This window comes from Arthrobacter sp. MDB1-55 (assembly GCF_059092925.1).
The window spans coordinates 226,519-282,562 of sequence record NZ_JBNHID010000001.1 but is presented as its reverse complement, the minus strand read 5'-3'; the positions used below and the strand labels follow the sequence as shown (position 1 = coordinate 282,562).

Genomic DNA, 56,044 nt, shown 5'->3' with positions numbered 1-56,044 from the left:
GGCGATCACGCCGGTACTCGGCTCCAGCTCGTCGATGAGCGGGCGCGGATGGCCAGCGCTGGTCCAGCTGGTTTGGGGGGAGTCCGTCATGCGTCTAAGCCTATCGGGCGAGGGGCCCGCTGCGAGCGCAGCGAGTAGTGGGAGCCCGATAGGCGCTATCGGGCGAGGGGCCCGCTGCGAGCGCAGCGAGCGAGGGGGCCAGCTCGGGACGGAATTACTGGTTGCTTGTGGCGGGCACGAGGCGTTCGAGGACATGAATGAGCCGATCCTCAAATCCCCTGCCCTTTGAATCGGTCAGGTTGGCCAGCATCCGCACCACGAACCGCATCAATACCGGGATGGGCATGCCTGTGCGCAAGGCGAGGCGGAGGATGGCGGGCTTGCCGATGAGCTGAGCGAAGATTCGTCCCAGCGTGAAGTGGCTCCCCCACTGGTCCCGGATATACGGCGCGTAACCGGACAGCACAGTGTCCCGCGCAGTTCCGGGTTCCACGGCGAGCGACCTTTCGATGAACTCTGCCGCATACCGGGCGGACTCCATGGCATAGGAAATTCCCTCACCGTTGAACGGCGACACCATCCCGCCGGCGTCACCGAGCAACAACATGCCCGGCGAGTAGTGCGGAGTGCGGTTGAACCCCATCGGCAGGGCGGCGCCGCGGATCTCACCGACCTGGTTGTCCTCGCCGAACCCCCACTCGGCAGGCATCCCGGCAGTCCAGTCGCGCAGTACCTGCTTGTAATCGAGCTTCCCGAACGAAGCTGAGGAGTTGAGGATTCCCAACCCCACGTTCGATGTCCCATCACCCACACCGAACACCCAGCCGTAGCCGGGCAGCGGCTTCCCGGAGGCATCCGGCAGTTCCAGCCAGCCCTCCATCCAGGGGTCGTCATGCCGGGGACTGGTGAAGTAGGTCCGCACCGCAACCCCGAGTGGGCGGTCGTCCCGCTTGGCCATGCCAAGGCTCACCGCCGTGCGGGTCGAATTGCCGTCGGCGGCCAGCACGACGTCGGCGCTCAGCGTCTTCTGCTCGCCCGTCCGCCGGCCGTCAAGACCGAGAACGTTCACGACGACGCCGGTCACCCGCCCGCTGGCGTCCCGTACAGCTTCGGTCACGGAGTGGCCCTCGAGAATCTGCGCACCTGCGGACCGGGCATGCGACGCGAGCTGCTCATCGAAGCCGAGGCGGGTGCGGATCAAACCGTAGGACGGGAAGTCTGACAGCTCCGGCCAGGGAAGCTCAACGGTTCTCCCGCCGGCCAGCAACCGGAGGCCGACGTTCCGCCGCCATCCGAGTTCCTCGCCGTGCGGGAGTCCCAGGAGCTGGATTTCCCGTACCGCACGGGGCGTGAAGCCGTCCCCGCACACTTTCTCCCGGGGGAAGAAGGTCTTCTCGACAACCGTCGTTTCGATGCCCGCGGAAGCGAGGTAGTAGGCAGCGGTCGATCCGGCCGGCCCCGCCCCGATGATGAGAACTGACACTTAGTTCGCGGCCCTGCTGCTGCGGCGGCGCTGGCGCGTTTGGGAGGCTGCCGCAGTCGTCGTGATGCTGGCTTCCGGCTTGGTGGCACGGTGCACCGCGACGATTCCACCGTTGAGGTTGCGGTAGGCCACCGAGTCCCAGCCGCTGCCGGTGATCCAGGCGGCAAGCTCGTCCTGGTTGGGCCAGGCGCGGATGGACTCGGCCAGGTAGACGTACGCTGCCGGGTTGGAGCTGACTTTGGTGGCGATTGCCGGGAGGGCCCGCATCAGGTACTCGGTGTACATGGTGCGCCAGAGCGGGATGGTGGGTTGGGAGAACTCGGCAATCACCAGGCGGCCGCCGGGCTTGGTGACGCGAAGCATTTCCTCCAGCGCCCTGGCGGGACGGTCCACGTTGCGCAGCCCGAAGGAGATGGTGCAGGCGTCGAAGGAGTTGTCGGCGAACGGCAGGTTCGTGGCGTCACCGGCGATGAAGTCGATGTCCGGGCGCCGGCGCTTGCCTACCCGCAGCATGCCGAGTGAGAAATCACACGCAACCACGTGGACACCGGCGTCGGCGAACGGCTCGCTCGAGGTTCCGGTGCCGGCCGCCAGATCAAGCACCCGGTCACCCGGCTTGGCGTCCACCGCATCGACGACCACCCGCCGCCAGCGGTGGGTTTGGCCCAGCGACAGCACGTCATTGACGACGTCGTACTTGGGCGCCACGTCGTCAAACATGGCAGCAACTTCGTCGGGACGCTTATCCAGCGATGCTCGATTCACCCCGTCATTGTCTCAAACATTGAACAGCTCCCCCAATCACGAGGGATCGGGGGTACTGCGGCGCGGGAGTAGGCTAGGGCATCATGAACAATCCGTCCCCTGTTGCAGTGGCGACACCGCTGAACCAGGTGCCGGCCCTTCGCAGCATCACTTTTGAGCGGGGCGACCTCCAGCTCGACACCGGCCTGCTGGACTACGTGGTGCGCAATGACGTGCACACCTGGATTCGTCGCGGCGGCGGCATCGTGGGCTTCGGTGAGGTCGCGCGCTTTACTACGCATGGACCCGGCCGTTTCGCCGAGGGGCAGGCGTGGTGGCGTGAGGTTGTTGCGGCGGCCGACGTCGTCGACCCTCTCGCTCAGCCCGGCTCCGGGTTGATGGCGTTCGGCTCATTCGCCTTCTCGAAGACCTCCCGCCATCTGTCCCGGCTGATCGTGCCGCGGATTATCGTCGGCAGCCGCGAAGGTAAAGGCTGGCTGACCTACATCACGGACGACGACGGAGCCGAGTTGAGTGCCTCCGCCGCAGAAGCACTGCTGGCTGACTATCTCGATGAAGTCGAACCAGAACGCAAACCCTGCCCGGAGGACCGGCTCGCTCCGGGAATCCTGACGGAACAGCAGTGGATGAACGCCGTCAGTCGGGGCGTTGCGCACATCCGCGAGGGTGAGTTGAACAAGCTTGTCCTGGCCCGCGACGTTGTCGCGGAACTCGGATCACCGGTCTCCACGGCGCAGGTCCTCCGTGAACTCGCTGTCCGGTACTCCGACTGCTGGACGTACTCGGTGGACGGGCTCATCGGCTCGACGCCGGAGATGCTCATCAAGGTTGAAGAACGGACAGCGCGCGCCCGCGTCCTGGCGGGCACTCTTGACCGGTCGACGGAGCCCGCAGGTGAGACCGGCTACGCGGAACGGGTACTGGCCGGCTCTGAGAAGCAGCAGCACGAGCATGAAATCGCCATCGACTCCCTGACCCGGCAGCTGGAGCCGTTCACCCGGACCATGACCTCACACAGTGAACCCTTTGTCCTCGAACTCCCGAACGTGTGGCACCTCGCCTCCGATGTGAGCGCGGAACTCGCTGTTGACAGCGAGGGCAATGTGCCGTCGTCGTTGGCGCTGGTTGAAGCGCTGCACCCAACCGCCGCCGTCTGCGGGACGCCCACCACGGTGGCGGGTGAGCTGATCCGCGAGTTGGAACACCTTGAGCGCGGCCCCTACGCCGGGCCGGTGGGCTGGATGGATTCGGAGGGCAACGGCGAATGGGGTATAGCCCTGCGCGGCGCTGTCATTGAGACACCCACGCGTATCCGGATGTACGCCGGGTGCGGCATCGTCGAAGGCTCGCAACCGGTGGCGGAATTGGCTGAGACGTGGAGTAAATTCCGCCCCATGATCGAGGCCTTGGGCCTCCGGACTCCTGCCCGTTCCTAATCCGATTAGGCCTCAACTGTTGGTTACTAATAGGCAATACCTGTAGCCTGTGATGCACATCTCGATAAAGGCTAGAATCGTCGATGACGTTTCTTTACTTACTCCGTCCCCTGAGCTGAGGTACTGCATGTTTTCGAAGATTTACAGGTCGCTTGCCGTTGTGGCAGTCGGCACCCTTGCACTGACCGCCTGCGGCGGCGGATCCGAATCCGAGGAGGGCGGCGAAGCAGCAGGTGGCTCCGAGCTGAACCTCGTGTCCCCCGGCACGCTCACGGTGTGCTCCGACATCCCCTACGAGCCGTTCGAGTACGAGGAAAACGGTGAGTATGTCGGGTTCGATATGGACCTGATGCGCGAGATCGCCACCGGCCTCGACCTCGAACTGTCCGTTCAGGACGTCGGGTTCGACGGTCTGCAGTCCGGTGCAGTGCTCGCTGCCGGTCAGTGCGACGTCGGCGCCAGCGCCATGACGATCACCCCGGAGCGCGAAGCGAACCTGACCTTCGCCGATCCGTACTACGACTCACTGCAGTCGCTGCTGGTACCGGCCGACTCGGACATCGCTACGCTTGAGGACCTCGCGGGCGAATCCGTGGGCGTCCAGCAGGGAACCACCGGCGAAGCTTACGCCCGCGACAACGTTCCCGGAGATACCGAAGTGGTTGCTTTCCCGAGCGACGCTGAACTGTATGCAGCACTTCAGGCCGGCAACGTGGCAGCGATCCTCCAGGATCTTCCCGTCAACCTGAACCACACGCAGGATGGGGAGTACACCATCGCCGCGGAGTTCGAGACCGATGAACAGTACGGTTTCGCGTTCCCCAAGGAGGGCAGCGAAGCTCTCGTCGAGGCTGTGAACGCCCAGCTTGCTGAGCTGCGGGACAGCGGCAAGTACGACGAAATCTACAACACCTACTTCGAGGAGCAGTAAGCTTCCACGGACTTGCGGCAGTTCCAGGTTCTGGGACTGCCGCAGCCGTGTCCACCTCCTGAAAGATAGGTAAAACACGTGAGACCAACTACCCGCAAGCGCCTGTTCCGCGGTGTCCTCTACGCCATCTTCATCGTCGCCGTTGTCGTCGTCGTTGTGCTGGCGGATTGGGAAGCGATCCGCACCAACTTCTTCAACCTAGATGTGGCGGCTGAGGCTTTTCCCACGATCGTTACCGAGGCGGCCAAGAATACTGTCATCTACACGGTGATAGCGTTCATCGGCGGTATGATCGGCGGCCTGATCCTGGCGCTGATGAAGCTCTCTCCCGTAGGTCCCTACCGCTGGGTGGCCACCGCCTACATCGAGCTTTTTCGAGGCCTCCCCGCGCTGCTCGTGATTTTCGGCTTTGCCTTCGCAGTTCCGATCGCCTTTTCATGGCGTCCGCCGGGGGGCTCGACCGGAGCCGGCCTGATCGCGTTGATCGTGGTTTCGTCGGCCTACATCGCTGAAACTATCCGGGCAGGCATCGAGGCCGTACCGAAGGGGCAGGTTGAAGCCGCGCGCTCGCTCGGCATGCGTCCGTCCTGGACGCTGGTGTCCGTTGTGCTGCCACAGGCGTTCCGGATCATCACTCCCCCGCTGACCAATGAGCTGGTCATCCTGATCAAGGACACCTCGCTCCTCTTCATTGCCGGTATGGCGCTCGGCGACAGGGAACTGACAACGTTCGCACGTGACACAGTCTCTTCGCAGGCGAACTCGACGCCGCTGGTGCTTGCCGCACTGTTGTACCTGGTCATCACCCTTCCGCTCACACAGCTTGTCGCCAAGCTCGAACGCCACAACAAGAGAGGCCGGTAGGTCATGACCGAACGGATCAGGACCGACGTACCCGCCATCGAGGTACGCCAGCTGCACAAGTCCTTCGGGGACAACGAGGTGCTCAAGGGCATCGACTTCCACGTTGACCAGGGTGAGGTGGTGTGCGTCATCGGCCCGTCAGGGTCGGGGAAGTCCACGCTGCTGCGCTGCGTGAACCGGCTGGAGGAGCCTACGTCGGGAACCATCATGGTTGAGGGCATGGACATCACCGACGAAGACACCGATCTGGACAAGGTGCGCACGCGCATCGGCATGGTCTTCCAGCAGTTCAACCTCTTCCCGCACCTGAACGTGCTCCGCAACCTCACTCTTGCGCAGATCCGCGCGAAGAAGCGAGGCAGGGCGGAAGCGGAGGAGATCGCGCGCCGGAACCTCGCCAAGGTCGGGCTCGCCGAAAAGGCGGACGCCTTCCCGTCGCAGCTTTCGGGCGGCCAGCAGCAGCGTGTGGCCATTGCACGTGCCCTGTCGATGGACCCGGACATGATGCTTTTCGACGAGCCCACCAGCGCGCTTGACCCGGAACTGGTAGGCGACGTCCTGGACGTCATGAAGCAGCTCGCCCGCGACGGCATGACCATGATGGTGGTCACCCACGAGATGGGCTTCGCGCGGGAAGTCGGCGACCGTGTGGTCTTCATGGACGGCGGAGTGGTCGTTGAGCAGGGCAAGCCCGAGGACGTCCTCGGCAACCCCCAGCACGAGCGCACCCAGGGCTTCCTCTCGAAGGTTCTCTAACCGTGATTTAAGGGCCATTCCGAAATGGGTTGGTGCGTGGGAAGATGAAACGCACCAACCCGCTTTGGTCTCCCCTATCTCAGGAAACTCATGTCCGAGCTCGCTACCGCCGGACGTCCGCGCCTGAGGGCGCGGTTCGCCGCCGTCGTCGTTGTTTGTCTCACCCTGCTCCTGGGGCTGCTGACCGCACCGCCTGCAACAGCCGCCCTCCCGGTCAACGATCCCAACAATGTCCAGGTGCTGGTGACCAAGTCCCGGCCCCTGAATCCGCTCAGGTACGTCCCGCCGGACCTCGTGACCTATCCCGGAACGGGCTACGTGCTCCGGCGCGAGGTGTCCGCGAACCTGCAGAATCTTTTCGCCGGTGCCCGCAGCGCCGGGGTTCCGCTTGCCGTCGTCAGCGCCTACCGTTCCTACGACCAGCAGGCCGCCCTGTACAACTCGTACGTGGCCCAGTACGGCCAGGCGGTTGCCGACACCATCTCCGCACGTCCCGGCCACAGTGAACACCAGACCGGGCTCGCCGTCGACGTCGGCAATGCCAGTGGCTCCTGCGGTCTCAACGCCTGCTTCGCCACGACGGCCGGCGGCCGCTGGGTCGCAGCGAACGCTCACCGTTACGGGTTCATCATCCGCTACCCCGACGGGTACCAGCCCACCACGGGCTACACCTTCGAGCCGTGGCATCTGCGGTATGTCGGTCGGTCCGTGGCAACCGAGATGAGGACCCGCGGCATCCCCACCATGGAGCACTACTACAACGGCTCCAACCCATCGATCAAGTATTCCGCCGACCTTGTCGCCGCAGATTCCACGGGCACGCTGTGGAACTACCCGGCCAGCTACCTGAACGGGTTCCGTCCGCGGGGTCGGCTCGGAGCAGGCTGGGCAGGACTGAAGGCGGGTTTCAACACCGATTGGAACGCCGACGGCTACCAGGACATCCTCGCCCAGTGGACCGACGGCAGGCTCACGCTCTACCGCGGACTGCGCGGCGGAGGCTTCCAGGCGCCGGTCCAGATCGGCAACGGCTGGGGCTCGTACGACGTCGTTGTGGGCACCTGGATCCGCGGCAGCCGGTATCCGTCGGTTGTAGCGAAGGACCCCGCGGGAGCCGTGTGGCACTATCCCAATGCGTCCGGGGGCGGCTTCTCCACGTCCGCCATCACGCGGATCGGGCAGGGCTGGGGCGACATGCGCTTGGCCATGGCTGACTGGGACCGCGACGGAAACCAGGACATTCTGGCGACGAGGAGCAGCGGTCAGCTGATGCTTTACCGTTCCAACGGAGTAGGCCGCTTCATGAACGAACCAGCGAGGGCAATCGGCCAGGGCTGGCAGAACATGGACAGTCTCACGGCCGTCTCAGGCTTCCAGGGCCCGGGAACCTACGGACTGCGGGCACGCACGGGAACCGGTGGCCTCATCTACTACCCGATGCCGGGCAACCGGTGGGGAACTGCCTCCGGCATCGGCCAGGGCTGGCAGAGTTACCGGATCTTCCGCTGACGCGGAGCGCAACGAGCGCCAATCAGCGCCCGACGGCGGCAGCCACCGCCTGCTTCACCCGAGCGTGAAAGGAACGCAGCCCGGTACGGTCGGTCCTGACTTCCAGGACCGACCGCCCCCGGATTGGCACCTCCAGTGCGGCGTCCAGTTCGTCGACGGTGCCGATCAAGCGGTGACTGACCCCGTACCCTGCGGCGAGTGCCGCCAGGTCTGCAGTGTGAGGGGTACCGAACAGGCGCTCGACGGCGGAGCCGTAGCGTTCCAGCGTGGCCGGCTCCCCGTGCTCGAGGAGCCCGAAAATACCTCCGCCGAAATCATTCAGCACAACCACCTGCAGGTCAGGCTCTTCTTCTCCCGTGCCGAGCAGGAGGCCGCCGGCGTCGTGCAGGAAGGTAAGATCGCCGACCAGCAGGCGCGTCGGGATTCCGGCCGCCAGCGCAATGCCGGTAGCGGTGGAGACCGTCCCGTCGATCCCTGCCAGCCCGCGATTGGCGTACACCTCAAGGGGATGCCAGTCACCCGTTGCCGCCAGATCGACGTCGCGGATGGGGTTGGACGACCCGATCACCAGGTTCCCCGTGGTGTTTTCCCATACGGCGTCGGCCACATGCAGGCCCGTGAGCGCCGGTTCCCCATCGAGGCGCAGCTGGAGTGCCGCCTCGGCGCGGGCACCGGCTTCCCGCCACTGCTCAAGCCAACCCTCGCTGCCTTTCCCCGCGAAGGCGAGCAACCCCTCGAGGGAGTCGATCAGCCGTTCGCTGCGCCGCCCCTCTTCAAACCACGCCTGCGGTTCGGGAACGTACAGCGCACGTTCGATGTCGGTGCGGGCCATCAGCGCGGCAACCGGCCGGGACAGGGTCGGCCGGCCGAAAACCACCACCCTCTCGATGCGGTCGGCGAAGTGCTCGATCACAAGCCGGTAGGCTCCGATCGCTGACGATCCGAAGCGGGCATTCGACGACGGCTCGGCGAGGAGCGGCAAGCGAAGGTGCTGTGCAAAGACCGCCGCGAGTTCACCCGCTCCGTGCCCCGCAAGCACTATGGTCCGTGTACCGTCGGACGCAGCGGTGGGCGGCGTCGTCGTCGTGGGTTCACTCGGGTCTCGGAGGCTGCTCGCCTTAAGGACCGGAACGGTCGTGGGCCGCTCCGATGAGTCCGCAGTACCCGGCACAAGCGGATCCCGGAACGCTAGGTTCACTTGAACGGGGCCGGCCGGTCCTTTGGCGCCTTGAGCGTCGGCGAGCGCCTGTGCCACAAAGGATGTCGGGTCCGTTCCGGCGGGCACGTCGACGGCGGAGCGGACATGGTGGCCGAAGAGGCCTGCCTGGCGGGTGGTCTGGTTCGCGCCGGTTCCGCGCAGTTCGTCCGGACGGTCGGCGGAGAGGATCACGAGGGGCACTGCCGCGTGGTTGGCTTCCATGACGGCGGGAAGCAGCTCTCCGACGGCGGTCCCGGAGGTGGTGACGATTGCCGCTGGGCGCTGGGAGCCGAGCGCCAGACCAAGGGCGGTGAACCCGCCCACGCGCTCGTCCACCCGAACATGGATGCGGAGCTCACCGCGATCGTTGGCCTCTGCCAGCGCGTAGGCAAGCGGAGCGCTGCGCGAGCCCGGAGCAAGAACGACGTCGGTGATTGAGTGAGCGCGAAGCGCGTGGACAACTGCGCGCGCGGATTCGATCGAGTTCACCATCCCATCCTTGCACTGATGCACCGACGCTTGGCCGCGCACAACAGTTAACTCGCGGTTCACCTGTTGGTCCTTGGACCGACAGGTGGGGCTGGCACCCTCGGACTCGACCGTACTCCTTTGGAAGGCTTGACTCCCCCATGACAATCGAACCCCGGCGCCGTTTCCTCCCCATGCTCGACCATGTGAAGGGCAAGCGCAGTGCCGTCACCTGCGCGCTCAAGTGCGACAATGCCTGCGCTAAAGCTGTCTGCAACACGTCGAACAACAGCTACATGCGGGATATCGTTTCCGCCGAATATTCACGCCGAAATGTTCTCGGTGTGGGTGCTGTCGGCGCGCTGACCCTGCTCCTTGGTGCCAACGCCGTCAATCAGGCACCGTCCGCGGCAGCTCAGGGACTCTCCCCCGCCGCGAAGGCAGGCGGGCGCCTCAGCTTCTCCGCTATTGCCCCAGTGCCAGCATCCGTTGACGAGTTCACTGTCCCGAAGACCTACTCGTGGGAGCCCATCATCCGCTGGGGCGACCCCATCCTTCCGGGTGCCCCGGAGTTCGACCCCAACAGCCAGACCCCGGAGTCACAGGCCGGCCAGTTCGGGTACAACAACGACTACCTGGACATCCTGCCGCTGGACAAGAAGAAGACCCGCGCTGTCCTCGTTGCCAATCATGAGTACACCAACGAGAACATCATGTTTGCTCCCGGCACCGATGCCGCCACCATCCGGGCGATCGCCAAGAATGCCCACGGCATGGCGGTCGTGGAACTCGAGCGCAAGAACGAGGGCTTCCCCTGGAAGTACGTGCGCGGCGCCAGGCTCAACCGCCGCATCACCATGTCGACTCCGTTCACGCTCTCCGGCCCGGTCGCCGGATCGGACCTTGTCAAGACAGCAGCGGATCCCGATGGACGGACTGTTCTTGGAACCCTGAACAACTGCGCCGGCGGAACCACTCCGTGGGGCACCATCCTCTCCGGCGAAGAGAACTTCCAGGGCTACTTCAAGGTCACCGCTCCCACTGCTGAACAGCGCCGTTACGGGATGACCAACGCCAACCCCGGACGCGGCTGGCACCTCGACGAGCCACGCTTCGATGCTTCGACCGAGGAGTACAAGAACGAGCCGAACCGCTTCGGCTACATCGTTGAGCTGGACCCGATGGACCCCAACTCCACTCCGGTCAAGCACACCGCCATGGGCCGCTTCAAGCATGAGGGCGCCAATGTCCGGGTCAACGATGATGGCCATGTAGTCGCCTATATGGGCGACGACGAGCAGTTCGATTACCTCTACAAGTTCGTATCCCGCGACAAGTACATCGAGGGCAACCGCGAGCACAACAAGACCCTGATGGCCAACGGTGACCTCTTTGTTGCACGCTTCCGCGGCAACTCCGAGGCCGAGATCGACGGCTCGGGCGCAGTGCCCTCGGACGGCGCATTCGACGGCACCGGCGAGTGGATCCCGCTGACCCGCGGCGGACGCAGCGCTGTCCCGGGTATGAGCACGGAAGAAGTACTTGTCTACACGCGGCTTGCGGCTGACAAGGTCGGCCCTACCAAGATGGACCGCCCGGAGGACGTCGAGCCCAACCCCGTCACCGGCAAGGTGTACGTCGCCTGCACCAACAACTCCAACCGCGGTGTCGGTACACGCGCGAAGGCTGACGAAGCCAACCCGCGCACCCAGAACCGTGACGGCCACATCGTTGAGATCACCGAGACGAACAACGACGCCACGGCTTCCACGTTCAACTGGAACCTGCTGATGGTGTGTGGCGATCCTGCGCAGGGTGACGTGACGTACTTCAGCGGATACCCCGTTGACCAGGTGTCTCCGATCTCCTGCCCGGACAACGTCGCGTTCGACTCCGTGGGCAACCTCTGGATCTCGACCGACGGTGCGCCGTCCGGCATCGGATACAACGATGGCCTGTTCAAGGTCACCCTCGAGGGCCCCAACCGCGGCAAGGTTGAGCAGTTCCTCTCCGTGCCGCGCGACGCTGAGACCTGCGGACCCGTCATTCATGACCAGGAAGGCATGGTCTTCGTCGCGGTGCAGCACCCGGGTGAAGACGGCTCGTGGGGTAACAACACCTCGCTGTTCCCCTACGACGGAACCGGCCTCCCCCGCCCGTCAGTGGCTCAGGTCTTCCGCGGAAAGAACGGCAAGGGTCTGCGCAAGTAGCCTCTGCGCGGACGCGGCCGGGGTATGCGGACATCGCATACCCCGGCCTTCGCCGTTAAGCCCCGGACGGAAGGATGGCGTGGACGCGCCGCAGCCGGTTTCGCCACCACTCGACGCGGTCGGCCGGCGCAGCGTGGCGTTCGAGGAGTTCCTCTGACACCGATACCGGACGCACTGGCAACCAGCCACCGCTGGGCAGCAGCGGCTCATCCGACACGTCCCCGTCCATCAGCGAGAGCGTGGCCAGTCCGTTGGCGTACGGCAGGTTCGGCAGGGCGGCAGCCAACGCCACACCGGCTTGAATACCCACGGAGGTGTCCAGGGCAGAACTTACGACGGCGGGAAGACCCGCCTGAGCCACAATGTCCAGTGCGCGACCAACTCCGCCGAGCGGCGCAACCTTCACGACGATCACATCCGCTGCATCCTCCCGCACCACGCGCAGCGGGTCCTCGGCCTTGCGGATGCTTTCATCGGCCGCGATGAGCACCGGAATCCCGCGCCGTCGCACTTCCAGCCTGACCGCCCGCAAGCCGTCCGTGTCCATGACTGGCTGCTCAGCGTATTCAAGGGAATACGAAGCTAGAGCCGCGAGAGCCGAGAGTGCCTCGGCGTGATTCCACCCCCCGTTGGCGTCGATCCGCAGCTTCGCCTCAGGCAGGAGCCTTCGGACCTCCGCCACCCGCGCGACGTCGTCGGCAAGGGACTGGCCACGCTCCGCCACCTTGATCTTGACGGCGCTCACCGCACCGAACCGCTTCAGAACGGGCTCGACGTCGGCCACCCCCACTGCGGGCATGGTTGCGTTCACGGGGACCTGGGAGCGCACCGGTGCCGGGAATCCCTCCCACGCCGCTTCTATCGCGGCGCGGAGCCAGGATGCCGCCTCACCGTCGAGGTACTCCGGAAAGGGAGCGAATTCGCCCCAGCCCGCCGGTCCACGGAGGATCAGGGCCTCGCGGTGTGTGATTCCCCGGAAGCGGATCCGCATCGGAAGTGAGACTACGTGTGCGGAAGCCAGCAGCTCGTCCGCAGTGGTTTGCTCCATCCGATAAGCGTAGTCATGACGACCAGTCAAGGATTTCCCAAGATCCAGGGATGATCCTTACGGAGCAGGCGTCCGTCCTGCAGCAAACGATTTCGGGGCCTGCGAGCTCCGTTAGGAAAGGAACCGTGATGAAGCTTCACAATCACGTTTCTCCCGGTGCTACAGGTACGACGTCCTCCCGGAGACGCGTTACCGGACTGCTTGCGGGAAGCACTACCCTCATGCTCATTGCCGGCGGCGCAACCGCGGTGATCGCAGCGAACCCCCCTGTTGGACCAGGTAATGTGGAAATCTTCACCAAACGCGACATGGTCGCCATTGAGGGCTACACCGCCCAGGCCGGCCAGGACGTCACCATCAAGGTCACCCGCGGCGGAAACCTCATCGGTATCTCACACGGAGTAGTAGGCCCGGATGGCTTCTTCGAAGTGAACCACCCCGGCGGGTCATGCTGGGACGTGGTTACCCCCAACATCGCCGGCCTCGACGTCGTCACGGCGGAATTCGAAGACGGCAGCAGCGATGGTGCGGTCGCAGGAACAGCAATGATCACTTCCGTCGAGTCGGTCGACGGCACAGTGACGCCTGACATTGCCGGTGACGTTGAGGGCACCGTCGTGGTTAAGGGCACTTATGGTTCCGATGTGGACACCAACCGCATGGGAGTGGAAATTGTCAACCCAGACATGCGGGACATGGGCATCGGCGAGCGCGCTATCGGTTGGCCTGATGACGAAACACCCGCCGGTTACACAGTTGACGGCACAGCGGCGAACGGCGAGTTCACCGTTACCTACGGATTCTTCTCCAAGGCTGAGCAGGACACAGCGTTTGCTGGAGATCCGTCGGTTGCCAGTTGGCAGGCCGAACCTGCGACAGGCGAGGAAGCCCAACTTGGCCTGACCATCTCCGAATTCAAGGAGACCGACGGCCCAGGGTTCGGTGGCTGCCCTGCAGGGCCAGCCGGGCAGGCACCCAATGCTCCGACCGAGGCTTTTGCCAGCGCGGCCGGCCAGAACGGCATCAATGTCACCTGGAAGCCTGCGACCGTTCCAGCTGACGCCCCCGCCATCACCGGATACGAGGTGATTGCGGTGGACACCGTCCTCGGCCAGGAAGTGAGCGTCAAGGTGGGAGCGGAAGCCACCAGCGCCACCGTGCGCGGACTGGTTAACGCCCAGGCATACCCGGTCCAGGTGGTTGCCCTCAACGGACAAGCGAGCACGGCCGCGGGGGCCGGCACCGTGACGGTCACATCCTCCGATGCGCCGCCTACTGCCTCAGCACCGTCGGCGCCGGGTGAGGTAGCGGTGAAGGACGGCTCCCTGCTTGGTTCAGCCGAGGTCTCCTGGGCGGCAGCGGCTGCGAACGGTTCCGCCGTGACCGGCTACACGGTGACGGCGACGTCTGGAACCGCTGAGCCTGTCACCACCACGGCCGGAAGCGGCGCAACATCGGCCACGCTTGACGGCCTCACGCCCGGAACCGAATACAGCTTCGTGGTGACCGCAAACAGCGCCGCGGGCAGTACGGCAGCCGAATCAGTTCTCTTCACTCCGAAAGCAGGAGACCTGACGGCACCATCCGCTCCGAACGTGGTGCGGGTGACTCCGGGAAATCAGAGCGCGACCGTCGAATGGCAGCCAGCCACTGCCGGAAACACGCCGATCACAGGCTATGTCCTGACAGCTACGCCCCCTTCAGGCTCAGCGGTTGAGGTCAGGACGGACGCCGCCGGACGAAGCGCGGTCCTCACTGGGTTGACGAACAACGTCTCCTACGCGTTGAGGCTGGTTGCGACGAGCGCAGCGGGTGACAGTGCTCCCGCAAGCTTCGGCAGCGGTGCATCGCCCACCGTGACTCCAGCGGACCAGCTCACGGCTACTGCCGAGTACCGCGCGGATAAGCGGGAATGGCGGATCGGTGGCAGCGCCAGTATCACTACGGCGAATACCATCACCGCCACCAACGCCAACGGTGTTCGGATTGGAACCGCAACCGTCGCCGCAGACGGCAGCTGGACTATCCGCACTCGTAACTCCAACGTTGCCGTGACGCCGACGATCAAGATCTCGTCTTCGGCAGGCGGATCCACCACCGTATCCGTCAGTACCCGGTAACGGCAGAACACTGAAGCAGGAACCCGTCCGCACGCCACTCCAGCGTGCGGACGGGTTCTGTGCGCCGCAGCATTCCCGATTCAGGAACCATCCCGTCGTTGTGTCAGTGTTAATCAGGTGAGCACCCAGCAATCCACCACGTCTCGCCGTACCTCAACGGCCGCTCGGCACCCCGTGCTGTTTGTTCTCGGCGCACTCGGATGTTTCGTAGCCCTGGGGTGGACCTATTGGGCGTTCGTGCGCACGACCACCGGCCAGTTCGCGGACGAGTCCGCGTGGGCTGAAGCGGGCATCGCAGCTCCGGACACTCAGGCTCCTTTCCTGCGGTTCCTGGACAGCTTGCCCCTGATTTCAGTCTTCATCGCCGCAGCGGTGATCCTCTTCGTCACGCTGGGACGGCGGCGGTGGGGGGCAGCCGGTGCTGCGCTCGCCACGATTGTCGGCGCAAACCTCACAACCCAGCTGTTGAAAAACCTCCTGTTCGACCGCCCTGACCGGGGCGTCCCGACGCTTGACTTCAATTCCCTGCCGTCCGGGCACACCACGCTCGCGGCGTCGGCCGCAGCGGCCGTCTTCCTCGTTGTCTCGCCCCGATGGCGACCGCTCGTCGCGGCGGCCGGCGGCACGTACTCGGTCCTGGCCGGGGCGGCGACCTTCATCAACCTCTGGCATCGCCCCGCGGACGTTGTGGCTGCCTACCTGGTGGTTGGCGCGTGGACACTGATCGGCGGTCTTGTCATCATGCGTACCGGTAACCAATGGAACGTGTGGGGCGGTTTTGGGGAGTCCTGGTCTGCCTCCCGGGTGTGGCTCATGCTTTGCTGGGTTCCCGGTCTCATCGGGCTCGCCCTGTCCTCCGGACTGTACCTGTACGTGCAGGCAATTGGTCCTGCTCCTGTCCCCGGCACTGCCGGCACTCCCCTCTTCTTCTGGTCGGGTCTTTCGCTCATTGTCGGCGTCGGCTTTACGCTGAGCGCGACGGCGTGCTGGCTGTTCGCCTCGCAGGCGCGGCTGCGAGGAACCGAGCTTCAGGACTGACGCACTCGCTGTGGCTTCGGCGGCACCCACCGCCACAGAATGACTGCCCCCACCAGCCCCAGACCACCGGTGGTCCAGATTCCTCCCGCCAGTGAGGCCGCGGCCGTCACCGCGGACACAATCCCCGGGCCGGCCATGGTGCCGATGTCCGTCAGAAGCCGCCAGATTCCCAGGAACTGGGGGCGGCCGGGCGACGGCGAGAAGTCTGCACCCAGAGTCATGACAATGCCCGAGCCGATGCCATTTCCAAAGCCGATGAGCAGGGCAACGGCGAGGAGGCTGAAAGCATCACGGGTCAAGGGCAGCAGGAGTAGCGCTGTGCCCATGATCAGCATGCAGGGTACCGCTACCCAACGCCTGCCGTACACATCCATCACCTTCCCCGCGGGATAGAAGATGAGCATGTCGATGGCGCCGGAGACACCGTAGATGAGCGCCGTCGTCGTCGGATCCAGTCCGATTTCCTGCGCCCAGAGCGGCAGGACCGCTTGCCTAGTGGCGCGGACCGCTGCAATCAGCAGCACTCCTGCGCCCACAGTGGCGAAGATCCGCGCGTGAGCGCGCAGGATCGCTCGCAGAGTCGGCGGAGCTGCGGGTTGACCGCCGGTGCCGCCGGGCGCGGATCTGGCATGTGAACTGCCCAGTTCCGGCACACGGAAGCTCAGTACGGCAGCGATCAAAGTGGTTACGGCGCCAACCCAATACGCGCCGTCGAGCCCGAGAAAGCTCATCGCGAGGGCGCCCGCGAAGGGCCCGAGGAAGACGCCGATTCTGGTGACTCCGCCGAGCGTGGACAGCGCCCGGGCACGGAAGTGGATGGGCACAGCCTCAGTGAGGTAACTCTGGCGGGCAAGACCGAAAACGGCCCCCGCCATGCCGATCATGAAGATCGCGGCAGCGAACATGGCCAGATTGGTTGAGGCCAGCGCGAGGATCATCGCTGCCGAGCACCAGAGGGACGCAGCGACGAGGGACCACCGCTCCCCGAAACGGGAGGTGATCAAGGTGGCGGGAACGTTCGTGACCAGCGACCCGATGCCGGTCAGGGTGAGGATCAGCGCCGCCGTCGCAATGTCCGCCCCAAGTTCGGTGGCCGAAAGCACGATGACCGGCACGATCGATCCGGTTGCGGCGCCATAGAGAAGCGACGGACCGTAGGCGCCAACGGCGATCCTGCGAAGATTGAACGGTTCCTGGCGCACCGTTCAACGCTAGCGCAGTGCGGCATCCTTCCGTGGCGCCAGGAAGAATCCGACGACGGCAAGTACCCCGGCGACGCCCTCAGCTACGGCGCTCGCGGTCTTCTCGAAGAACCAGAGCGGCTCATACATCGCCGGAATCGGTCCGACCTGCGGCAGTTGGATGTAGGCCGACAATACGACGGCGGCGAACGCCGAGAGCGCTACCAGTGCTGCGACGGCGTAGGACAGACGGCTCCCGCGAATCAGGACATAGAGCGCAGCCAGGATGGCTACAACGGCCTGAATCCGGAAGAGGTTGCCTCCACCGATGCCGTCCGGGTAGGCGAACTGGTAGTTCGGAGCGAGGACAAAGTGCACGTACGCGTCGATGGCCAGTCCTACCGCAATGAGGACACGAAGCACCATCATCAGCGGTGCCGACCGTGGACGGGCAACAGACCCGTGGGTGGCTGCGTTAGCCATCGCTGCTCACCACGAGAGTGCCCGTCATGTTGGGGTGGTAAGTGCAGAAGAACGGATACTCGCCCGCTTCCGACGGGGCCGTGAACGTGGTGGTCTCACCACCCTGCACTATGGCGTCGAAGTCCTCGGTCTCGGTGGTTGTTACGGTATGCGGGGCGGTGTCCTCGTTGACTACCGTGATCTCGGCTCCGGCCGGAACGGTCTCCGGCATCTCATACTCGAAGTTACGGATCGTAATGACGATCTCCTCAGCCGGTGCTTCTTCACTGGGTGCCTCCGAGGCTGATTCACTGGGTGCCTCCGAGGCGGGTTCACTGGACTCCTCGGCGGATCCCGTCTCCTCGGGCGTGGACTCTGCTGTGGTCTCTGCCGCGGCGCTGGTCTCTGCAGGGGGCGCTTCGCTCGTGGGTTCACCGCCGGACGCGCAACCGGCGACGCCGACCAGCACCGTCGCAAGAACCAGGCCTAGTGCACTACGTGGGATATTCATGGTGCTCCCCTCATTGCGGACCACCAGTCTTCACCCAGTCGCCCTTGCGATGATTGTTTCCAGAGAGTACACCCGCGAAAGGCCAAAATGACCCAGTTCCCAAGGAATCCACAGGTTCTGCGTGTGGTCCTGCTCGGAATCGACGGGGCGGGCAAAACCACTGTTGCGCGAGCGGTTATTCAAACGCTTCACGAGCGGGGCATCGACGCCCAGTTGTTCCGAAATCCCGGCGGACGGCGCACCCTTGACCGCTGGGCGTCGTGCTGGTCAAAAACCGCCGAGTCGATGCTCGGCGCGCGCATGCTGGACAGGATCGAGACGGTCCTCCGCGTCCTGGCGGTGCTTCACTCAACCCTTCAATCACGACGACGCCGGGGCGTCATCATCTTCGACCGCCACCTTCAATGCCAGCTCGCTCTTCGGCAGGTGCGTGGCCTGCCCTGCGGCGTCGTGTTGCCCTGGCTATTGAGCATGCTCCCGAAACCGGACCTCGTCGTTTACCTCAGTGTTGACCCGCGCACGGCAAAAGCCCGCATCACTTCGCGTAACACCGACCGGGAAACGCTGGAGTTCCTGAGCGTTCTCGACGCCTCCTACAGGTGCCTTCCTGACTTTGGCAGCTATGAAGTGATCGAGGCGAATGGCTCTGCCGCCGAGACGGCGGCTGCGTTCCTGGCGAAGGTCGAGCCCATGCTACAACTCCTCGCTCCAAAGGGCTCAACCTCTGCCGGTCTGCCGCTCCAGCCACTTCCAGTGCGCGAGGGTACGGAGGCGGGTCAGTAGGGCCCGGGACTGCTCCGGTCCATACGGCAGGATCGGGATGGCCTTGGTCATGTCCACCGAAGCCTCATCCATCGCCACTTTCGTGACCCGGACTGCGCTGCGCATCTTGTTCAGCTGGGTCACCACAAACTCCGCGTTCACGGGGGCCCCGTGCCCGGGCACGAAGACGTCGTACAAATCATCGAGCGCCGCGATCTTGCCCAGCGTGCGGATCCACTCCGTCGGGAAGGAGTCCTCGAAGGCCGGATCGGCACCTTCCTCCACCAGGTCCCCGGTGAAGAGGACATTGCCTGCGCCTACCAGAAGGTCGTTGTCCGTGTGCCCTGTTCCCAGGTGGAACAAGGTCACCGATATGCCGCCGAGGTCCAGGTCGACCGGCGATCCGGACACAACCCTGTTCGCCGGATGGACTGCGGTGTGCTCGCCCTCGCCGGCAGCCATGGCCGGCTCCGCTTCGGTGACCTCCACCCGCTGTTCCTCGCCACTTTCACGTATGACGGCGGCGCACCGCTCGGTCGCCCAGAAATCCGCCACGCCCTGCGCCGCAAAGTACGCGTTCCCGAAGACATGGTCGAAGTGGGAGTGCGTGTTCACAACGCAGAGCGGCAGCTCTGTGATCTGCCGCACCGCCTCGAAGATCTCGGCAGCCTGCTGCGGCCCGGCCCCCGTGTCGATCACGAGCGCGCGTTCTGTCCCAAGCACCAGCCCTGTGTTCAGAGCGTAGGGATTTGTCTGCAGCATCCACGCCCGGTCCCCCAGTTGTTTCCATGGGTGGGACTGTTCAACGAGCGGCTCGGACATAGGTTCCTCTCGGGTCGCGGCTGGAACCCTAAGCCTATCGGCAGGGTCCCGGTGCGAGCGCGTGGATGACCGGGGGGCCGATGGGCGCTATCGGCAGGGTCCAGGTGCGAGCGCGTGGATGACCGGGCGTCCGCCGTTCTGGAGGTGACGTCCCGTTCTGAACGTCACCGTCCCCCATGAGGCCCCCCGGCGGACTGCCCCGGCCACATGTCCTAGTAAATGCCACGAAAGAATAAATGTGGTACCTCCACCGGAAATTATCTGTTATTGAGTTCAAAACGTTGCAGAACTCGTTGCTCCGATGTATCAGACCGGTCAGGAATCACCGCTAGCCGCGGAAAGCCGGCATCCGCTTCTCCTGGAAAGCCCTGAAACCCTCCGCATAGTCGGCGCTGCTGCACAGCTGGCCCTGTGCCGCGTTTTCGTCCCCCACTGATTCCCAGAGGCCTAGCCTTCGATCCCGGATGGAAGCGACGAGCTCCTTCGACGCCCGGAACGCACCAGTGGCGCCTTGTGCGACGCGTTCAACGGTGGCGCGGGTGGCTGGAAGCAACTCCTCGGCAGGGAATGCCCTACTGAACAGACCGCTGGCGACGGCGTCCGCTCCGCTCATGAGGTCGGCGGTGTAGATGAGGTCGAGCGTTCGATGTGCTCCAAGCCGCTCCGTGAAAAGCCAATGGCCGCCGGAATCGAGCGTTGCACCAAGCTTGGCGAACGGCGAACCGATCTTCGCGGAGTCAGCGACATAAACAACGTCCGTGGCAATAAGCAGACCCAGTCCCACGCCAAGGCATGCACCGTGAGCCGCAGCGAACGTAGGTGCCGGAAAAGCGGACATCTTCTTCAACAGCGGGGTGACCAGTCCGTCGAGGTAAGCGACTGCGTCATCCGTTTCCGGCTCGACGCCGGAGATGTCACGACCGGCGCAGAATGCCCGGCCTTCGCCTCGCAGCAACAGGGCACGCACGCGGCCGTCTGCTGCAGCGGAGGCGGCGTCGTCGTACGCATCCGACAGCTCGGCAAGAGCGTCCTCGTCGAGCGAATTGAGCTTCTCCGGCGCGTTGAGCACAATCTCGGCGACACCGTTCTCGATTATCAACTCGATCAACGATCGCTCCTCTTCTATGAATATCCGGTAGGTATCAGGCGTCGTAGTCGACGGTGACTTCGGAGCTGGTGGGTCGGGACTGACACGTCAACACGTAACCCTTCGCGAGCTCATCCGGCTCAAGAGCGTAGTTCTCGTCCATGTCAACGGTTCCGCTGACCAATTTGGCACGGCACGTCCCGCAGACACCTCCGGCACATGCGAAGGGAACGTCGGGGCGCACGCGCAGCGCCGCGTTCAGGATGGATTCCCGGGCGTGGGTGGGGCTCGACACGGTGCCCTTCAATCCGTCGAGGTTGAAGTTGATGGCGTAGCTGTCTTCGCTGCCGTCAGTGCTGACCGGACGGCCGATCTGGCCCTCCGGCTTTGTGGGCTCACCGGTAGTGAACAACTCGAAACGGATCTTCTCAGCCGGCACGCCCCGCTCGGCAAGGGTGTCACGGCACAGTTGAACCAGTTCGAAGGGCCCGCAGAGGAACCACTCATCGACTTCTTCGGTCCGGATGACGCTGGTCAGCATGGTGCGTAGTTTCCCCGCATCGATACGTCCGCTCAGCAACGGCGAGATGCGCTGCTCGCGCGAGAGCACGTGGTGCAGAGCGAACCGGGCGGGATAACGGTCCTTCAGGTCGGCGAGCTCCTCAAGGAACATGACGTCCATGGCCGCCTTGTTGGCGTAAATGAGATCCAGACGCACCGCCGGGTTCGCTGCAAGCACCGATCGCGCGATGGCAATGACCGGAGTGATGCCCGAACCCGCAGCGACGGCCACGAAGGAATGCTCCGTGGTCGTGTCGATGCTCTCGGGGTTGTTGATTTCGGTCATCGGGTGCTTCGAGATGAACTGGCCCATCGGGCTCATCACGTCGAGCTTGTCGCCTGCCCTCAGGAACTCGTTGGCCCAGGTGGAGAACGTGCCCCCGAGGTCCTTTTTGATGGCGACGCGGATCTCACTGCTGCCGTCTTCGAAAGTACGCGGTTCCGCACAGATGGAATAGCTGCGGCGGACTTCCTTCGGCTCGCCATCGACGTCGAGCATCGTCCGGAGCGCGACGTACTGCCCCGGTACATAATCGAACCGCCCGGCCAGTTCCTCGGGAACAGCGAAGGTCACCTCGATGGCGTCCTCGGTGAGCCGTCGAACCTCAGCGACCGTCAGTTCGTGGAAGGCCGTCCGACGCTTGGTCGACGGTGCGAGTTTCACTGCCATTAGTGGACCTTGAAGTAGTCGAAGGGTTCCCTGCAGTCCTGGCAGACATAGAGCGCCTTGCAGGATGTGGAACCGAAGCGGGTAAGTTCTCGGGTGTTCAGCGAGGAGCACTGCGGGCACTTGACGCTCAGCCCCACGCTCACCTTGCCGGCGTCGGCCTTACCGGTGGGCGGGGCGATTCCGTACTCTTCCAGCTTGGCCTTGCCCGACGGACTCATCCAGTCTGTGGTCCACGCCGGTGACAGCACGAGCTTCACGCTCACATCCGTATGACCCTTGGAGACAAGGGCCGTGATGATGTCGTCGCGGATCGCGTCCATCGCCGGGCACCCCGAATAGGTGGGCGTGATCGTGACGGTGGCGGCGCCGTCGTCGTCAATGGAGACCGCACGGAGGACGCCGAGATCCTCAATGGTGAGCACTGGAATTTCGGGATCCGCCACAGTGGCGGCGATCTCCCAGAGAGTCGCCTCGCGAGCGGTTCGCGGCGACTGCAGGGTGGCTACCATGTTGCTCCCGGGTGCTCGCGGGCCAGAACCTGCATCTCGGCCAGGATGTAGCCCAGGTGTTCACTGTGGCGGCCCTGCCGTCCGCCGCCAACGGAAGCGGGAACGTCCGGAACCTCGAGTACGGCTTCAGAGAACAGCGCCTCGATCTCCGCATCGAACGAGGCGCGGAGCGAGGACGGCTTGACCGCGACGCCGTCGAGTGAGGTCACGAGCTCATCGTCCTCAAATAGCTCCCCGACGTACGGCCAGGTCAGGAGGATCCCTTCGATCATGCGGCGGCGTGACTCGTCGGTTCCGAGCGCCAGGCGCAGGACCCACTGGCGGGCGTGATCGCGGTGGTAGTCGACTTCCTTCACGGCCTTCGCCGCGATCGCTGCGAGCGTGGCGTCGGCGGAATTCACCAGACGGGAGTAGAGGTCGTACTGGTATTGGGAGATAACCAGCTGCCGTGCGATGGTCCGGGCGAAGTCCCCGTTGGGCTGCTCCACAAGATGCGCGGAGCGGAATTCGTCCTCTCCCCGGAAGTACGCCAGGTCGTCCTCGGTCTTGTCCCAGGCATGGCCCGCATAGGTCAGGAAAGAACGCGCGTGGCCGATCTGGTCGAGGGCGATGTTGCCGAGGGCCACGTCCTCCTCGAGCTCCGGAGCGCGGGAAATCCACCAGCCCAGACGCTGGGCGAGGATAAGCGCGTCGTCGCCAAGTCTCAGCGCATACTCCCCGACAGCCCCGGTCGGCTTGACCCCGGAGGCGGCGATGTCTTCGGGCCGCAGCGCGTTTCCCGGAGTGATGCGGGTGGCGCTCGCGTTGGATTCGCTCACAGGTGCTTCACTCCTTCGCTCTTCGTGTAGTACGTGGCGTGCCGGTAATCCTTGCCCTGCGGCGATTCGAAAAACTGGCCCTTGGCGTCCGGATCGCTGGCGATGATGGCGGATGCGGGGACGACCCAGAGGCTCACGCCCTCGTTACGCCGGGTGTACAGGTCCCGAGCATTGCGGACAGCCATCTCGGCGTCGGGCGCGTGCAGCGACCCGGCGTGCACATGACTGAGGCCGCGTGAGGAGCGGACGAACACTTCCCAGAGCGGCCAGGGCTCTGCTGTGGGGTGGTCGGGTTGCTCCGCGCTGGGAGCCTTGGAGCCGTCGTCGCCCGTCTGTGATCCGCTGACCATCTACGCCGCCTTTACTGTCATATCGCGCTGGTCAGCGCGCTTCGCTGCCTGCTTCGCCGCGTAAGCGGCGGCGGCCTCACGAACCCAGGCGCCGCCGTCGTGCGCTTCCCTGCGCCGCTCCATGCGCTGGGCGTTGCACGGTCCACGGCCGGCGAGGACTTCCTTGAACTCGTTCCAGTCGAGCGGGCCGTGTTCCCACCTGCCTGTGGCGTCGTTGTAGCGGATCTGGTCATCCGGAAGGGTGAGTCCGAGGGTCTTGACCTGTTCGACGATCATGCCCACGAACCGCGAGCGCAGCTCATCGTTCGAGAACCGCTTGATGTTCCAGGCCATCGACTGCTGGGAATTGGGCGAGTCCTCATCCGGCGGACCGAACATCATGAGGCTCGGTGCGTACCAGCGGTTGACGGCGTCCTGCGCCATCTGTTTCTGGGCCGGCGTTCCGTTGGACAGCTCAAGCAGAATCTCGAAGCCCTGGCGCTGGTGGAAGGACTCTTCCTTGCAGATGCGTACCATCGCACGCCCGTACGGCCCGTAGGAGGCGCGGCAGAGCGGCACCTGGTTGGCGATCGCAGCGCCGTCGACGAGCCAACCGATCGCACCCATGTCGGCCCAGGTGCGTGCCGGGTAGTTGAAGATGCTCGAGTAGCGCGCCTTGCCGGCAATGAGGTCCGCCATCATGGAGTCCCTCGTGGTCCCGAGGGTTTCGGCCGCTGAGTACAGGTACAGCCCGTGCCCAGCTTCGTCCTGGACCTTGGCCATCAGGATGGCCTTGCGCTTCAGGCTGGGGGCTCGGGTGATCCAGTTCGCCTCGGGCTGCATGCCGATGATTTCGGAGTGTGCGTGCTGCGAGATCTGGCGGGTGAGGGTCTTGCGGTATGCCTCAGGCATCCAGTCGCGGGGTTCGATCCGGGAGTCCTCGGCGATCAGCCTGTCGAACTGTTCCTGCTCCGCGGTCAGGTCCTGCGGAGTGTCAGTCGCGGTTGTCATGATGGTCACCTCACTGTGCGAGGCCGGCGATATGCCGGCCCGAAATAATTACCGACCGTTCGTTCAGGATATCGGCGACGCGACTTCAGAGTCAACACTGGCAGGAGTCTGACACACGTGAAGGCCGGAACAGCTGGTCAAGCTGTCCGGCCTTCACGAGTTGCTGAGGTTTACTTCGCCTCGAAGACAGCGACGGTCAGCGGCGGGACCGTAAAGCTGCCCGTCGACGAATCGAAGGCCGCACCCTTCACCACCTCGTCCGGGCCGCCCTGCTGGACCCGGTGCAGAGCGAAGGCCTGCCCCGCGGCGGCAGGCACCGTTTGCGTGGTCGTCGTGTCGGATGCGTTGAAAACGACGACGACGCCGGTCCGCTCGCTGTCGACATCCGATCCGGTGGTGTCATCGATGTGCATGACGATTACGCCCGGTGTCTGCTCCGGTCCACCGGAGGGGAACGACAGCTTCTGCTGAACCAGATCGGCAGAGCCGAGATGGAACAGGGGCGAACTCTTGCGGATCTCAAGGAGCGATTTCGCTTGTTCCCGGGCCGTGGCGATGTCCGCCGGTGCGGGCTTGAGTGCCGGATCCGCGAGCAATGGCTTCATGAACTCATATTTGTCGGCGTTGTCGGCGCGCGGCGGCAATCCACGGGCAAATCCGTTTTCCGTCCCGGTGTGGTCCAGAAGGTTGAACCAGTCACCCGAGTCATAGCTGTTACGGTCCAGGGACTTGCTGCGCAGGGCTTCTCCCCCGGCGTGCCAGAAGGACACGCCCTGTCCGAGCGCGGTGGTACTGAGCGAGAGCGTCTGGAACCGGATGCGGTCCGCCATCGACGTCTCCGGGGCCAGCTTGAAGGCGAGGCTGTCGAACAGAGTCTCGTTGTCGTGGGCCTCGACGTAGGTGATGGCTTCCTGCGGATCCGCGGTGTAGCCGGCGGGGCTGCCGTTGTAGTCGATGTCGGCTCCACTCACTTCGGCGCCCGTGCGGTCAACGAATCTGTAGTCCCGGAGGTTGCCCGTCAGACCCACCTTGATCTGGTCCTGGTTCAAGAGCAGCCTGGCCCGCTGGTCCGCGGGGCTACCGTTCACCTCGGCACCGTTGGGTTGCGTCAGGAGGCCCGAGCCGAAGCCCTGTACACGCGGATCCTCATCGAAGGGTCCGCCACCGCGCACTGCGTCACGGAGTCGGTCATTGAAGGTCCCGATTCCCGTGCCCGCCATGTTTGCCTGGGTTGCCTGCTCGAAGCGTGCATTGTCTGCGACCTCGCCGAAGTTCCACCCTTCCCCGTAGACGTAGACGCTCTTGCCGTCCACGCCGTCCCGCTCAAGAGTCAGTTCATCGAGGGCTGCTCGCACGTCGAGCATGTTTTGCTTGCTGTGGTGGCCCATCAGGTCGAACCGGAATCCATCAAGCTTGTAGGTGCGGGCGAGCGTCACGATCGAATCAACCATGAGCTTGCCCATCATCGCGTTCTCGGTTGCCGTATTGGGGCAGCAGGTCGAGGTTTCGACAGCTCCGCTGGTGGCGTTCAGCCGGTGATAGTAGCCCGGAACGATGCGGTCGAGGTTGTTGTCTGACGCCTGCCCGGCGCCTGCGGTGTGGTTGTAAACCACGTCCTGGACCACCCTCAGGCCGGCAGTGTTGAGGCCTGCGACCATCTCCCGGAATTCGCGGATGCGGGTGCCGTCGCTTGGATCTGTCGAGTACGAGCCCTCAGGCGTCGTGTAGTGCAGCGGGTCATAGCCCCAGTTGAAGCCGTCCTTGCCCGCAACAGCGGCCACGCAGGCCTGCTGTTCTTCGCTGTCCGGGGCGAACCTCGCAAGCTCGCACTGCGGCTGGGCCTGTACGTCGCGGCGCTCCTCGATTGTTCCGATGTCGTTGACCGGCAGCAGGTGTACAGCATTCAAACCGGAGTCCGCGAGGTCCGCAAGGCGCTTCATGCCGTCGCTGTCCCTCTCGGCGAAGGCGGCGTAGGTTCCACGACGCTCCTCCGGAACCGTAGCGTCATTGATCGAGAAATCGCGCACGTGCAGCTCGTAGAGTGAGAGGTCTTCGGGCTGGGCGAGGGCCGGTTTCTTGAGCGACTTCCAGCCGGAAGGCGCCAATTGCGGATCCGTCAGGTTCACGATCAGGCTGCGCTCGGAGTTGGTGGACAGGCCGACGCTGTAGGGGTCCGTCACGAGGTTTCGCTCAACCTGTCCGGTCTCAGGTACGTAGACCTCCACCTCATAGAGGTAATACGCATCCTTCCAATTCTTTTCCCCCAAAACTGACCAGACGCCGTCGTGCCCTTCCTTCAAGGGAACGCTGGCCAGGACTTCCCCGCCGGAACCCTCCCGGTAGACGTGGAGGCTGACTTCGCGGGCAGTTGGTGCCCAGAGGTCGAAGCGCGGGCGCGGTCCCTTCCAGCTCAGTCCGAGTGACCGCTTCACAGCGTTTGGGTACAGCGCGTCGATGACGCCCGGCACCTGGACGCGCGTGGCCTGCAGCACCGACCCATCAGCGCCAACCTGGACGGCAAGCAACTCTCCCTTGAGCAGCTTCCTTGCCTGGACGGCCGCTTTGCTGGGCAGCGTCAGGAGATCGAAAGACTTCAGGTGTGGCTGGGCCGCAGCGAACTCGGGATCGAGTGCATCGCCCCTGCGTTCCAGATTGAGGTAGTCACCACCGGTTATCGCCCCGTCCACTACCTCCAGGCCGCCGTTTGTCGAGGAGTAAAGACGGTAGGAGGCTCCCTCGGGCGCTTCATCCAGGTCCCAGGCGAAGGTTCCCGGCGCCAGCCAATGCGCCGCAGCCCCGGCAATCGCGGACTGCTGAACGTCACTGGTGATGACGTGGGTGCTGTGGTTATAGGTGAAGGTGATCGGCCCTCCCTGCGAGGTCAGGGCGATGTCGGCTCCTCCTGCTGCGCCGCCGTCGCCGTAGTTTTCGGTCCAGTTCCCGTTGAGCGCTGCTTTGTAGGCGTAGTCACCCGCTGGAACCTCAAACGTACCGCTATAGATTCCCGGCGACCCAGCGACTTCACTCAAGGCCGTCGCGGCGCATTCGGGCTGCCAGTCGCCGGCACACCCAAGCTCTGACTGGAGCGAGCCCACGAGGGTCACGGATTGCGGGGATGGGCTGTGGTCAGCAAGCGCCGGCAAAGGCATCAGGCTGACCAGTAGCGGTCCGGTCACGACACCGGCAGCGAGCCCGGCGAAGCGCCGTCGCCTGCGGTGAATGGATGAGGTGGTGTGCATGAATCCTCCTTGACGCGCTTCACTGCACGTCCGGTTCGGTAGTAGGCCACTTCACCCTAGGAAGCGGCCGAATGACCGTCAAGGGTTTACTGAAATTTTCATGAAAGTTTCACACGTCGATCGCGCGGAAGATAGGATGGATCCGTGACGCTCCCACCGTTGACCGACAAACCCCGGCTGGAGGATGTTGCGCGCCGCGCAGGAGTCAGCGTCCCCACCGTCTCGCGGGTGATGAACGGTCGCAGCGGCGCTTCACGAGAGACCCGGCAGGCCGTCCTCACCGCAATGGACGATCTGGGTTACGAGCGTCCGGACCGTCTCTCCGGCCGGGCGAACGGGCAGATCGGCATTGTGGTGCCCGATCTGGTGAACCCGATCTTTCCCGCTTTCGCCGGAGCCATCAGTGCGCTGGTTGCCCCCCATGACTTCATCCCGGCCCTGTGCACCCTCCCCGGCGGCGGCGTCACTGAGGATGAATATGTTTCCCTGCTGCTGGATCAAGGCGTCCGCGGATTGATTTTCGTGTGCGCCGCACACGCGGATGGCCGTGCAAGCGTCGAGAGATATCACCGGCTGCGAGCCCGCGGCATCCCGTTTGTGCTGACCAACGGCACCCGGCCGGAGGTCGATGCACCCTCCATCGCGAATGACGACTCCATGGCCATCCAGACCGCCGTTCGCCACCTCGCATCGCTTGGGCATCGGAAGGTCGGATTTGCCACCGGGCCTGAACACTTCATTCCAAGTCGCCGGAAGCTCGAAGGTTTTCGGGTAGGGCTTGAGCAACATCTCGGCCAGACGGATCCGTCAGAGCACACGGCCGTCACCATGTTCAGCATCGAGGGCGGGCACAGCGCCGCCGTCGAGCTTCTGGAGACTGGCCACACGGGCATCGTGTGCGCGTCCGACGTCATGGCTCTCGGCGCCATCCGCGCCGCACGCTCACGGGGCCTGCGGGTGCCCGACGACGTATCCGTGGTGGGCTTCGATGACTCCCCCTTGATGGCGTTCACTGATCCCCCGCTGACGACGCTCCGCCAACCCGTCGCCGGCATGGCAGAGGCGGCCGTCCAGGCGCTGCTCACGGAATTGTCGGGCGGACGCAGCAGCCGCACGGAGTCGTTGTTCGAGTCGGACCTGATCGTCCGGGGATCCACCGCGGCCGCGCCCAGCTGACCTGCGCCGCCCTCTGGCAGGATAGTTTCATGACTCTCACTCCTCCCGTTGCCAAGAAGGTCCTGACCGAGCGCACGCACCACGGCGACACCTTCATCGACCCTTACGAGTGGTTACGCGCCAAGGATGATGCAGAGGTCGTGGAGCACCTCCGGGCTGAGAACGCCTACACCGAAGCGGTTACCGCCGGTCAGGAGGAACTGCGCCACGAGATCTTCAACGAGATCAAGAACCGCACCCAGGAAACCGACCTCTCCGTCCCGGCCCGGAAGAAGGAGTGGTGGTACTACTCCCGCACGGAAGAGGGAAAGCAGTACAGCATCCATTGCCGGGTCCGGGCTACGGACACAGGCGACCTCGCGCGCGACTGGACTCCGCCGGAAGTAGTGCCGGGTCAGCCGGTCGACGGCGAGCAGGTACTGCTCGACGGCAACGCCGAAGCGGAAGGCAAGCCCTTCTTTTCGCTCGGCGGACTCACCGTCAGCGAAGACGGTGCCCTGCTGGCATTCTGCGTGGACAACGCTGGGGATGAGCGCTTCACCCTGCGGATCAAGGATCTGCGCACCGGTGAGCTACTTCCCGATGAGATCCCGAACGTCTTCTACGGCCTGGCGTTCTCGCCGGACGGATCCCAGGTCTTCTACACCGTCGTCGATGACAGCTGGCGTCCCTATCAGGTGAAATCACACCGGCTGGGCACCGCCGTCGAACAGGACGAGCTGGTGTACCAGGAGGATGACGTCGCAATGTGGACCGGGTTCGACCTGTCCGCTGACCGCACGCAACTGCTGATCGGCATCGGCTGCTCGGAGTACAGCGAATACCGCGTGCTGGACCTTGAGAACCAGGACGCCGGCCTCGTCACACTGATCCCGCGATCCGAGCGGGTCCTGTATGAAGCTGAGCCGCTGCGCGTCGAGGGCCGGCTCCACTACCTGCTGACCCACGACCGCGGTGCGAAGAACTCGATGGTGAGCCTTGCTGCCGCCGAGCAGTTCAGCCGCCCGCTGGCCGAGCAGGAGTGGCTGACCGTTGTGGAGCACGACGACGCCGTCCGCGTCCACGGCGCCACCGTCACCGCCACGCACGTGCTTGTGTCGGTGCGCAAGGACACCACCATGCGCGTGCAGATCATGCCCCGGGAGGGCCTTGGAACGCCGGCGCAGCAGCCGGCCATCGAGCCCGCCTTTGATGAGGCGCTCTACACCTGCAACCTCGCCGGTGCCGAGTTCGAGTCGCCCATGATCCGGCTCTCCTATGCTTCCTACTTCACCCCGCCCCGGGTCTATGACTACCTGCTCGACGGCGGTGTCCTGACCCTGCGCAAGGAGACCGAAGTGCGCGGCGGCTACCGCTCCGAGGAGTACGTTGCGGAGCGCCAGTGGGCGCCAGCCACCGACGGGACGCTCATCCCGTTGTCCGTCCTGCGGCGGCGTGACCTTGAGCAGAACGGGATGAACCCCGCAGTCATCTACGCCTATGGCAGCTACGAGATCAGCATGGATCCCGGATTCTCCATCTCGCGACTGTCGTTGCTGGACCGAGGCGTGATTTTCGTCGTCGCGCATATCCGCGGCGGAGGTGAGATGGGACGAACCTGGTACGAGAGCGGGAAGAAGCTCGCGAAGAAGAACACTTTCACGGACTTCGTGGACGCGACCACCCATGTGGCCGAATCCGGCTGGGTCGACCCGGAGCGCATTGCTGCGATCGGCGGATCAGCCGGCGGGTTGCTGATGGGCGCGGTTGCCAACCTTGCCCCCGAGAAGTACCGGGCGATCGTCGCGCAGGTTCCCTTTGTGGATGCTCTGACAACGATTCTGGACCCGGAACTCCCGCTCTCCGCGCTGGAGTGGGAAGAGTGGGGCAATCCCATCACCGACCCGGACGTCTACCGGTACATGAAGGAATACACCCCGTACGAGAACATCCGCCCGACGGCGTATCCCCGCATCGCTGCGGTAACCAGCTTCAATGACACCCGGGTGCTCTACGTTGAACCTGCGAAGTGGGTAGCCCGGCTGCGGGAAGTGACGACGGGCAGTGAGCCGATAGTTCTCAAGACCGAGATGGACGGCGGCCACGGCGGCGCCAGCGGACGCTACGAGCAGTGGAAGGACGTGGCCTGGGACTACGCCTTCGTGGCCGATGCGCTGGGTGCGACCCGCGTTCTTTCGGGGACAGCCAGCGTGATGGGGTAACGCCGTCAGGGCACTCCGACGCCGCTTGCCGTCTGGTTCCGCGGCTCGGCTCCGATCTGCGCTACGGTGCCGTCCTCGCTGAGTTCGATCATGTTGGCTGTGCCGAAGATGCCGACTCCTACCGCGATGTTGTGCCCTCGTGCGCGCAGGTCCGCGATGCCTGCAGGTGGGAAGCTGGTTTCCACATGGAGAATGTTGTCGGCCGGGTGCGGGAAGATTGAGGCCGGGAACGCTGTGCTCACGAAACGCGGCTGAGCGACCGCTTCCTGGGGTTCAAGCCCGAAGGCGACCACGCTCATGAATTGCTGGAGCTGTGCCTGCGGCTGCGTGTCGACGCCGGTATTCCCTCCGAGAAGATACGGCCGACCGTTCCGTAGCACCATGTATGGGTTCGATGTGTGCCGTACTGTGGCACCGGGCGCGACGACATTCACGTTGCCGGGATCCACTGACATGAACTTCATGCGTTCGTTGATGTGGATGCCGGTATCTCCCACCACCAGGAACTGGCCTCCGAGGCTGGTCGTCACCGCCGCCGCGTTTCCCTCGCTGTCGGTCACGTGAAAGGTGGTGGTATCGCTCGACTGCCGGTCCAGTCCGGCCTCGATCGGCCACTCGGCGGCGCTACCCATGTCGATGCGGCCGCGCAGCTGATCTGCGTAATCATCCGACAACAGCTCCTCGACGGGCACCGGCGTTCGATCAGGATCGCCGACGTACGCGAACCGGTCAGCGAAGGCGAGCTTCACGGCTTCAATCTGGCGATGGATCACGTCCGGTTCAGCTGGCGATCTGCCGGACCAGTCCTCCGCTTTGAGGATGTTCAACGCCTGAAGCATCGCGATGCCCTGGCTGTTCGGCGGATTCTGCAGAACCCGGATACCGTCGGCCCAGTCGATCGAGATGGGCGCCACCAGCTCGGCCTCGTACCGGGCAAAGTCCTCCAGTGTGAGGTAGCCGCCGAACTGGTCGGAATACTGCACGATCGCCTCTGCGAGCGGACCGCGGTAGAAGTAGTCACGCGCCGCCTGGATGCCCGCCGCATGACGGGCGGTTGTCTCGCCGGCGGCGGCAGCGCCGTCGTCGTACGCGGTTGCCAGTGCTTCCAGCGTGGCCGCGAGGTCCGGTTGGGTAACTGCCTGCCCGGTAGCGACGAGAGCTCCGTTGCGCAGGTAGAGCTCGCTGAGTTGGGGGCTGTTGCGGATGTCCTGTTCCTGCTGTGTCAGCCAGAAGGTCATCTCCGAGCTGACCGGGTAGCCCGCCCTCGCTATGTCGATTGCGGGCGCCAGAACCTGGCGCAGCGGCAGTTCTCCGTGATCCCGCAGCCAGAGCATCCACCCGTCCCAGGCGCCCGGCAGGATTGCCTGATGCATCCCATACTCGCCAGCCCGGGGCGTGTAGTCCTCGAGCGTCGCCTTGCCCCCCACCGGCCCCACAGCGTTGAGGCTGGTGACGTCCCGGGTGCCGCCGTCGTGGTAGAGCGCCCAGGTGTCGCCGCCGAGCACGCTCGAGTAGTAGGGCTCCACGACGGTGAGGACGGACGCGACAGCGACAGCGGCATCGGCTGCTGATCCCCCAGCCGTGAGGATCGCGGCGCCTGCATCCGTCGCCCGGAAATTCGAGGAGACCACGGCCTGAACCTGGGGTTGCAGTTCGGGCCCAGCGCTCGTCGGGGAGGGCTGTGGGGCGGCGGATGTGGATGCCGGCGGTCCCGGTGGTTCTGACTCCGTGGCCGCGGTTACCGGTGAGGGAGTGCGATCCGGTCCGGAATCCTGGGCTGTGCACGCGGTGACGGTATACCCGGCGCAGAGAACGATGGCCAGGAACCGGACAATCGGGTGCCGCATGTGCGTACCCCTTTCGCGGAGCGACGCTGTGCGGAAAGAATAACAGCGGACACCGCCGACGGGCAGCCCCTTCAATCGCTCGTTGTGTGCTTCATATTCCCCGGAAGAATCCACATCTTCTTGACAGTCAGGGGCGTTCCGGTATTACCTAATGAACGATCGGTAAATAATTCTGAGAGGCCTCCATGAGGGACACTGACGTCCGCCCTGTTCATCCCATGCTGGAGAAGGACTATGCCTCCCAGTGGCTCGGCGTCGAGGTGCTGCACTTAGGCGACGGGCATGCCACGGCCACCATGCGGGTACGCGAGGAAATGCTCAACGGCTTCGGCATTGCCCACGGCGGAATGATCTTCGCCTTCGCCGACACAGTGTTCGCACTGGCCTGCAACCCTGTCAGCGAAACGGAAACCATAACGGTTGCATCCGGCGTCGACATCAATTTCCTGTCCTCAGCGCTGCCCGGCGAGATGCTGACCGCCGTCGCCACTCGAACCAGCGCAACCGGGCGCAGCGGCATCTACGACATCACGATCACCGCGGGCCAGGACGGCGGCGCGCCCGATGCGGAGCGCACTGTCGCCCTCTTCCGTGGACGCTCGCGAACCGTCCCGAACCGCCGGAACCGAAACCTGACACCAACGGGAAGCCTGCCCGACTCTTCCGAATCGAGGAACGCATGACCACCACCGCCATCAAGGCGACCGCTGCCGACCCCGCCACCCTCGATCCTGAGGAGAGCTACGACCGGGGCAGGATCGAGGAACTGCAGCTTGAACGCCTGCAGTGGACGGTGAAGTATGCCTACGAGAACGTGGACCTGTACCGCCGCAAGTTCGACGACGCCGGCGTCCACCCCGGTGACCTTCGGGAACTTTCGGACCTGGCGAAGTTTCCCTACACCACCAAGGAAGACCTGCGCCTGACCTACCCCTTCGGAATGTTCGCCGTCCCGCAGGAGCGCGTTGCGCGAATTCACGCCTCATCCGGCACCACCGGACGTCCCACCGTCGTCGGCTACACCTCCGGCGACCTCGACCGTTGGGCGACGCTTGTTGCGCGCTGCCTCCGTGCGAGCGGGGTCAAGAAGGGCGACAAGGTCCATAACGCGTACGGATACGGGCTCTTCACGGGCGGACTCGGTGCACACTTCGGAGCCGAGAAGCTCGGCTGCACGGTGATCCCCATCTCCGGCGGCCAGACCGAACGCCAGGTGCAGCTCATTCAGGATTTCCAGCCTGACGCAATCCTCAGCACCCCGACGTACCTTCTCACCATCCTCGACGCGATGGTGGGGGCCGGAATCGATCCGCAGAGCACGTCGCTCAGGACGGCGGTTCTGGGCGCTGAGCCCTGGACGAACCAGATGCGCCAGGAGCTTGAGCATCGCATGGGCTTTGATGCCTGCGACATCTACGGACTATCCGAGGTGATGGGCCCTGGTGTGGCAGGTGAGTGCGTTGAGACCAAAGACGGTTCGCACATCTGGGAGGACCATTTCCGTCCAGAGATCATCGACCCCTTCACCGATGCAGTACTGGACGACGGCCAGCCTGGGGAGCTTGTCTTTACTTCCCTCACCAAGGAAGCGCTCCCGATCATCCGTTACCGTACGCACGATCTGACCCGATTGCTCCCCGGCACCGCCCGACCGGGTATGCGCCGCATGGACCGCATCACGGGACGGAGCGACGACATGATCATCCTGCGCGGCGTCAACCTCTTCCCGACCCAGATCGAGGAGATCGCGCTACGTATCCCTGCGCTCAGCCCGCACTTCCAGTTGGAGCTCACACGCCCTGAAGGTCAGCGCATGGACCAGCTGACCGTCAGGATCGAACCGCGGGAAGGCGTCAGCGCCGATGAAGCAGCCGCGGCGGCGTCGGAACTGAGCCAGCAGATCAAGATCCACATCGGGTCCAGTTGCGCGGTGTCCGTCGTCGAAAGCGGGTCGCTGGCGCGCTCGAGCGGGAAGCTGCGGCGCATCTACGACCTGCGCCCGAAAGCCTGACCCCCAGTGTTCACGGTGGCGCTGTCTGACCGAACGTTCGTGCGAAAATAGCCGGTATGCCCAGTTCACAGGCCGCTACCCGACGCGGACGACCCGGATACGACCAGCAGACCGTGCTCAACATCGCCGTTGATGTCTTCAACCGGCACGGTTATGAGGCGACCTCAATGGGAGTCCTCGCCGACAACCTGGGCATCAGCAAGTCAGCGATCTACCACCACGTGCCATCGAAGGGTGACCTGCTGCGGCTTGCCCTCGACCACGCCCTCGGCGGGCTCGAGGACGTACTGACTCATGCGGAGGCGACGTCCGGCAAAGCGGACCAACGGCTCGAGTACGTCTTGCGCGGTACGATCAACGTCCTGGCCGAGCGGCTTCCCTTCGTGACTCTCCTGCTGCGGTTGCGCGGCAATACGGAGGTTGAGCGCGAAGCCCTTGAGCGCCGTCGTGCGTTTGACCACCAGGTTGCAGCGCTGGTTGAGGCTGCCCGGTCCGAGGGGTCCATCCGCAAGGACATAGACCCACGGACCACGACGAGGCTACTGTTCGGCACGATCAACTCCGTTGTCGAATGGTACAAGCCAGGGGGTCCGCTGACCCCGGAGAAACTCGCAGACGACGTCATCGCGATGGCGTTTGAGGGTTTACACCACGTCTGACTATCCCCGGGGAAGCGGCGCGCTTGACTGATGCGCATCCTGAGCGGACGCTGATGCTATGTCCGTCAAGCTCTCCGACACCATGCTGGGTATGCTCTCCGATCTTCGGTATGAGCCCACGTCGAAACGGGTTCGGGGTGACCTCGGTGAGACCACGGTCATCGATACCCGACGGGCTTTGCTTGTCTGGGAGCCGAAACGGGTGACGCCGATCTTCGCGGTGCCGGAGGAGGATCTCCGGGCGGAGCTGTCTGCCGCCATGTCAGGGCACGAGGCGGGCGAAGAATATCCGGTAGCGATCATGCTCGAGGGTCCGCCGGTCCTCGACCCGCGGACGCCCTTCAGCCGGCACACCACCACGGGGACTCCCCTCACCATCACCGCAGCCGGCGCCGTCCTGCCGGGCGCGGCATTCCGCCCGGATGACCCTGCGCTGGCTGGATATGTGCTGCTCGACTTCGATTCCCTGAGCTGGCGCGAGGACGACGAATCGATCATCGGGCATCCGCGTGACCCGTTCCACCGCATCGATATCCGCGACTCCGCTGACCGCATCACCGTACAGATGGACGGCATCACACTCGCGGATACGTCCCGCGCCGCCGTACTGTATGAAACGCTCCTTCCCCCGCGGCTCTACATCCCGCCCGAGGACGTGAGGTTTGATGCGCTGGAGCCAAGTGCAACCACGACTGTCTGCCCTTATAAGGGCCAGGCAAACTACTTCTCCTACCCAGGCTCGCCGAAGGGGAAGGACGTCGCATGGCAGTATGATTCCCGCTTCCCCGACGCAACGCAGATCCATGGCCTGGTGTGTTTCTTCAACGAGCGCGTCGATGTTCTTGTCAACGGCGAGCCCCAGCCGAAGCCCGTCACCCCCTGGTCCTGACCTCCCCGGTCCCGTCAAAGGCGCCTCGTCAGCGGGATTGTTCGGACTATCCCGCTCAACATCTTCCGTGGACGGGATCTCCCGTTGAGACAGATGTCCACATAGGGCCATCTCCCCCACCACGGTTGGGCACTCGCACCGAGCATGGATGGCATGGACATCGTGCGTGAGGTTGCAGGAAAAGGTGGCGTGGCCCGTCGACGAGAACTCGAGAAAGCGGGATTCAGCGGTCACGAGATCCTCAAAGCCGTCCAGGATGGACGGCTGAGCCGTCCGATTCGCGGAGTGTACGTGACGCCCGATGCAGACCCTGCACTCTTGGCCGCTGCGTGCGTCAAAGCCGAACTTGCATGTGTGAATGCCGCTGAGAGACTGGGCCTCTGGATCCTCACAAAGCCTCGCTTTATCCACGTCTGCGTTGATCATGGACGTCCCCTCGAGGGAAACTTCCGGGTACACCGCTCGGCGAAGCAGCTGACGCCGCTGGACATTTGCCTGCAATGCATGCGATGTCTTCCGGAGCTTGAGGCATTGTGCATGGTGGAGTCTGCCGTAGTGAAGCGGCTTGTCACGCTCCAACAGTTGCGCAGCCGTACGGGTGGCGCACGGGATCGTAAACTTCGACGCATCGTGGGGATGATCGACCCGCACTCGCAATCGATCCTGGAGACAGCTGCGCGATACCGCCTGAAGGCCGGTGGGTTTTCGGTACAGACGCAGGTCTACGTGAAAGGCGTTGGGCGTCTCGACTTATTCGTGGAGGGCATCCTAGGCAGTGAAGCCGACGGCAGAGAACACCACACCAATGCGAAGGAGTTCGAGGAGGACAGGCGTCGCGGGAACGTTCTAATGCTCAATGGGACGCCCATGCTGCGGGCGACCTACGAATTGATCGTCAACCGACCGGAGGAGTTCATTGAACTGGTTCGACGAGGGATTGCGAAGTACCGTCCCACCAAAGTTGCAGGTTGACTGGGATTGTCCGGACTATCCCACCGAACGCTCATGTTCGATGGGACTGTCCGGACAGGAACGCCGGCCTACTTCTCGACGAGGGTCAGGACGTCGTACGTCGCGACAATCTCGTCGTTCTGGTTCGTCAGCACCGCGTCCCAGGCCACCTCGCCGTACTCCTCGTCCTCGCGCGGCGTGATGCGCTTCGCCGTCAGGGTCACGCGGATCGAGTCACCGGCGGCGACGGGCGTGATGAACCGCAGATTCTCCAGCCCGTAGTTGGCGAGGACCGGTCCCGGCGCAGGTTCCACAAACAGGCCTGCACCCCACGAAAGCAACAGGTACCCGTGCGCCACAATCCCCGGGAAGAACGGGTTCGCTGCAGCGGCTTCTTCGTTGGTGTGGGCGTAGAACTTGTCCCCGGTCGTGTTCGCGAACGCGGTGATGTCCTCCAGGGTTACCTGGCGGAGATCGGAGCGCACTGCGTCGCCGATGCGTAACGTTCCCAGGTTCTTCCGGAACGGATGCTCCTCGTCGAAGTTCCGGTCAGCTCCGGTGTGCCAGACACCGGTGATGGCGGTCAGCATGTTCGGTGAACCCTGCAGGGCTGTGCGCTGCATATGGTGCAGCACGGACCGGATGCCTCCGAGCTCCTCACCGCCGCCGGCGCGTCCCGGCCCGCCATGGACGAGATGAGGCACGGGCGACCCATGCCCTGTCGAGGACCGTGCATCCTCGCGATTGAGCAGCAGCACCCGGCCATGGTGGGCAGCAATGCCCGTCACCAGCTCGCGGGCAATATCCGGGTCGTTGGTGCACACGGTCGCCACCAGCGAGCCCTCGCCCATGGCCGCCAGACGGACCGCGTGCGCGACGTCGTCGTACCCGACGACCGAGGCTACAGGGCCGAAAGCCTCCACCGTATGGAGCTCGACGGCGTCAGCATTCTGCCAGGTGAGGAGCACTGGAGCCATGAACGCGCCGTCCTCAGCGACATCCACGGTGCCGTCGGCGTGGGTTACGCGGGGGGAGTCGAGGGTGCCATACGCAAGCTCTCCGCCCGCAGCAAGCATGGATTCGACAGCGGCCCGTACGCTGCGCAGCTGCTCCACAGAGGCGAGCGCCCCCATGGTCACACCTTCGGCGCGCGGGTCACCGAGCGTGACGCGCTGTTCGATGCGTTCGCGGGCGGCAGCAACGACGTCGTTCACCAGCGCCTTCGGAACGAGCGTCCGGCGGATACTGGTGCACTTCTGGCCGGCCTTGACGGTCATTTCCGTGACAAGGGACTTGATGAAGGCGTCGAATTCGGGGGTGCCCGGTACGGCATCCTCGCCAAGGATTGCCGCGTTGAGGGAGTCCGTCTCGGAGGAGAAGCGCACACCGCCGGTGGTGACGTTCTCATGTGACTTCAGCCGGTTCGCCGTCGACGCTGAGCCCGTGAACAACACGAGATCCCGGTAGTCGAGGTGGTCCAGGATGTCGCGGGCAGGACCGGAAATGAGCTGCAGCGATCCCAGCGGAAGGAGGTTCGACTCAATGATGAGCTTGACGACGGCGGCCGTCAGATACCCCGTCGGAGTTGCAGGCTTCACGATCGTGGGCACGCCGGCCAGGAAGGCGGGCGCGAGCTTCTCCAGCATCCCCCAGACCGGGAAGTTGAAGGCGTTGATCTGGACGGCGGCTCCGGGAATACGTGTGTAGATGTGCTCTCCGATGAAGGACCCGTCCTTCGACAGCACCTCCACCGGCCCGTCGATGACCACCTGCGCGTTGGGCAGTTCCCGCCGCCCCTTCGATCCAAAGGTGAAGAGCACGCCAATGCCGCCGTCGATATCCACCATGGAGTCGATCTTGGTGGCACCGGTGCGCGCGGACAGCTCATACAGGTGCTCCCGCTGCCCGTTCAGGAACTGCGCGAGGGCCTTGAGCTTGAGGGCGCGCTGGTGGAACGTGAGCTTCCCGAGCTCCTCCTGGCCCGTTGTGCGCGCATAGTCGACGACGTCGGCCGTGTTGAGCCCACTGGTGCTGACCAGGGCGAGCATCTCGCCGGTACTGGCGTCACGCACCTCGCTGGCGTTGTCCTCGGAGAGGGTGTGCTGGTCGGGGGTCCACCAGGCGTCGCGGATGAAGCTGGGGACGATGTCCACGCTGAGGGCGGTCGAAGTCATCGTTGACCTTTCGCGTTCGGGAGCTCAAGAAACATTACTGAACGGACGTTCGGTAATATGTCCAGAGTACATGAATGCCCGATCCCGCCACACCCCACAAGGAGCCCAAAGTGACCGTCGAACCCTGGCAGATTACCCTCGGCGAACTCGACGAGAAGATGGGCGTGAAGATCCTCGAGCAGTCGGTCGAGCGGGTCGTCGCGACCATGCCGGTGGAGGGCAACCGCCAGTCCTTCGGCCTGCTGCACGGCGGCGCGTCACTGGCTGTCGGAGAGGCCGTCGGCTCCTGGGCGGCCGTCATCCACGCGAGCACCCTCGGCAAGACTGCCGTGGGCGTCGACGTCTCCGCCACGCACCACAAGTCCGCCCGCAACGGCACCATCACCATCACCGCCACGCCGATTCACCTGGGGCGCACCCTCACCACCCATGAGGTGCTGATCACCAACGACGACGGCGGCCGCCTCTGCACCCTGCGCATCACCAACCTGCTGCTGGAGAAAAAGCCGGAGAACTAGGTCCTATGAGGCCAGCCGCGCCCGGACGGCCTCTATGTCCTCCGCCGAAAGCCCCGCGCTCCGGAGATACGACTCCGCGTCAAACCCCTCAAGCAGATCGAGCAGGTGGGCTCGGGCGCGTGAAATCCACTCCTGCAACTGCTCGGGTGACTTCGGCTGCTCTCGCGGCCGCTTCTGGGAACGGTGGTGTTCATTGATGCCCTGCACGGCGAGCGCATAGTCATCCGCTATGTCCTCCGGTGGTACGCCCATGAGTGCAAGCAGCACCGCGGTCACCATGCCGGTGCGGTCGCGCCCCGCCGCACAGTGCACGACGACGGCGCCCTCCGCTTCCGCAATTGCCCGCACCACCGCAGCAATCTTCCCGGGCCAGCGGTGCAGGTTCTCCCGGTAGTACTCCGGCGAGTTGAGGTAGGGACCGACCAGTTGCATGAAGTCCTCATCCGACTGGTCCTCCGTCGGGCAGTTGAGCACCCGGAAGCGGTCCAGGACGGAGGTGTTCAGCACGGGGTCGGTATCGCGCCGTCCCCGCTCCCCGGGGTTCCGGAGGTCGATCACGGTGCGGACGCCGTCGTCGTAAGCCTGTTGCCAGCCTGCATCGGTGAGCCACTCGTGCCTGCCCATCCGGTACAGCCGTCCACGCCGGATTTGTGGAGTGACCCCGCCGAGATCCCGGGCGTTGACTGCACCCTCCCAGGCGACGTTCCGCGAGGAACCGATACGCCCGACGTCGTCCAATTCGTCCCATTCGTCCAAGGTCATGGTTCAGGTTAGCGAGGAAGGACGCTTACGGCACCAGTTCGTAGAAGCGAAAGAAGCCGAAGCCCTCGATCGGCAGGATCCGGACGTCCGAGAACCCGGCATCGGCAGCGTACCGGCGCAGCGTGGCCGGCCGCATGACTGTCCCGGTACCGGCGCTGTCGGGGTGGGCCATTCCGTCGGGCAAGCAGATCAGCAGGCTGAACCCGTACATCAGGCGCTCCACCTCATCGCCCGGCGGAGCGAAGGCTTCGGCCACCGCTTCATCCATGACGACGACGGTGCCGCCGCTGTGAAGGGACCGCCGGGCCGCCGCGAGCACGTCCACCGGGTAGGGCAGATCGTGGATGCATTCGAAGGCGAAGACCACGTCGAACTGCTGCTCGGGCATTCCGGCGGCGTCGACCACTGGAACCGGGCGGTGCTATCGACACGTGAGGCGTTGCTGCGGGCGAGCTCGATTGATGCCTGGTCGATGTCGAACCCAGTGATCTGGGCCGCAGGGAACGTTCGGGCGAGTGCGATGGTGGACCAACCGGCCCCGCAGCCGATGTCGGCGACGGACGCTCCCTCCCTCTGCAAGCGGGTCACCAGGTCCGGCGCCTGCCGCAGCGCGCCGGCGAGTTCGTGCTCGAACCAGGGCCGGTTCATGTCCGCCTGGGATTCCCTCGCGTCCGGGCCGAACTCGGACCAGCCGACACCCGTACCCTCGCGGTACGCAACCTGAAGAGCCGGAAGCTGCACGGCCGCACCCGCAATCATCCGGGCCAGCGGGGCAAGGTAGTTGAGGCTGGTGGAATCGGTCAGTACCTCCGCCGCCCCGGCAGGCAGCGTGAAGCGGCGGGCGTCGCCGTCGCCGTTTGCGGTCAGCAGGCCTGTGGTGGCCTGCTGCTCGAGCCATTCGCGTGCATACCGCTCGGAGGTACCGGTGCGCTCCGCGAGTTCGGTGGACGAAGCAGGACCGTCTGATGCGAGGGCGTTGTACCAGCCGAGCCGATCGCCGAGGTGGATGGCAAGCACGTCCATGGTGCCGAGGGCCGCGTTGAACACGCGCTCGGCAACGGCCTCTGCGTCAGGTTCGGAAGCCACGTTTCCTCCGTGATTGAGGTTCGTTTGAACCTAGGATGGACCCGCGGGAACGGGGTGACAAGGAGGAGTTGCAGCCCTATGTTCGGGGCGGACGATAAGGAGTATCTTGAGCCAATGAAACACTTACGAATTGCGGCCAGCGCACTCCTGGCGTCGGGTCTCGTTGCGGGTTCGTCCATTCTGCCAGCGTCGGCAGGCGACCGCGGATCTCTCGACTATGTCGCCCTTGGCGACTCGTACGCGGCCGGTGTCGGGGCCGGCTCCTTCGGAGTCTGCGGCCAGTCGCCGCTCGGATATCCCGGCTTACTGGATGAGCGGAAGCAGATTGAGCTGACGGTCAATGCGACCTGCGGCGGCGACACCGTGGCGGCGGTCTTTGGCGAACTCGGCGCCCTCGATGCCGGTACTGAGTTGGTGACGCTGACGGTCGGCGGCAACGATGTCCAATACCTCAACATCATTTCTCTCTGCGTTCAGAGCCCTAACACCTGCGAGCAGACCGTGAACGGGGCGCTATTCCTTGCACAGCGTGATCTCGCCCCCGCGTTGGCGGCGCTGTACCGCAACATTGCGACTGCGGCTCCGAACGCCGAGGTAGTGGTGACGGGCTACCCGCATCTGTTCTCACCGGAATTCGGTAACGCGATCACACTTCCCATCATCAATCCGGCTACCGGCCAGCCGTTTACCCTCAGTACCGCCGAGCAACAAACACTCAACGACGGCACGGACGTGCTCAACGAGATCATCCGGACTCAGGCGACACTTGCCGGCTTCACCTACGTCGACGTCGTCAAGCGGTTCGACAAGCACGGTCTCGGTTCACCGCAGCCCTGGATCCAGCCCTTCACGGACCCGAGCGCCCTCCACCCCAACGCTAAGGGCTACAAGAACGGGTACCTTCACGAGATCCGGAACGCCCTCAACTAGGAACTATTTCACCGTAATGATCGCCTGCACCGGCGTGTGGTCCGAGGGCCACGCGCCGTTGTAGCGCGTGGTGTTGATGCCCATCTCGCACACGGTGACTTCCGCGTTCACCATCAGCCAGTCAATCCGCTTGCGCCCCTGCTTCGGGGCGCGGTAGTGCGGAAAAGTTCCCCACAGCTCAGTCAGCCTCTCCTGCGCTGCGTCCCAGGCATCAGCGAGCACTTCGCCGCTGGTCAACACTTCGTAGGGCTGCGACGCCGCGCCGGTATTAAAGTCACCCATGACGACGACGGCGCCCTCCGTCCGCGCTACAAGAGACCGGATTGCCTCCGCCGACCGCTGGCGGGACTTTCGTGACATGTGGTCCAGGTGGGTATTGACGGCGGTCAGTTCTTTACCCGTGGCGCGATCCCGGAAGCGACCGGTCACGACAATGCGGGGGATGAGATTTCCCCAGTCGTTGGAGCCGGGCCTGTCCGGGGTGTTAGAGAGGGCGTCCTGGTCCCAGTCAAGGAGCTCGAGGCGGTCGGCGTCGTAGACAATCGGGCATTGCTCACCGTCGCCGTCGGCGTTGCGGCCTCGGCCGATACTGCTGTAATGCTCACCGAGGCCTTCAAGGATTGCGGGCAACTGGTCAGGAAGGGCTTCCTGAACGCCAAGGATGGTGGGTTGCTCGGCCGAAAGCAGGCGGCGGACCAGTGGTTCCCGGCGTCCCCAGAAATCATGACTCCATGGGTTCACGTGAGCCACTCGGCGCCGGATGTTGTAGGTCATGATGTGCAGCTGGGGCGCCTCAACAGGTCCGATCAGTGGCTTGTCTGCTAGGGCGGTCCGCTCACTCATGAAAAAACCATAATCCTTTTGGCCCTCGCGCGGGCCGGCTATTTCAGTCGTCCCAGGTGAAGAAGCCCTGACCGGCCTTTCGTCCCAGTTCCCCGCGTTCCACTTTCTCCCGCAGGATCTGCGGCGGTTCGAACCGCTCCCCCAGCGTTGACGCAAGGTACTCGGCGATCCCGAGCCTGACGTCCAGCCCGACGATGTCGGTGGTCCTCAACGGGCCGACCGGATGTTTGTAGCCAAGCACCATCGCCGTATCGATGTCCTCGGCAGAAGCAACGCCCTCCTCGACCATGCGCATCGCTTCCAGCGCGATCGCTACGCCAAGGCGCGAGCTGGCAAAACCCGGCGCGTCCCTGACCACAACCGGCGTTTTTCCCAGCGCTTCGGTCCACCCGCGCGCCAGTTCCGCGAGTTCCGCAGAGGTTTTGGGCGCCAGCACCACCTCAATGAGCGTCGAGGCGGGCACCGGATTGAAAAAGTGCAAACCGCAGAACCGCTCCGGCCGCTGCAGGACGCCGGCCAGATCACCGACCGACAGGGACGACGTGTTCGTCGCGAGCCAGGCATTGGCGTCGAGCTGTTCCTCTACGCTGCGCAGCGCAGCGGACTTCAGCGCGAAGTCCTCCGGCACCGCTTCGATAACCAGGCCGCAGGATGCGAAGGCGGTGTAGTCGGTAGCCACCTGCAGGCGGGTGGAGAGCGCGTCAAGACTCTCCGTCGTGGTCCCCCTGGCGATGCTTCGATCGAGCGCGGCGGTGATGCGTCCATGGGCGGCTTCCGCCGCGTCGTCGTTCTGTTCAACGACGACGACGGCGGCACCCGCCACACAGAACGCATGTGCAATACCCGCACCCATGCGTCCTCCGCCGAGGACGCCGACCCTGTCCGGGATTGCCTGAGTGATCACTTGTTCTTCTTCCTGTCTGCGTCTTTCCTTGTCAGGAATGCCTGCATGCGCTCAAACTTGGCATCTGACTCAAACAGGATGCCCTGGGCAAGCTGGTCGATGACTGGATGCGCCTCCGGCGGTGCGTGGAAAACGCTCTTGGTGATGCGGGTGGCCAGCGGGTCCTGGCGGGCGATCCGGTCGGCGAGGCGATGGGCGGCCGCAAGCAGTTCCTCGGGTGAGTGGATCTCCGTGATGAGCCGGGCGGCGAGCGCCTCATCAGCACTCAGTACCCGGCCTGCCAGGAGGATTTCCTTCGCGAGCGGCTCTCCCACCAGTTCGCGGAGCCGCCAGGTGGCGCCCGCCGCGGGCAGTATCCCCAGCCCGGTCTCGGGGTTGCCGATCTTGAGTCCGGGCGTGCCGATCCGGAAGTCGGCAGCGAAGGCGAGTTCGGCGCCTCCGCCGAGTGCATAGCCGTCCAAAGCGGCGATCACCGGCATCGGAAGCCGCGCAATGCGTGAGAACAGTGTCGAATTGATTCCGGCGAGAGCGTCGTCGCGCCGTCGTTCTTTCAGCTGCGCGATGTCGGCCCCGGAGGCGAAGACGCCGCCGGACCCGGAGAGCAGAAGAATCCGCGGATTCCGCTCAAGGTCGGTGCACACCTCATGTAGCTCGTCGACCATCTGCTGGTCGATCGCGTTGCGCACCTCGGGCCGGTTGAGCTGGACACTGAGGCGGTCACCGCCGTCGTCGATTTTCAGGGTCTCCACTACACGCGCTCCAGAAGCAGCGCGGTGCCCTGACCGACCCCGACGCACATGGTGGCAAGGCCCAAACTTCCACCTTCCCGCTCCATGCGCCCCATCAGAGTGATGGCGATGCGGGATCCTGAGGATCCGAGCGGGTGACCCAACGCGATTGCCCCGCCGTCGCGGTTGACGATCTCCTCCTCCAGACCGAGCCTGCGGATGCACGCCAGGGATTGGGTGGCGAAGGCTTCGTTGAGTTCGACGGCGTCGAGGTCGCCGACGGAGCGGCCCGCCAGTTCCAGCACCTTCTGCGTTGCCGGGACGGGGCCGACCCCCATGATCTCCGGCGGCACCCCGGCGGAAGCGCCCGTGATGATGCGGGCGCGCGGCGTCAGACCAAGCCGGCTGAGGGCTGCCTCCGAGGCGACGATCACCGCGGACGCACCGTCGTTGAGCGAGCTGGAGTTGCCGGCAGTGACAACGCCGTCCTTGGCGACCACCGGCTTCAGCCCTCCAAGTACCTCAAGGGTGGTGTCCGGACGCGGGCCCTCATCGGCGTCCACCGTGACGTTCTTCTTGCGGTGCGTGGTGTTGACCGGGACGATCTCGTCCGCGAACCGTCCCGCCTCGGTCGCGGCGACAGCCCGTTGGTGCGAGCGGAGCGCGAAGGCGTCGGCGTCGTCACGGGTGATGCCGTCCACGCGGGCCACTTCTTCGGCTGTTTCCGGCATCGAGAACGTCGTTTTCTCCTGCGCGGCGAAGGTGGGGTTCGTGAAGCGCCAACCGATCGAGGTATCGAAGGCAGCGCCCGGCTTGGCGAATGCCGTCGTCGGCTTTTCCATCACCCAGGGCGCGCGGCTCATGGACTCGACACCACCGGCGATCACGACGTCGGCGGCCCCCGCCTTGATCATGTGCGAGGCCATGATAATCGCCGAGAGTCCCGAGGCGCAGAGCCGGTTCACTGTGATTCCCGGGATGGTGTTGGGAAGGCCGGCGAGCAGGGTGGCCATGCGCGCGACGTTGCGGTTTTCCTCACCCGCTCCGTTGGCGTTACCCAGGATGACTTCGTCGACGGTCTCGGGATCAAGGCCGGTGCGGTGGACCAGTTCGCGGAGCGTGAGGGCTGCCAGATCGTCCGGCCGCACGGACGAAAGGGCTCCGCCGTACCGTCCCACCGGGGTGCGAACCCCGCCCACCAGAAAAGCCTCGGCCATGCCAGCCTCCGTCATCATCGTCGTCGTAGTCAGCGAGTTGCTCGAGGGCGGCTTATTTACCGACCGTTCGTTCTATAAAGAATCGCACGGGGCGCGGAGACGGTCAACCGGCGTGTCGACCACGGTCCGTTCCCTGCAGGTTCGAGGAGCCCGCCTCGAGGCGTAGCTCTGAACCGCCGAGTTCCGAGAACCAGCGGCGCAGCACCCTGTCATGATTGGCGAGCACCGTGGGACTTGCCGGAGCCGTTCTCTCCGGCGAGCGCCGCACGTTCACCCACTGAAAGGGTGAGGTTCACGTGCATCGGGGCTAGGCTCAACGCCGGCGAGAAGACTGATGCGGGTTAGGACCACGTGGGGAACAGCCGGGCTTACTCCTCCAGCCGGAATCCGAGCTTGACGGTCACCTGCCAGTCCGCGACGGCGCCATCCACCAGGTGCCCGCGGATCTCCTTGACCTCGAACCAGTCAAGGTTGCGGAGGGTCTTGGCGGCTTGCGTCACCGCATTGGTCACCGCAGCGTCCACGCCTTCCGGTGATGTTCCGACAACCTCAGAGATGCTGTACGTGTGGTTCGCCATGCTTCCTCCTTCGATGGACGCCGGCGTCTCCGGCGGGTGGGTGTCACGCTAGTCCTCCCCGCAGTTCCGGTCCAGACCCCTCGGGCACGGCTGCGTCCGGCAATAGCGGACCCGGGATGTCCGGAATGGTCTGGCAGGCTGACGGACGCGTGCTTACGCTCGAAGCCATGACCTACAACATTCAGGTAGTAGTGGACAGCTCTGATCCCCATACACAGGCCGACTGGTGGGCTGAAACCCTGGGATGGGTGGTTGAACCGACGGACCAGGCATTCATCGACAAGATGCTTGCCGAAGGCTACGCGACCGAGGGCGATGTCATCGAGCACAACGGCATCCGGGTCTGGAAAACCGGTGAGGCGGTGTGCCGCCCGGAAGAGCAGGGCCAAAAGAACCGCCAGCGGATTCTCTTCATGAAAGTGCCGGAACCGAAGACAGTAAAGGACCGTATTCACCTCGACATTCACCTGGATGGCGATGACAGGGACGCAGTCCGCGCGGCACTCGAGAACCGTGGCGCGCGCTTCCTCCACCAGGGCAACGAGGGGCCGCATGTCTGGTACACCATGGCCGACCCTGAGGGCAACGAGTTCTGCATCAGCTAGGCCAGAGCCGCTTTGATGTCCCCCCGGTCTCCGAAGCTAGACTCGATTGGTGACCACAGACCTTCCAGCCCAGGTATCTGACATCTTCGACCCTGCCCGGTGGCGGCTCGTGGAGGGGTTTGAGGACTTTCAGGACATCACGTACCACCGCCAGGTAGAACGCAGCCAGGTAGAACGCAGCCAGGACGACGGCGGCGACACCACGCGCGACCTTCCCACCGTGCGTATCGCTTTCAACCGGCCTGAGGTACGCAACGCCTTCCGGCCCGGCACGGTGGACGAGTTGTATCGGGCGATGGACCACGCCCGGATGACTCCGGACGTCGCGACCGTCCTCCTGACAGGTAACGGCCCCTCCCCCAAGGACGGAGGTCACTCGTTCTGTTCCGGCGGGGACCAGCGGATCCGCGGCAGGGACGGCTACCGGTACGTAGTACAAAACACAGAGGGCGAGACCAAGGAGACCATCGATCCGGCGCGCGCCGGGCGACTCCATATCCTCGAAGTCCAACGATTGATGCGCACCATGCCGAAGGTAGTCATCGCCGTCGTGAATGGGTGGGCAGCAGGAGGCGGCCACAGCCTGCATGTCGTCGCGGACCTGACCATCGCCTCGCGGGAGCACGGCAGGTTCAAGCAGACCGACGCGACCGTGGGCAGCTTCGACGCCGGATACGGGTCGGCCCTCCTCGCCCGCCAAATCGGCCAGAAGCGGGCACGGGAAATCTTCTTCCTCGCCCGGGAATACTCGGCCGAAGACATGGTAGCCATGGGGGCTGTGAATGAAGCCGTCGACCACGCGCGACTGGAGGACGTTGCCCTCGAGTACGCCGCAGATATCGCGAAGCAAAGCCCGCAGGCCATCCGTATGCTCAAGTTCGCCTTCAATCTCGCTGACGACGGCCTGGCCGGCCAGCAGGTCTTCGCCGGGGAGGCAACCCGGATGGCGTACATGACCGACGAAGCAGTGGAGGGCAAGGAAGCGTTCCTCGAGAAGCGCAGCCCTGACTGGTCCAACTTCCCCTACTACTTCTAGGCGCCCATGGAACTCTTTCCCGTTCACACTCCCCAGGGCTTCGATCCGCACACCCTGTTGGCCCCACTCGCTGCCGCCCTGGCAGGCGAGGGTCCCGCTGTGGCGCCGCACGCCGAAGAACACCAGAGCTTCAACGGCGAACTCCCGAACGACGAGATCGCCGCCGTACTCAGCACATCGGGCTCAACCGGTGCACCCAAGCAGACCATGCTCAGCGTCGACGCACTCGCCGCGTCCGCCATGGGCACCGCCTTCGCGCTGAACGCAGAGGGGCAGTGGCTGCTGACCCTGCCCGTGCACTACGTTGCAGGATTTCAGGTCCTGGTGCGTTCGCTGTACGCCGGGACAAGGCCGTGGGCGATGGATCTCACGGGGAGCTTCAGCCCCCAGCGCTTCACGGAGGCGGCAGGTGAACTGACCGACAAGGTCCGCTTCACCTCCCTGGTTCCTACCCAATTACACCGACTGCTCGAGGACCCGGCGCCGGAAACCATCAAGGTGCTGCAGCGGTTCAACGCGATCCTGCTCGGCGGAGCCGCTGTGACTGAAGGCCTGCGGAACCGGGCCCGGGCGCACGGACTGAAAATAGTGCGCACCTACGGCATGAGCGAAACCTGCGGCGGCTGCGTCTACGACGGCGTCCCTCTCGACGGAGTGGAGGTCACCAACGACGACGGACGGCTCTGGATCGGCGGGCCGGTCCTCGCCGACGGTTACCTCGGCCAGCCCGAACTGACGCGGGAGAAGTTCCCCTTCAACTCCGGCCGCCGCTGGTTTCGCACCGACGACGACGGCACCATTGACGACGGCGTCGTCACCGTCCACGGGCGGGTGGACGACGTCATCATCACCGGCGGGCTTAAAGTCTCTGCTGTCGCAGTGTCCAGCGTCATCGAGGGAATGGCAGGGGTCAGCGAAGCGCTGGTGCTCGGGATTCCGCACCAGGAGTGGGGAGCTCAGGTGGCGGCCGCCGTCGTCGGCTCCGTCAATCCGGAGGCGGTACGGCGGCATGCCCAGGAGCATCTGGGCTCGCATGCTGCGCCGAAGATCGTGCTGACGCTCGACAAGCTGCCCATGCTGCCGAACGGCAAACCGGACCGGCTGGCCGTGCGTGCCCTCTTCGAGCAGTCAGCGTTGTAACGCGCTCCGGCGCTGCGAGCCTTCAGACAAGCAACAACAACCGTAGACAACCGGAGGAACACCTTGGCAACAGCTGCGCAATGGGTGGAGGGAGCGCGTCCGCGCACCCTCCCGATGGCGGTGGCGCCCGTGATCATCGGGTGCGCTGCAGCCTTCGACCTCGGGGCGTTCAAACCGGTGAACGCACTTTTGGCCGCGATCGTAGCGGTTCTGCTGCAGGTTGGGGTCAACTACGCGAACGACTACTCCGACGGCATCCGCGGCACGGATGCTGAGCGCGTCGGACCGCTGCGGCTTACGGGCTCAGGGGCAGCCAAACCGCAGCAGGTCAAATGGGCAGCGTTCGGATGCTTCGCGCTGGCCATGGTTGCCGGCGTCGCACTGATTGTGCTTTCCCAGGCCTGGTTCCTGCTGCTCGTGGGGCTGGGCTGTGTCGCCGCCGCCTGGGGTTACACGGGCGGCCGTAACCCCTACGGGTACATGGGCCTCGGCGACCTGTTCGTCTTCGTCTTCTTCGGCCTGGTGGCAACCTTGGGCACCACGTATACGCAGGCGGGACAGCTCAGTGCCGCTGCCTGGGTGGGCGCCGTCAGCACCGGAATCATCGCCATGGCCCTGTTGATGGCCAACAATGTGCGGGATATTCCGACCGACAGGGAAGCCGGCAAGCTTACTCTCGCGGTCCGTCTGGGCGACTCAGCCGCCCGGGTCAGCTACGTGATGATGCTCGCCGTGGCGCTGCTGCTGCCGCTGCTGCTCGTGTATGACTACCCCTGGGTGCTGCTCGTCCTGCTGCTGATCCCGCTGTGCCTGATGCCGAGCTGGCTGATGCTCAAGGGCAAGAAACGCCGGAGCCTCATCCCGGTGCTGAAGCAGACGAGCATCATCAACCTTGGCTTCAGCGTGCTCTTCGGCGCCGGCGTAGTGATCTCCAGCGTACTGTCGTAGCCTCCGGCTGGTCGGTTGCTGCTGAACGGCCCTTCACGGCTTGCGTGTCAGCCGCCCGGGCTGGCGTGTCAGGCGCCCGGGCTTTAGGGCCGGCGGCGGTCCGAGTTGACCGGAGTATTCGGGTCGAGGCTGTCCTCGGCGTCCGCGTCGCGCAGCTCGCTGGCCGTGCGTACCGGCGGAGCACCGTCACGGAACCTGCGCTGCAGGGTCGAGGCTGCCTCGTTCCGCAGCGAGCGGAAGAACAGGTAGGTGACGCACCACGCCATGATGGCCGCGGCGATCACGGAGAAGATCGCGCCCAGCCCGAGGGAATAGCAGATCACAAAGAACACCGCGACGAAGCCGAGGCGTAGAGCGGTGAATTTGAGGAAAGGCACGTCCTAAGTTTACTCGCCTACAATTGATGCATGCCGCGCCTGTTGCTGTTCCTCGTGATCCTGGGGATCGCCGTCATTATTTATGCGCTGTTCGACTGCATCATGAGCCGGGCGGAATCAGTGCGCAGCATCTCGAAACCTGCGTGGTTCTTCACGATCCTCCTTGTTCCCCTGCTGGGTGCCGGACTATGGTTTCTGTTCGGGCGCCCCCGCGGGGAGGAACGCCCCAGCCAGCGCCAGACCCGGCGCCCCACCGCACCCGACGATGATCCCCAGTTCCTGCGGAACCTTGAGGTCCGTCGGCGCCAGCAGGCCCGTGAAGCCGAGCAGCGCAAACGCGAGGCGGAGCGTCGCGCGCGGGAAGCGGACAAGAAGAAGAAGAATGACGAGGGCACAGCCAGCGACGGCAAAACAGCCTAGTCCACCCCACATACACCAAGGACCCCCGTACTGCTTGCGCGGTACGGGGGTCCTTTGTGTTTCAGGGAGGCGGAGTATCAGACTCCGGCGTAGCTGTGCAGGCCGGAGAAGTAGATGTTCACGATCGTGAAGTTGAAGACGATGCACAGGTAGCCGACGATCGAGAGCCAGGCGGCACGCGTGCCCGTCCAGCCGCGGGTGGCACGGGCGTGCAGGTAACCCGCGTAGACCACCCAGATCACGAACGTCCAGACTTCCTTGGTGTCCCAGCCCCAGTAGCGGCCCCAGGCCTTCTCCGCCCAGATGGCTCCGGCCATGAGGGTGAACGTCCACAGCACAAAGGCGATCGCGTTGATGCGGTAGGAGAGATTCTCAAGGCTGAGCGCCGAGGGGACGAGGCGCATGAACGGCATCCGGTCCCCGCCGCCGGCGGCGAGGCGTGCCACGCGGCTGGCCTGCAGGAGTTGCAGTACCGACATCGCGAAGGTGAGGGTGAATAGTGCTGATGCCGCAACGGCCACGGACACGTGGATGATGAGCCAGTAACTCTGCAGTGCGGGCACCAGGTTGGCCACCGGCGTCGGGAAGCCGATGGTGGCTGCGCAGAGCATGACCACCACCAGGCCGATCACAAAAGTGCCGAGGAACCGGAGGTCCTTGCGGGTGAGGACCAGCAGGAAGACGACCGCGACCACCAGCCCGCCGGTGGTGCAGAACTCGTACATGTTGCCCCAGGGCACGCGGCCGGCGGCTACGCCCCGGCTGACCACGGCAACAGCATGGACAGCAGCAGCAAGAACGGTGAGTGCGACGGCGATGCGCGCGGCCGAGCGCTTTTCGCCCTGGTAGTCCATGGCATCATCTGCCGTGGACCCCTGCAGCGCGCCCGCTGACTTGCCGCGCTTACCACCGGCAACCGCGCCGGCGAGCACGAGCTGACGCTCCTCGGCGGTCTCTGCCAGCCCGGCTTCCATCTCGCGGATACGCCGGCTGCTCTTGACGAGGTCCCAGGTGAAGGCCAGGAACGCCGCCGTGTAGGCAAGGGCTGCGAGCAGCATGAACAGCTCGCTGTACTGCCCCAGAGTCTGGTTTATGTTCTGCATCAGTTGTCCTTACCGCTTCCGGGCGCCGACGCCCCCACGTGCGCTGTCTCATTCTCGTCGTGTTCGATGGTGTCCGCCAGCCAGCGTTCCCGCAGCAGCTTCTCGATCGCTGCCCCTTCTCCGGCGAGCCTGTGGTCCTCCCCGCGGGCCAGCAGCCCGTACTCGACCGTGACGCGGCCGTCCGGACCACTGGCCGCCCTTATCCACACGCGCCGGCGGCCGATGAACAGCGACGCGCTGAGCCCCGCCAACGCCAGCGATGAGAACACCAGGGCGCCGAGCTCTGCGGGGTCATGGGTGATGTCCAGAGCGGCGTATCGGCGTAGCCCGTCGAAGGTGATCGAGCCTTTGCCTTCGGGGAGTTCGAAGGTTTCCCCGGCGTCGAGGACAATGCCGCCTGCTTCGCTGTTCCGGCTGTTCAGCTCGGTCAGTGTGTCGGTGTCCAGGACGTACACGTTCTGGGGCTCGCCGTCGTCCAGGCCGAGATCGCCGTAGTAGGAATTCAGGTTCAGCTGCGGCAGGAACGGATCAGGGTCACGCGAGAAGGAAACTCCGTTCTCATCGATGGCCGCTGTGGGCAGGAAGAAGCCGACAAACCCGAGCTGCTCCGGACGAGCGTCCGGTACCTTCAGCACCATCAAGGAGGTGAACAGTCCGTCCTGCGGAATGGACACCACCGGCCCCTGATGGGCGATGTTTCCGTCGCCGTCCCGCACGGTGACCACGGGTGCATAACCATTCCCGACGAGGTAGACGCTGGTGCCTCCGATTGTCAGCGGCTCGTTGACCTTGAGGATCCGTTGTTCCGGCTCGGCGCCGGGAGCAGTTTTTGTGCTCATGGTTGCCGTGAAGTCGATGGGCTGCCCGTAGTGGGTCAGCTGCCGGTCAAACGTCACGTCGAACTTCTCGAGCGTGATCGAGTAGGGGTCGAGGTTGTCCTCGGAGAAGTTGGTGCCCGGGGTGAATGAGTCATAACCCACAAGCGTATTCACGAAGGTCTCGCCTTCAACCACGATCTTCTGACCGCGGTAGCCGAACAGTCCCCCGACCGCCACGGAAACCAGCACGCCGATCAGCGACAGGTGGAAGACAAGGTTTCCCAGTTCCTTCAGGAAGCCGCGCTCGGCACCGACGGAGGGCTGCGAGCCCTGCTCACCGCGCACGTCGACACGGTAGCCACGCTTCTTCAGCAGGGCAGCGGCGTCGACGACGGCGGCATGCGGCGACGTCGGCCGCCCGCCTGCCTGTCCGCCGGACTGGAGATCCGACCCGGACGGCAGGGCGAACGATCCGTGCACCGGCATCCGCGACAGCCTGCTGGGTGTCCGGGGCGGCTTGGACCGCCAGGCACGGCCATGGGCGATGGCCCGCGGGATGACGCAGCCAATCAGGGAGATGAACAGCAACAGGTAGATCGCGGAAAACCAGACGGATGAGTACACGTCGAACAGCTGGAACCAGTCCAGGATGGGTCCGGTCTCCGGATTGTCCCGGATGTACTGGGTGACAACGGCCGGGTTCGCGGGCCGCTGCGGAAAGAGCGATCCGGGTACGGCAGCCACGGCGAGCAGCAGGAGCAGGAAGAGGGCGGTGCGCATGCTGGTCAGCTGCGTCCACATCCAGCGCAGGGTGCCAAGGAACCCAAGAGCGGGGAGCGCGACGTTGTCTCCGCGGTCTTTCGCTGCCATTGAACTGTCCTTAGCTTCTGTCTTCAATTCGGGCTTGGGTTCAGCCATTTTTTACTCAGATCGGTAGCGTGACGCTGCCCAGCCACTGCTGGAGCTCGTTGATCCACAGGTTCCAGACGCCGGACGCCATCAGCACACCAACCAGGATCAGCATGCCGCCGCCCGAGCGCTGCAGGAGCAACCGGTGGCGCCGGAAGAACGCCATGGCGCCCATTCCCCGACGTAGTCCCAGAGCGATCAGCACGAACGGCAGCCCGAGACCCAGGCAGTACACAAAGGTGAGCAGAGCTCCCTTGGCGGCACTGGCGCCGTCGTTCGAGAAAGCGAGCAGCTGTACCGCCGAAAGCGTCGGCCCGATGCACGGCGCCCAGCCGAGTCCGAAGGTGAGGCCGAGAAGCGGCGCTCCCCAGAGCCCGCTCGGGACGCGTGCGTGAAGCTTCTTGTCCTGCTGGAACCATGAGAGTCCGCCCATGAAGACGATACCCAGCAGGATGACGACGACACCGAAAACCCGGATGAGCCACTCCTGGGAGCCTGCCATCCATGCTCCGAGCTGTCCGAACAGCGCGCCGTACGCCATGAACACCAGCGAAAAGCCGACGACGAACAGACCGATACCCGCCACCATCCGCCCGCGCTTCTGATCCTGGAGATCAACGCCCGTGAGTCCGCTGACGTAGCCGAGGTACCCGGGAACCAACGGCAATACGCACGGCGAGACGAAGGAGACCAGGCCGGCCAGCAGCGCTACGGGCAAGGCGAGGAGCATTGAGCCGTTCAGCACCGTGTCGGCGAATGCGTTCCCTGCGGGAGCGAGCGCCAGGAAGCCGCCGGATGAAAGGGCCGAGGTCACAGCCACTACTCGGCCAGCGCGGAATCGATGAGCGCGCTGAGGGTTCCCTTGTCGGCCAGGCCCAGGATGCGCGCGGAAACGCGTCCTTCCTTGTCGAGCACAATCGTTGTCGGCACTGCCTGCGGCGGAACGTAGCTGGTCATGGAGAGCAGGACGCCGCCGTCGGAGTCGTTGAAGCTTGGGTACGGAATGCCGAAATTGCGCTCGAACGCTTCGGCGTTCTTTTGGCCGTCCCGGATGTTCACGCCGTAAAACTGCACGCCCTGGGCCTCATGCTCCTCGTGGAGGGCCACGAGATCAGGAGCCTCCTCACGGCAGGGGGCACAGGCGGCATACCAGAAGTTCAGGACGGTCACAGTGCCGGGCCACTCGGACGACGAGACGGCATCCCCGTTGTACAAGGCACCCTCGATCTGGACTGGCTCGCCCCGGTCAGCCGCTGCGTACTCAGTGACTGAGCCGTCACCGGCGATGTAGTTCTTGTTACTGCCTTCCGCCGCCTGCTGGGCCAGCGGGTCCTGAGCGGCACAGCCGGAGAGGACAACGACGGCAGCAAGCACCGACGCGGCAAGGCGCATCAGCTTGCCGCTCGGCGGGCGGGGGGCAGCTTCA

At 64.6% G+C, this 56,044-nt stretch carries 54 protein-coding genes and 2 pseudogenes (1 of these 56 cut by a window edge); 24 read left to right on the top strand and 32 right to left on the bottom strand.

Annotated elements, in window-relative coordinates:
• The 3 genes from AC5RU3_RS01375 to AC5RU3_RS01365 form a co-directional block, all read right to left on the bottom strand.
• Positions 1-90, bottom strand: the 5' portion of a protein-coding gene (locus AC5RU3_RS01375) for a polyprenyl synthetase family protein (RefSeq protein WP_309071596.1). It extends 1,014 nt beyond the left edge of the window; the window shows 90 of its 1,104 coding nt (coding positions 1-90); its start codon is at positions 88-90; its stop codon lies off the left edge, out of view.
• A gap of 124 nt (positions 91-214) precedes the next feature.
• Complete coding sequence (locus tag AC5RU3_RS01370; RefSeq protein WP_493964693.1) at positions 215-1,483, bottom strand: geranylgeranyl reductase family protein; 1,269 nt, start codon at positions 1,481-1,483, stop codon at positions 215-217.
• A complete protein-coding gene (locus tag AC5RU3_RS01365) occupies positions 1,484-2,248 on the bottom strand; it encodes a demethylmenaquinone methyltransferase (RefSeq protein WP_309071594.1) in 765 nt (254 codons plus the stop codon). It abuts the gene before it with no gap.
• A gap of 83 nt (positions 2,249-2,331) precedes the next feature.
• On the opposite strand from AC5RU3_RS01365, the gene AC5RU3_RS01360 reads away from it, so the two are divergent.
• From AC5RU3_RS01360 to AC5RU3_RS01340, 5 genes are all read left to right on the top strand, one after another.
• On the top strand, positions 2,332-3,684 hold the full coding sequence (locus AC5RU3_RS01360) for an isochorismate synthase (RefSeq protein ID WP_309071593.1): 1,353 nt from the start codon (positions 2,332-2,334) through the stop codon (positions 3,682-3,684).
• Between the two features lie 127 nt (positions 3,685-3,811).
• Positions 3,812-4,615 (top strand): transporter substrate-binding domain-containing protein, encoded by an 804-nt coding sequence (locus AC5RU3_RS01355; RefSeq protein ID WP_309071592.1) that lies wholly within the window; start codon positions 3,812-3,814, stop codon positions 4,613-4,615.
• 78 nt (positions 4,616-4,693) lie between these two features.
• Positions 4,694-5,479 carry an amino acid ABC transporter permease gene (locus AC5RU3_RS01350; RefSeq protein WP_309071591.1) on the top strand — a complete coding sequence of 262 codons (786 nt, stop codon included), beginning with the start codon at positions 4,694-4,696 and terminating at the stop codon, positions 5,477-5,479.
• A 3-nt stretch (positions 5,480-5,482) separates the two neighbouring features.
• The gene (locus AC5RU3_RS01345) at positions 5,483-6,235 is read left to right on the top strand and encodes an amino acid ABC transporter ATP-binding protein (RefSeq protein ID WP_309071590.1); all 753 of its coding nucleotides are present in this window, start codon (positions 5,483-5,485) and stop codon (positions 6,233-6,235) included.
• Between the two features lie 90 nt (positions 6,236-6,325).
• On the top strand, positions 6,326-7,744 hold the full coding sequence (locus AC5RU3_RS01340) for a D-alanyl-D-alanine carboxypeptidase family protein (RefSeq protein WP_309071589.1): 1,419 nt from the start codon (positions 6,326-6,328) through the stop codon (positions 7,742-7,744).
• A gap of 22 nt (positions 7,745-7,766) precedes the next feature.
• Here the strand turns inward: AC5RU3_RS01340 and menD are convergent, their stop codons facing one another.
• The gene (menD, locus tag AC5RU3_RS01335; protein WP_309124253.1) at positions 7,767-9,434 is read right to left on the bottom strand and encodes a 2-succinyl-5-enolpyruvyl-6-hydroxy-3-cyclohexene-1-carboxylic-acid synthase; all 1,668 of its coding nucleotides are present in this window, start codon (positions 9,432-9,434) and stop codon (positions 7,767-7,769) included.
• Positions 9,435-9,571: 137 nt separating this feature from the next.
• On the opposite strand from menD, the gene AC5RU3_RS01330 reads away from it, so the two are divergent.
• Positions 9,572-11,620, top strand: coding sequence for a PhoX family protein (locus AC5RU3_RS01330; RefSeq protein ID WP_493964692.1), 2,049 nt, complete (start codon positions 9,572-9,574; stop codon positions 11,618-11,620).
• Positions 11,621-11,675: 55 nt separating this feature from the next.
• On the opposite strand, the gene AC5RU3_RS01325 is transcribed toward AC5RU3_RS01330, so the two are convergent.
• Positions 11,676-12,668, bottom strand: a complete 993-nt coding sequence (locus tag AC5RU3_RS01325) for an o-succinylbenzoate synthase (RefSeq protein WP_493964691.1) — start codon at positions 12,666-12,668, stop codon at positions 11,676-11,678.
• 128 nt (positions 12,669-12,796) lie between these two features.
• Here AC5RU3_RS01325 and AC5RU3_RS01320 point away from each other — a divergent pair, with 128 nt between their 5' ends.
• Together AC5RU3_RS01320 and AC5RU3_RS01315 are read left to right on the top strand one after the other, a co-directional pair.
• On the top strand, positions 12,797-14,788 hold the full coding sequence (locus AC5RU3_RS01320) for a fibronectin type III domain-containing protein (protein WP_309124250.1): 1,992 nt from the start codon (positions 12,797-12,799) through the stop codon (positions 14,786-14,788).
• 117 nt (positions 14,789-14,905) lie between these two features.
• Complete coding sequence (locus AC5RU3_RS01315) at positions 14,906-15,826, top strand: phosphatase PAP2 family protein (RefSeq protein ID WP_493964690.1); 921 nt, start codon at positions 14,906-14,908, stop codon at positions 15,824-15,826.
• Here the strand turns inward: AC5RU3_RS01315 and AC5RU3_RS01310 are convergent.
• The 3 genes from AC5RU3_RS01310 to AC5RU3_RS01300 are packed head-to-tail and all read right to left on the bottom strand — an operon-like array spanning position 15,817 to position 17,980.
• Positions 15,817-17,028, bottom strand: coding sequence for an MFS transporter (locus AC5RU3_RS01310; protein WP_309124419.1), 1,212 nt, complete (start codon positions 17,026-17,028; stop codon positions 15,817-15,819). The genes AC5RU3_RS01315 and AC5RU3_RS01310 overlap by 10 nt on opposite strands.
• Before the next feature lie 9 nt (positions 17,029-17,037).
• On the bottom strand, positions 17,038-17,490 hold the full coding sequence (locus tag AC5RU3_RS01305) for a hypothetical protein (RefSeq protein WP_309071834.1): 453 nt from the start codon (positions 17,488-17,490) through the stop codon (positions 17,038-17,040).
• The gene (locus tag AC5RU3_RS01300) at positions 17,483-17,980 is read right to left on the bottom strand and encodes a cupredoxin domain-containing protein (RefSeq protein ID WP_458115522.1); all 498 of its coding nucleotides are present in this window, start codon (positions 17,978-17,980) and stop codon (positions 17,483-17,485) included. The genes AC5RU3_RS01305 and AC5RU3_RS01300 overlap by 8 nt, the downstream gene beginning before the upstream one ends.
• Positions 17,981-18,067: 87 nt before the next feature.
• Here AC5RU3_RS01300 and AC5RU3_RS01295 point away from each other — a divergent pair, with 87 nt between their 5' ends.
• Positions 18,068-18,763: a dTMP kinase gene (locus AC5RU3_RS01295; protein WP_493964689.1), complete on the top strand. Its 696-nt coding sequence runs from the start codon at positions 18,068-18,070 to the stop codon at positions 18,761-18,763.
• Here the strand turns inward: AC5RU3_RS01295 and AC5RU3_RS01290 are convergent.
• From AC5RU3_RS01290 to pulA, 8 genes are all read right to left on the bottom strand, one after another.
• Complete coding sequence (locus AC5RU3_RS01290) at positions 18,698-19,564, bottom strand: MBL fold metallo-hydrolase (protein WP_309071837.1); 867 nt, start codon at positions 19,562-19,564, stop codon at positions 18,698-18,700. The two genes, AC5RU3_RS01295 and AC5RU3_RS01290, sit on opposite strands and share 66 nt — an antisense overlap.
• Before the next feature lie 328 nt (positions 19,565-19,892).
• Positions 19,893-20,672, bottom strand: a complete 780-nt coding sequence (locus AC5RU3_RS01285; protein WP_493964688.1) for an enoyl-CoA hydratase/isomerase family protein — start codon at positions 20,670-20,672, stop codon at positions 19,893-19,895.
• A gap of 34 nt (positions 20,673-20,706) precedes the next feature.
• Positions 20,707-21,882, bottom strand: a complete 1,176-nt coding sequence (gene paaE, locus AC5RU3_RS01280; RefSeq protein ID WP_309071839.1) for a 1,2-phenylacetyl-CoA epoxidase subunit PaaE — start codon at positions 21,880-21,882, stop codon at positions 20,707-20,709.
• The gene (gene paaD, locus AC5RU3_RS01275; RefSeq protein WP_309124416.1) at positions 21,882-22,391 is read right to left on the bottom strand and encodes a 1,2-phenylacetyl-CoA epoxidase subunit PaaD; all 510 of its coding nucleotides are present in this window, start codon (positions 22,389-22,391) and stop codon (positions 21,882-21,884) included. Before paaD ends, paaE begins: the two co-directional genes overlap by 1 nt.
• A complete protein-coding gene (paaC, locus tag AC5RU3_RS01270; protein ID WP_493964687.1) occupies positions 22,385-23,209 on the bottom strand; it encodes a 1,2-phenylacetyl-CoA epoxidase subunit PaaC in 825 nt (274 codons plus the stop codon). Before paaC ends, paaD begins: the two co-directional genes overlap by 7 nt.
• Positions 23,206-23,559, bottom strand: a complete 354-nt coding sequence (gene paaB, locus AC5RU3_RS01265) for a 1,2-phenylacetyl-CoA epoxidase subunit PaaB (protein ID WP_309071842.1) — start codon at positions 23,557-23,559, stop codon at positions 23,206-23,208. The genes paaC and paaB overlap by 4 nt, the downstream gene beginning before the upstream one ends.
• Positions 23,560-24,549 (bottom strand): 1,2-phenylacetyl-CoA epoxidase subunit PaaA, encoded by a 990-nt coding sequence (gene paaA, locus AC5RU3_RS01260; protein WP_309071843.1) that lies wholly within the window; start codon positions 24,547-24,549, stop codon positions 23,560-23,562.
• A 170-nt stretch (positions 24,550-24,719) separates the two neighbouring features.
• Positions 24,720-27,788: a pullulanase-type alpha-1,6-glucosidase gene (gene pulA / locus AC5RU3_RS01255; protein ID WP_493964686.1), complete on the bottom strand. Its 3,069-nt coding sequence runs from the start codon at positions 27,786-27,788 to the stop codon at positions 24,720-24,722.
• Positions 27,789-27,932: 144 nt separating this feature from the next.
• Between pulA and AC5RU3_RS01250 the strand changes: the two genes are divergently transcribed.
• Both AC5RU3_RS01250 and AC5RU3_RS01245 read left to right on the top strand, forming a co-directional pair.
• Positions 27,933-28,964: a LacI family DNA-binding transcriptional regulator gene (locus tag AC5RU3_RS01250; RefSeq protein WP_309071845.1), complete on the top strand. Its 1,032-nt coding sequence runs from the start codon at positions 27,933-27,935 to the stop codon at positions 28,962-28,964.
• A 29-nt stretch (positions 28,965-28,993) separates the two neighbouring features.
• On the top strand, positions 28,994-31,165 hold the full coding sequence (locus tag AC5RU3_RS01245) for a S9 family peptidase (RefSeq protein WP_493964685.1): 2,172 nt from the start codon (positions 28,994-28,996) through the stop codon (positions 31,163-31,165).
• A gap of 5 nt (positions 31,166-31,170) precedes the next feature.
• Here the strand turns inward: AC5RU3_RS01245 and AC5RU3_RS01240 are convergent, their stop codons facing one another.
• Complete coding sequence (locus AC5RU3_RS01240) at positions 31,171-33,012, bottom strand: gamma-glutamyltransferase family protein (RefSeq protein WP_493964684.1); 1,842 nt, start codon at positions 33,010-33,012, stop codon at positions 31,171-31,173.
• 185 nt (positions 33,013-33,197) lie between these two features.
• Between AC5RU3_RS01240 and paaI the strand changes: the two genes are divergently transcribed.
• From paaI to AC5RU3_RS01215, 5 genes are all read left to right on the top strand, one after another.
• A complete protein-coding gene (gene paaI, locus AC5RU3_RS01235; protein ID WP_493964683.1) occupies positions 33,198-33,695 on the top strand; it encodes a hydroxyphenylacetyl-CoA thioesterase PaaI in 498 nt (165 codons plus the stop codon).
• Positions 33,692-35,023, top strand: coding sequence for a phenylacetate--CoA ligase PaaK (gene paaK / locus AC5RU3_RS01230; protein ID WP_493964682.1), 1,332 nt, complete (start codon positions 33,692-33,694; stop codon positions 35,021-35,023). The genes paaI and paaK overlap by 4 nt, the downstream gene beginning before the upstream one ends.
• A 56-nt stretch (positions 35,024-35,079) precedes the next feature.
• Complete coding sequence (locus AC5RU3_RS01225) at positions 35,080-35,682, top strand: TetR/AcrR family transcriptional regulator (protein ID WP_309072233.1); 603 nt, start codon at positions 35,080-35,082, stop codon at positions 35,680-35,682.
• Positions 35,683-35,740: 58 nt separating this feature from the next.
• Complete coding sequence (locus AC5RU3_RS01220) at positions 35,741-36,571, top strand: DUF427 domain-containing protein (protein ID WP_458115534.1); 831 nt, start codon at positions 35,741-35,743, stop codon at positions 36,569-36,571.
• A gap of 153 nt (positions 36,572-36,724) precedes the next feature.
• A complete protein-coding gene (locus AC5RU3_RS01215; RefSeq protein ID WP_493964681.1) occupies positions 36,725-37,543 on the top strand; it encodes a type IV toxin-antitoxin system AbiEi family antitoxin domain-containing protein in 819 nt (272 codons plus the stop codon).
• Positions 37,544-37,611: 68 nt separating this feature from the next.
• Here AC5RU3_RS01215 and paaZ read toward each other — a convergent pair whose 3' ends face one another.
• On the bottom strand, positions 37,612-39,696 hold the full coding sequence (gene paaZ, locus AC5RU3_RS01210) for a phenylacetic acid degradation bifunctional protein PaaZ (protein ID WP_493964680.1): 2,085 nt from the start codon (positions 39,694-39,696) through the stop codon (positions 37,612-37,614).
• 74 nt (positions 39,697-39,770) lie between these two features.
• Here paaZ and AC5RU3_RS01205 point away from each other — a divergent pair, with 74 nt between their 5' ends.
• Entirely contained in the window at positions 39,771-40,214 is a 444-nt protein-coding gene (locus AC5RU3_RS01205; RefSeq protein WP_493964679.1) for a PaaI family thioesterase, read from the top strand.
• Positions 40,215-40,217: 3 nt separating this feature from the next.
• Here the strand turns inward: AC5RU3_RS01205 and AC5RU3_RS01200 are convergent, their stop codons facing one another.
• The 4 genes and pseudogenes from AC5RU3_RS01200 to AC5RU3_RS01185 form a co-directional block, all read right to left on the bottom strand.
• Positions 40,218-40,976, bottom strand: coding sequence for a tyrosine-protein phosphatase (locus AC5RU3_RS01200; RefSeq protein WP_493964678.1), 759 nt, complete (start codon positions 40,974-40,976; stop codon positions 40,218-40,220).
• 25 nt (positions 40,977-41,001) lie between these two features.
• Positions 41,002-41,232, bottom strand: a complete 231-nt coding sequence (locus AC5RU3_RS01195) for a hypothetical protein (protein WP_493965154.1) — start codon at positions 41,230-41,232, stop codon at positions 41,002-41,004.
• A 69-nt stretch (positions 41,233-41,301) separates the two neighbouring features.
• A pseudogene (locus AC5RU3_RS01190) lies at positions 41,302-41,364 on the bottom strand (hypothetical protein); the annotation flags it as partial.
• A 71-nt stretch (positions 41,365-41,435) separates the two neighbouring features.
• Positions 41,436-41,999 (bottom strand): annotated as a pseudogene (locus AC5RU3_RS01185) (class I SAM-dependent methyltransferase); the annotation flags it as partial.
• A 177-nt stretch (positions 42,000-42,176) separates the two neighbouring features.
• Between AC5RU3_RS01185 and AC5RU3_RS01180 the strand changes: the two are divergent.
• On the top strand, positions 42,177-42,992 hold the full coding sequence (locus tag AC5RU3_RS01180) for an SGNH/GDSL hydrolase family protein (RefSeq protein WP_493964677.1): 816 nt from the start codon (positions 42,177-42,179) through the stop codon (positions 42,990-42,992).
• Positions 42,993-42,995: 3 nt separating this feature from the next.
• On the opposite strand, the gene AC5RU3_RS01175 is transcribed toward AC5RU3_RS01180, so the two are convergent.
• Genes AC5RU3_RS01175 through AC5RU3_RS01160 form a run of 4 tightly spaced genes read right to left on the bottom strand, consistent with a single transcriptional unit; the run spans position 42,996 to position 46,684 of the window.
• A complete protein-coding gene (locus AC5RU3_RS01175) occupies positions 42,996-43,835 on the bottom strand; it encodes an endonuclease/exonuclease/phosphatase family protein (RefSeq protein WP_309072781.1) in 840 nt (279 codons plus the stop codon).
• Between the two features lie 43 nt (positions 43,836-43,878).
• Positions 43,879-44,739, bottom strand: coding sequence for a 3-hydroxyacyl-CoA dehydrogenase family protein (locus tag AC5RU3_RS01170; protein ID WP_493964676.1), 861 nt, complete (start codon positions 44,737-44,739; stop codon positions 43,879-43,881).
• Positions 44,736-45,488 carry an enoyl-CoA hydratase/isomerase family protein gene (locus AC5RU3_RS01165; protein ID WP_458115540.1) on the bottom strand — a complete coding sequence of 251 codons (753 nt, stop codon included), beginning with the start codon at positions 45,486-45,488 and terminating at the stop codon, positions 44,736-44,738. The genes AC5RU3_RS01170 and AC5RU3_RS01165 overlap by 4 nt, the downstream gene beginning before the upstream one ends.
• Positions 45,488-46,684: a thiolase family protein gene (locus tag AC5RU3_RS01160; RefSeq protein ID WP_493964675.1), complete on the bottom strand. Its 1,197-nt coding sequence runs from the start codon at positions 46,682-46,684 to the stop codon at positions 45,488-45,490. The genes AC5RU3_RS01165 and AC5RU3_RS01160 overlap by 1 nt, the downstream gene beginning before the upstream one ends.
• Here AC5RU3_RS01160 and AC5RU3_RS01155 point away from each other — a divergent pair.
• Entirely contained in the window at positions 46,683-46,850 is a 168-nt protein-coding gene (locus AC5RU3_RS01155; RefSeq protein ID WP_493964674.1) for a hypothetical protein, read from the top strand. The two genes, AC5RU3_RS01160 and AC5RU3_RS01155, sit on opposite strands and share 2 nt — an antisense overlap.
• A gap of 202 nt (positions 46,851-47,052) precedes the next feature.
• Here the strand turns inward: AC5RU3_RS01155 and AC5RU3_RS01150 are convergent, their stop codons facing one another.
• Positions 47,053-47,262 (bottom strand): dodecin, encoded by a 210-nt coding sequence (locus AC5RU3_RS01150; RefSeq protein ID WP_309124782.1) that lies wholly within the window; start codon positions 47,260-47,262, stop codon positions 47,053-47,055.
• Positions 47,263-47,429: 167 nt separating this feature from the next.
• Here AC5RU3_RS01150 and AC5RU3_RS01145 point away from each other — a divergent pair, with 167 nt between their 5' ends.
• From AC5RU3_RS01145 to AC5RU3_RS01130, 4 genes are all read left to right on the top strand, one after another.
• The gene (locus AC5RU3_RS01145; protein WP_493965138.1) at positions 47,430-47,867 is read left to right on the top strand and encodes a VOC family protein; all 438 of its coding nucleotides are present in this window, start codon (positions 47,430-47,432) and stop codon (positions 47,865-47,867) included.
• Between the two features lie 49 nt (positions 47,868-47,916).
• Entirely contained in the window at positions 47,917-48,903 is a 987-nt protein-coding gene (locus AC5RU3_RS01140) for a 1,4-dihydroxy-2-naphthoyl-CoA synthase (protein WP_493964673.1), read from the top strand.
• 6 nt (positions 48,904-48,909) lie between these two features.
• Positions 48,910-50,043 carry an o-succinylbenzoate--CoA ligase gene (menE, locus tag AC5RU3_RS01135; RefSeq protein ID WP_493964672.1) on the top strand — a complete coding sequence of 378 codons (1,134 nt, stop codon included), beginning with the start codon at positions 48,910-48,912 and terminating at the stop codon, positions 50,041-50,043.
• A gap of 63 nt (positions 50,044-50,106) precedes the next feature.
• The gene (locus tag AC5RU3_RS01130) at positions 50,107-50,991 is read left to right on the top strand and encodes a 1,4-dihydroxy-2-naphthoate polyprenyltransferase (protein ID WP_309071605.1); all 885 of its coding nucleotides are present in this window, start codon (positions 50,107-50,109) and stop codon (positions 50,989-50,991) included.
• Positions 50,992-51,074: 83 nt separating this feature from the next.
• On the opposite strand, the gene AC5RU3_RS01125 is transcribed toward AC5RU3_RS01130, so the two are convergent.
• The gene (locus AC5RU3_RS01125) at positions 51,075-51,368 is read right to left on the bottom strand and encodes a DUF4229 domain-containing protein (protein ID WP_309071606.1); all 294 of its coding nucleotides are present in this window, start codon (positions 51,366-51,368) and stop codon (positions 51,075-51,077) included.
• Positions 51,369-51,398: 30 nt separating this feature from the next.
• On the opposite strand from AC5RU3_RS01125, the gene AC5RU3_RS01120 reads away from it, so the two are divergent.
• Positions 51,399-51,788, top strand: coding sequence for a PLD nuclease N-terminal domain-containing protein (locus AC5RU3_RS01120; protein ID WP_309071607.1), 390 nt, complete (start codon positions 51,399-51,401; stop codon positions 51,786-51,788).
• Positions 51,789-51,865: 77 nt separating this feature from the next.
• Here AC5RU3_RS01120 and ccsB read toward each other — a convergent pair whose 3' ends face one another.
• From ccsB to AC5RU3_RS01100, 4 genes are all read right to left on the bottom strand, one after another.
• On the bottom strand, positions 51,866-52,891 hold the full coding sequence (gene ccsB / locus AC5RU3_RS01115; RefSeq protein WP_309071608.1) for a c-type cytochrome biogenesis protein CcsB: 1,026 nt from the start codon (positions 52,889-52,891) through the stop codon (positions 51,866-51,868).
• Positions 52,891-54,579, bottom strand: coding sequence for a cytochrome c biogenesis protein ResB (resB, locus tag AC5RU3_RS01110; protein ID WP_493964671.1), 1,689 nt, complete (start codon positions 54,577-54,579; stop codon positions 52,891-52,893). The genes ccsB and resB overlap by 1 nt, the downstream gene beginning before the upstream one ends.
• Before the next feature lie 55 nt (positions 54,580-54,634).
• Entirely contained in the window at positions 54,635-55,348 is a 714-nt protein-coding gene (locus tag AC5RU3_RS01105) for a cytochrome c biogenesis CcdA family protein (RefSeq protein ID WP_309071619.1), read from the bottom strand.
• 89 nt (positions 55,349-55,437) lie between these two features.
• Positions 55,438-56,010 carry a TlpA family protein disulfide reductase gene (locus tag AC5RU3_RS01100; RefSeq protein WP_309071620.1) on the bottom strand — a complete coding sequence of 191 codons (573 nt, stop codon included), beginning with the start codon at positions 56,008-56,010 and terminating at the stop codon, positions 55,438-55,440.
• Positions 56,011-56,044 lie beyond the last annotated feature (34 nt).

Excerpts from the sequence above, each read along its gene's own strand:
- AC5RU3_RS01360 (WP_309071593.1), top strand. The coding sequence starts at position 2,332 with ATGAACAATCCGTCCCCTGTTGCAGTGGCGACACCGCTGAACCAGGTG.
- AC5RU3_RS01355 (WP_309071592.1), top strand. The coding sequence starts at position 3,812 with ATGTTTTCGAAGATTTACAGGTCGCTTGCCGTTGTGGCAGTCGGCACC.
- AC5RU3_RS01345 (WP_309071590.1), top strand. The coding sequence starts at position 5,483 with ATGACCGAACGGATCAGGACCGACGTACCCGCCATCGAGGTACGCCAG.
- AC5RU3_RS01340 (WP_309071589.1), top strand. The coding sequence starts at position 6,326 with ATGTCCGAGCTCGCTACCGCCGGACGTCCGCGCCTGAGGGCGCGGTTC.
- menD (WP_309124253.1), bottom strand. The coding sequence starts at position 9,434 with ATGGTGAACTCGATCGAATCCGCGCGCGCAGTTGTCCACGCGCTTCGC.
- AC5RU3_RS01330 (WP_493964692.1), top strand. The coding sequence starts at position 9,572 with ATGACAATCGAACCCCGGCGCCGTTTCCTCCCCATGCTCGACCATGTG.
- AC5RU3_RS01325 (WP_493964691.1), bottom strand. The coding sequence starts at position 12,668 with ATGGAGCAAACCACTGCGGACGAGCTGCTGGCTTCCGCACACGTAGTC.
- AC5RU3_RS01320 (WP_309124250.1), top strand. The coding sequence starts at position 12,797 with ATGAAGCTTCACAATCACGTTTCTCCCGGTGCTACAGGTACGACGTCC.
- AC5RU3_RS01305 (WP_309071834.1), bottom strand. The coding sequence starts at position 17,490 with ATGGCTAACGCAGCCACCCACGGGTCTGTTGCCCGTCCACGGTCGGCA.
- AC5RU3_RS01300 (WP_458115522.1), bottom strand. The coding sequence starts at position 17,980 with ATGAATATCCCACGTAGTGCACTAGGCCTGGTTCTTGCGACGGTGCTG.
- AC5RU3_RS01295 (WP_493964689.1), top strand. The coding sequence starts at position 18,068 with ATGACCCAGTTCCCAAGGAATCCACAGGTTCTGCGTGTGGTCCTGCTC.
- AC5RU3_RS01290 (WP_309071837.1), bottom strand. The coding sequence starts at position 19,564 with ATGTCCGAGCCGCTCGTTGAACAGTCCCACCCATGGAAACAACTGGGG.
- paaE (WP_309071839.1), bottom strand. The coding sequence starts at position 21,882 with ATGGCAGTGAAACTCGCACCGTCGACCAAGCGTCGGACGGCCTTCCAC.
- paaD (WP_309124416.1), bottom strand. The coding sequence starts at position 22,391 with ATGGTAGCCACCCTGCAGTCGCCGCGAACCGCTCGCGAGGCGACTCTC.
- paaB (WP_309071842.1), bottom strand. The coding sequence starts at position 23,559 with ATGGTCAGCGGATCACAGACGGGCGACGACGGCTCCAAGGCTCCCAGC.
- paaA (WP_309071843.1), bottom strand. The coding sequence starts at position 24,549 with ATGACAACCGCGACTGACACTCCGCAGGACCTGACCGCGGAGCAGGAA.
- pulA (WP_493964686.1), bottom strand. The coding sequence starts at position 27,788 with ATGCACACCACCTCATCCATTCACCGCAGGCGACGGCGCTTCGCCGGG.
- AC5RU3_RS01245 (WP_493964685.1), top strand. The coding sequence starts at position 28,994 with ATGACTCTCACTCCTCCCGTTGCCAAGAAGGTCCTGACCGAGCGCACG.
- AC5RU3_RS01240 (WP_493964684.1), bottom strand. The coding sequence starts at position 33,012 with ATGCGGCACCCGATTGTCCGGTTCCTGGCCATCGTTCTCTGCGCCGGG.
- paaI (WP_493964683.1), top strand. The coding sequence starts at position 33,198 with ATGAGGGACACTGACGTCCGCCCTGTTCATCCCATGCTGGAGAAGGAC.
- paaK (WP_493964682.1), top strand. The coding sequence starts at position 33,692 with ATGACCACCACCGCCATCAAGGCGACCGCTGCCGACCCCGCCACCCTC.
- AC5RU3_RS01225 (WP_309072233.1), top strand. The coding sequence starts at position 35,080 with ATGCCCAGTTCACAGGCCGCTACCCGACGCGGACGACCCGGATACGAC.
- AC5RU3_RS01220 (WP_458115534.1), top strand. The coding sequence starts at position 35,741 with ATGTCCGTCAAGCTCTCCGACACCATGCTGGGTATGCTCTCCGATCTT.
- AC5RU3_RS01215 (WP_493964681.1), top strand. The coding sequence starts at position 36,725 with ATGGACATCGTGCGTGAGGTTGCAGGAAAAGGTGGCGTGGCCCGTCGA.
- paaZ (WP_493964680.1), bottom strand. The coding sequence starts at position 39,696 with ATGACTTCGACCGCCCTCAGCGTGGACATCGTCCCCAGCTTCATCCGC.
- AC5RU3_RS01205 (WP_493964679.1), top strand. The coding sequence starts at position 39,771 with ATGCCCGATCCCGCCACACCCCACAAGGAGCCCAAAGTGACCGTCGAA.
- AC5RU3_RS01200 (WP_493964678.1), bottom strand. The coding sequence starts at position 40,976 with ATGACCTTGGACGAATGGGACGAATTGGACGACGTCGGGCGTATCGGT.
- AC5RU3_RS01180 (WP_493964677.1), top strand. The coding sequence starts at position 42,177 with ATGAAACACTTACGAATTGCGGCCAGCGCACTCCTGGCGTCGGGTCTC.
- AC5RU3_RS01175 (WP_309072781.1), bottom strand. The coding sequence starts at position 43,835 with ATGAGTGAGCGGACCGCCCTAGCAGACAAGCCACTGATCGGACCTGTT.
- AC5RU3_RS01155 (WP_493964674.1), top strand. The coding sequence starts at position 46,683 with ATGCCAGCCTCCGTCATCATCGTCGTCGTAGTCAGCGAGTTGCTCGAG.
- AC5RU3_RS01160 (WP_493964675.1), bottom strand. The coding sequence starts at position 46,684 with ATGGCCGAGGCTTTTCTGGTGGGCGGGGTTCGCACCCCGGTGGGACGG.
- AC5RU3_RS01150 (WP_309124782.1), bottom strand. The coding sequence starts at position 47,262 with ATGGCGAACCACACGTACAGCATCTCTGAGGTTGTCGGAACATCACCG.
- AC5RU3_RS01145 (WP_493965138.1), top strand. The coding sequence starts at position 47,430 with ATGACCTACAACATTCAGGTAGTAGTGGACAGCTCTGATCCCCATACA.
- menE (WP_493964672.1), top strand. The coding sequence starts at position 48,910 with ATGGAACTCTTTCCCGTTCACACTCCCCAGGGCTTCGATCCGCACACC.
- AC5RU3_RS01120 (WP_309071607.1), top strand. The coding sequence starts at position 51,399 with ATGCCGCGCCTGTTGCTGTTCCTCGTGATCCTGGGGATCGCCGTCATT.
- ccsB (WP_309071608.1), bottom strand. The coding sequence starts at position 52,891 with ATGCAGAACATAAACCAGACTCTGGGGCAGTACAGCGAGCTGTTCATG.
- resB (WP_493964671.1), bottom strand. The coding sequence starts at position 54,579 with ATGGCAGCGAAAGACCGCGGAGACAACGTCGCGCTCCCCGCTCTTGGG.
- AC5RU3_RS01105 (WP_309071619.1), bottom strand. The coding sequence starts at position 55,348 with ATGCTCCTCGCCTTGCCCGTAGCGCTGCTGGCCGGCCTGGTCTCCTTC.
- AC5RU3_RS01100 (WP_309071620.1), bottom strand. The coding sequence starts at position 56,010 with ATGCGCCTTGCCGCGTCGGTGCTTGCTGCCGTCGTTGTCCTCTCCGGC.